Here is a 57,671-nt window from a genome sequence, read left to right on the forward strand (position 1 = left end):
CTTGTATTGCCTTACCTACAACTTTTTCTGCTCCGCCATTTGCATATTCTTCAGCAGTATCAATTAACTTTAGCCCATTTGCTATTCCGAAACGTAAGGCTTCAATTTCTTCTAACTCCCCGTTTTGCCCAGTTCACGAAATAGCATAACAATCCTCCTTAGAACGTTATTATTCAATTATAGTTTAACAATCTAATTAGCTGAGAAGGCTGCCACTCTATGCTGTCGGCAGCCTTCTTAGATATCTATTGAACTATAGTTCGCCGTTAGCGTAATGACCAAGTAACAAAAAAAGGAGCTGTATACGCAGCCCCTTCGCTGATTTAGAATGGTTTTCTGTAAACTTTGATGATACGGGTACCGTTTCGGATAAGCCTTTGCGCCTGTGCTAGGTTGATCCGAACTAGGACGGAAATGTCGCTCGTCGCGTTTTCCACATCGAATACCTTGAAAATCCGTCCGTTGGCAAACAATACGCCTTTCAACTCGACTTTCGTTGTGCTAGTAGGTTTCGGATCTACTTTTGCAAATGTCGTACGCTTTACACCTGCACGAAGGAGTGCTGCTGCTTGTTGTGCGGTCGTCCGCACTCCAAATACTGGATCAATTTCAACTCCGGTTGTTATCGCCTCCACCTCGACAATCAGAAAAAAACGATCACCGATCTTAGCTATGCTATTTGCTCCGATATTTATCGGTTGCGCCATGTTTCATCACCCCCTCGGACTTACTATATGCGAGGATGTGATTTGGAGCTCGTAATAAGTACCTAAGTATCAATTCAAACCAACAAATGTGCAAATTACTCATAGATTCGTAGCAATCCAAATAATCTATTAATCAGTTCAAAACCGTTGAAAGGACACGCGAATGATTGTATTCGTCCTGTCCTTTCCTAATTAGACTGCAAGCACTCGAGATTCAAGTAGTACCACGCTCAACTGCCCTTTAGCTTAATAAACAAAAAGGAAGAGCTGCCGCGGCAAACTGCTCCTACACCTCAGCCAAGAGGTGTTTTTATTGTTGGCTGAGGTTAGTTTGTGTTCTTATTTATGCTATCTGTTAAAGGTATTTCAGCAATAATCTTTGGTCCATCTAGAATAAGTAAAACACCGTCAAGTGAAGTAGATTTTACTTTTTCAACTTCTACGTTTTCCTTAATTTGAAATTCTACATGAAAAGATGATTCTTTACCTGGCTCTATAATACCAGCTGAACCACTGCCTCTGAGTTGCATTTTTCTAAATCCCGTATTTTCACTCATCACCATTAACGAAGCAAGTTTATCATTTGGTCTTACAGTCACTTCTAAACCTAATAGGTGATTTCCAGGATAATCGAATGTACTAATAATTCGTTGAGAGCCAGTATTTTTGATTCTGAAATCGTATCGTAATATACGTTCAGTTTTAATGACCGTTGGTTCAACACTTGTCAAAATAAGTTCCCCTTTCTTTACAAATCCCATAGTAAAGAGAAGTAGCAAGCACATCAGCAATACAATTGATATTTTTACCCGTTAGTTCAAATCCCTTTTTATTATCTCGGGGTCAGCCTAAGAAAGCGCTCGAGCGAGACTGCGCCAAGTAGCGGCTCACCTGTGGCGAAGCGGCCAAGCTCTTCGACGATAAAGTCGCAGAGTTCACGTTTCAGCAGGCCGTGGTACCCGCCAATATGCGGCAGGCACAAGACGTTTGACATAGCCAGCAGCTCGTGGTCTCTGGGTACCGGCTCATAGTCGTATACATCAAGAGCAGCAAAAATGCGGCCTGTTCGGAGTTCTGCGACGAGCGCCTCTTCCTTCACAATCGGGCCACGCGCCGTATTGACGAAGAGCGCTCCGTCCCGCAGACGCTGAAGCTGCTCCGCTCCGATCATCCCCTGCGTTCGGGGCGTCCAGGTATTATGTAACGAGACGATGTCGCTGCGTTCGAACAATTCATTCAACCCGCAAAGCTCAACACCTAGCGCATCCGCCTCCTTATGCGAACAATAACTGGAACACAGCAAAATTTTCGTGTCAAAAGGCTTCAACATCCGGATGACATGCTTGGATATTTCGCCAAGCCCGACAATTCCAATGACCCGTCGCGTGACACCGAGCACCGTTTCATGGTTATTGACACTCCACTTGCCTTGTTTCAGTCTGGCGCTGTATCCTACGTGATCCCATGCTCCGGCAAAAATCAACGAGAATGCGCACTCGGCGGTGGAAAGTGCCAGTACTTGATTGGCCGATGTTACGGCAATGGACTTGGCGAACACATCCTCGCCTACAATGGAGGCTACACTGCCCGCTCCATGCCCAATGAACTTCAGTTTGCCGGCACGGGCAAGTACCTCCGGCGTGAAGAACGGCGAGCCCCAGGACGTGATACAGGCATCATAGTCGCCAATTTGGTCCGCCAGCTTCTCACTGGTGAGCCACTCCTTCAACGGCATAAAATCTACCTCGGAGATGCGGGAAAGCTTGCCGACCACTTGCTCCTGCCAGAACATATTACGGAGCCCGTCGTCAGAGATCGTCACTAATGTTTTCATCGTGCAGTACCTCGTTTCATTATCGATTGGAAAATATCGTGCATAAAGGTGGCATAGTGCGGAAACACCACATCCGGCTCCATACCTGGAACTTGCAATTCCTTCCGCCATTTCCTTTCCCATTCCAGTGAGTAATAGCCGGTGTACCCAGATTCCTCCAGTAGCCCGACGATGGATGCAATCGGGATTTGTCCCGCTCCCACCCTCGTATACCTCCAGTTCGACTCCATCTGATCTTCATAAGGAACGCCGTCCTTGATATGGACATGAACACACTGCGGACCGAGCAGCGCAATCGTCTCAGCTGGCTCTTCTCCCTCTTCCAGAGGATGAATCACATCATAAATAACCCTGCAATTCGGCCGTTCCACATCATCCAGCAGCTTTCGCAATGTACGACCTGTAGCAAATTCATTGTGGGTTTCAATCCACACTTGCACATCCCAAGACATGGCATAATCACAAGCCTGCCGGAGTTGTTCCACCAGATTGGCATAGGGAATAGCCGGTACCTGCTGGTCTCTGCGGTTTGCGAAATAACCTAGAAAAATCCGTACTCCGCCTGCTTCCAAGTCATGTGACAACAAGACAACCTTTTTGAATTTCTCAAATTGTCCTGCATCATCCTCACTACCTGTAAAGCATACACCTGAGCCAATGTCGGTAATCCGAAGATCCGCTTTCTTTACCCTTTCGAGAACTGCTCTCCGCTCATCATGGGTTAACTGTGTATTGACACACCAAGTCTCTCCCTCTCTGAGCTCCAATCCGTGATAACCGCTTTGTTTCGCTATAGTCACAATTTCGTCCAAAGACCAGCCGTCGCATGGTATCGTACTAAACGCCAGACGTTGCATGCCGCTCCCCCTCTTTCCTCCTGCGTACATCAGATTACCTCATCATTATGGCAGGGTCCCTTCCTGTGCGCTTTCCTTTTTCCACGTAATCTTTGAACATTTCCGCGAATCCGTGTACCATTATTCACAAGAGGTATCTAACCTGATTTCAAACATGGAGGCTATGATGTTGGACTACCCGGATTACCCTATTTATGCCTACAAAGAGATGCTCGACGAGGAATTTCCGTTCAAAATTGAGATCCGCCAACCGTCCACGATGAATCGTATCCTGCATGCGCATGAACATCTGCAGCTTTGCTATATGATGTCAGGCAGCTGTCTGCATTGGGCGTCTGGCCGGCAGTACGTGCTGACCAAAGGCGATCTTTTCTCGATCCCGCCTTTTCAGGAGCACCGCCTTGAACCACGTGAGGCTATGGATTTCGTCATGGTGCAGGTCGATTTCATGCCGCATGCGGTGAATGAAAACTTTCGCGACTTCGCGCAGATGCCAACGTTCATCGATTTTGCCTATATTCGCCCCCTCATATCGGAAACCGATCTTTTACCCAAAATAACGTTACCCGCCGCCACACAAACCGTCGTGGAAAACTTATTGAGTGTTCTCCTCACGGAATGGAAAGAGCGGGAGGAGGGCTACCGCTTGGCTATCAAAGCGGAGCTGCTCAAGCTTCTCGTTATTACCGGTCGGCAGTACAAGCGGTATTCGCAGACCCAAAGTCAGCAAGAGCGCCAGAAAGTCGCTATCCATCGGGAAGCCTTCTTTGAAGCGATCACCTATATGCAGACACATTACAACGAGGATCTTCATCTGGATGTGGTTGCTGCCAAAGCGCTGATGGCCCCTTCCTACTTCAGCCACATGCTGAAGCTGACAAAAGGCAAATCTTACATCGAGCTGCTATCAGCGATTCGCATGCAGGCTTCCATGGAGCTGCTGACCGGAACCGACCTAAGCATCACCGAAATCGCTACACGTGTTGGCTATAACCATATCAGTCACTTCAATCGGACCTTCAAGAAGCATACAGGCGTAACGCCTGGAGATTATCGCAAACATCAAATATAAATACAGCTTCTTAATGGGCTTCTCCTTCCTCACTTCAAGTTATTCACACGCGCTGCAATCGAATAGGCCCATGCGCAATTGCATGAGCCTCTAAAATCTATTCAACGTTTCACTTCCATAAAATACTGTTTCTCTCGCAAAGTCAGTCTGATATGTTAAAAGTGCTCTTCGTACGTGACTGCGAGAAAAAGGCGTGTCCCGCAGCATGAAATCCCGGTGGCAGGTTATTACGATTTTAGCTCTAAACAGTTAAAGAAGCTGCTTATTAATCTGTCACTACAAGCCATTGGCAACCATGTAAACATGGAGCAACTACGATACCATTTGGAAGAAGAAATTGCTATGAATGTCGCTATAGGCAGCCGCTATGTCGTCTATCCAGGTATCAATCAAGAACTATTTTTGACCACTTATCATTCTGTTTAAGCACGTTACAAGTGTTCATATGATCGCTCTCTCACTCCTTTATATCCATCACTCTATCGGAATCATGTGAGGCTGGAAATCGTCGGTTTTCTAACCAACTTCACCATTTTTCCGAAAACCATAAAATTGATGAAAGAGTGATCAAAATGATGATAAAAATGCAGATAATCATAACAAAAGGCATTACAAAAGATCTCTAAGGATCTTCTGTAATGCCTTTTCCCTTCACCTTACCCCATTAACTATAAGTATCCGGTCTTCTTTCACGAGCGAACAAGCTGCGTTTTTCACCAAAAGTTGGCCCTACCGACATCCAATACTCCATAAATTTGGCATTTAAATTGATTTCTACCCCTAACACTTTAGAATCATCTGGACCGATTTCACCTAAAATGTCGCCATTAGGGTTAATAATTCGACTAGGCTTACTCCTAGGGTTACAGACCCATTTGCCGGATCCATCATCTACCATATCACCATTAATTCCAGCAACTACGACATACATGCCATTATCAACGGCTCGAGCGATCTGTTGGATCTTCGATTCACCTGCCGTAGAAATACAGAGAATTTCCGCACCTTTCATCCGAAGGCACCGCGCAGACTCTACAAAACTCTGATCCCAACAAATTAATAGGCCTATTATTCCGAAATCCGTAGCAAAAACGGGATAATCACTTCCTGGTGTTATACCGTCTTGAGCTTCAAACAGGGGAAGATGAACCTTGCGATAAAGACCAACAATTTCTCCGCTGCGATCAATTAATAGGCTTGTATTATACAAACAAAAACCATCTTTTTCATAAAGATTAAATACGACATAAGCTTGGATCTCTTTCGCTTTTTGGCAAATAGCCTTCACAACTTCACCATTCAGAGTTTGTGCGATCTCTTCGACACTATAGCCAGAGGAACGATCATACAAGGTCTCAGATAAACAAACCAGATCTGGTTGTTCGTGTCCTGCAAGCTCAAGTGTATTTAGCAGCTCCTGTAAATTAGCGGAAAGATCTGATCTATGATCACCATTTGGATTCACATAGGTGGTCACCAGCTTAACCTTACGTGACCTAGCTGCCTCAACTGGACGAAGTGATACTTGCCTGAAAGTAACCGAGCCACCTTGGGACCAACGAAATTCAAGCTCAATCTTCACTGACCTCGAGCCTGTTGGCGGATCCAATCTTTTCTTTAGTCTTGTAAGGCCGTCCTCCGTAATTTCGTACGTATCTATATACCCTCTACCTAACCATTTGCCTGATTGATCCATCCACGTCACAATTACATTCACAGATACTGATTCATAATCGACCTGCTTCGTTTCATAGTCAGCCATGATTTCATATGAAGTACCATCAAGAACACCATGTATTTCACAATACCAAGCCCCATAAGCTTGAAAAGAGTCCTCTGAAGATATGATCAGCAACGTCTCGTTACATTCTAACCTTTTATCAAATATCGGAGCTATTTCCAGTCTTGGTGTCCACGATTGCCAAATTCCAGAAGAAAACGGAGGCAATATGTTGTTATCTTGTACATTTACTTTCATTCGTATCTCCCTCTAGATGAAGTACAGCAGATCCTCGTGCACCTCTACCGTACGCCAACATTACTTCATTAGTCATGTATGCATAGTTCATTAGTGAAGTTTATTCCAAATCCTTAACATGATCACAGCGGATTCAGCTCTAGTTGTTACGCCATAAGGAACAAACTGGTTACCTGCCGCTCCCTCTAGAAGCCCATGTTCATAGACAGCCTCTACATAGGACTTTGCCCAGCCTGGAATCTGGTTATAATCAGCAATAGCCTGTTGGGTAGTGCCCTTCTCCAATTTCATTGCTCTTGAGATTATAACCGCCATTTCTAATCGGTTAATACGCTCTTGTGGACGGAATGTCCCATCCCAATATCCTTCGATCAATCCCATAGCTGCTGCTGTATGGATAGCAGATCGTCCCCACTCTGGAATGCTGCTGCTGTCAGTGAATGAAGATAAAGCTGATTCTTTAGCTGTAGATAGTTGAAGGGTCTTCAGCAGCAATGCGTTTAATGCTTAACGTATAGGTCTTCGTGGACCCATCTTCAGCTTTAACGGAAACGATCAACTTATTGTCTCCGATTAGTAATGGCACTCTTTTTACAGAGCCAATTGTTTCATCTTTCAGCTTTACAACCGCTTTCGAATCTGTAGCAGCTAGTAGAAGCTCTATCCATTCCGCATCCGTCTCCCCTGTATATTGAACAATGTCCGGTGAAAACGCTGGAGATAGTCCCAGCGTCTTCCCATCGGCTACAAGGTTCATTTGGGATAAATTCGTATCTTTACTTGCCAACACGCCCGATGACACTTCGCCATCCGTGGTATGACCTGCCATGCGGGTTACCTTAATGGTATAGGTATTCATCGTATTGTCCTCCGCAGTAACTTCCACCTCAAAGGTATTCAACCCTACACCAAGTGAGATCGGTTGGCTCGCCTGACCGCTCGCAACTGCTATACCGTTTACTTTGACCCTTGCCGAGGTATCCTCCAACTTTGGCGTGACCTTTATACTTGTCACACGGTTAGCAACATTTTGTGTGTAGCTTTTCGTTCCTGTGGCAAAATCCTCGTTAAGGGCTCCACTATCGACATTTAAGCCACTTAAGTTCGCATTATTCGATACCCCGGGTTTATACAAGACTGCTTCCCATATTGAATTCCAATCACCTTTCCCAACTACCCGAACATACCTTGCTCCGATCGGTGTAAAGAAGATATCCTCCATGCCTCTCGTGGTTCCGCTGTTGCTGCCTTGGAATACAGTCGTCCATTGCTTCTGATCATCTGAGACCCACACATCGAATAAATGCTCTTCTCCTACGTACCAAGAACTGCCCAGTCCGGCCACCGTGTAGGATGCACCCAGATCAAATTCGATCCATGACCCCTTATCTTCGGCCGTCCACATCGTTCCCAAAGTGCCGTCAATGGCCTCTTCTCCCTTGCCTCTAGAGGACCGTACAGCTTCAACCTTGTAATACGGCGTAGCAATGCGCATCTCTTTGAGCGATACTTCACCGCCTCCTCCCAGATCTGAGCGATATCCGTTCCCAATTAGCTTAACGAATCTAGCAGATACAGGGGCAAAATACATTGCTTCATAGGTATCATTGCTTCCTAAACTCTCCCCTGCATATCTGGATGTCCAATTGCTGCCATCCGGTGATGTCAACAGCTGGTATTGATAGTAACGATCCAGCCCATTGAGCCAGGCGAGATCGATATGATCGAACTTCCGAGTTTCACCGAGATCATAGACCAAGTAGGCGCCCGGTACACTATCGGTCCATACGGTATTCAGATCTCCATCAGCTGCTTGTAAGGCAACATCTGCAGTCGTACTGGAATCGATCTCGACTACTTTATATTCGGTCACCGGTAGAATCGAAAATACTTTCGCTTTCAGGGAGTATTCATCCCACTTGACCACTGCCCAATTGGCTATAGAGGCGACCTCTAGTGGAATATAAACGACTCCATTTCTAAGGGTTACCGGTGTTGGTAGCGTTGCGGATTGACCATTGATGGTGATCACATTGCTAGAAATGGTCATCTCAACCGTTGTTCCTCGGCGACTCATTGTCAAAGTCGATCCTTGCAGATTGGTTGTCAGACCAAGCTCAGCAGCCAGCCGTTCATAAGGAATAATTACCTGACTATCACTTAAGGCCAGTTCTGAATTAAAAGTGAAATCAACGCCATTAACTTGCATAACTACGGCATCCTTCTCAGCTTGTACCGGTAATGTTACAAGCGCTACTGGTACGGATAAAGTTCTTGTTGGAGAATGCTGTAAGGTATACGTACCTCCGGTAGTAGCAGCAAAATATAACGTACCCTCATCAGGCGTTACTTCATATTCGACTGAAGACGTTTCCCCAGCTTTAGTTACCGTCCAATAGCCAGTGCTTAGGTCAGTCACCAATACACGGACATCCTTATCCTTGTTCGATACTGGCAGTTCAAAGCTGGCTGTGTTGGTTATATCAACACCACTTTTGGAAAAAAGCACAGCCCGATCTTCGATTTTCACACCAACCATCTCATTCGAAACGATCGATTCCGTAGCCAGCGGCTGAGGACCATCCACTGCATCCATCACCTGCATGACATTCAAGAATACATCTGTTTCGGCATTAGCCTTCGGAGAAACTTCCACACGCCAGGCACCCGCTTCTGTGCTATCCTCAGACCTAGGTTCTTGCGGATAATTGACACCATTGACGAAAAATTCTTTATCTGTTCCGCCAATCTTGGTAATTTCAGCATTATTGCTAGTCGGCAGTAAGGTGCGATTGACCAATTTGCCATTATAACCTTTCTCTGTGCGTTCAAGGGTGACTGTATCGCCTGATATGTCAGGTTCGTTCTCGCTGTGCAGCAACCAAGTTTTCTTGAAGTTGGCATCAGCAGAAGTTACCTTATCGAATACAACCAACGCAGCAGGATGATCATCATTCTTCAGGTTAAGAAATACAAAAGAACGTTTGAAATCATCCATCTTGGACGTATACGCTTTAGTAAGGTCTCCCTTTATGTAACTATAATCTGGTGTAACTGCATCCGGACCGAACTGATGTTTGACGACGTCAGCAACTTCATAATTATTCGTGGGATTAAGCAATTCTTGCATCGTAGCAGGTTCTTCATATAAGAAGCGCTGACCGCCATCATTCGAACCAGCTGGAAAAGTTTCGTTAGGATCATAGACTAACATCGTATTATGCGCAATCGTGCGTTTATTGTAATTAAGATCGTGGGAACCAAAGTATCCCCCCATCGTACCTTCATAAATGCCCGAATCAATGGCCAAACCACCCTTGTAATACAGTTGGAACTGTCCAGCATCCATATGCTGGTGGTTCGTGAACATGGTGGTGCCAACCTTCATTGTCGCAACGACGGTAGAAGACTGTATACCGCCTCTCCAACTCGTTCGAGCCGTCATCTGGCCAGAAGGCTCAGGAAAATATTTGGTGAGCGGAAGCGTTTGTTCATTCATTGTCCCCAACTGAGGGTCATCAAATAATATAACCCACAGATCATCCTTGGCTGATTTGTTGTAACTATTTTGCCTCAGAAATTCATTCTTCAAAAAAGGATCATGATAGTAGCTGGCAGGCAGCATGTTCGGCATAGGCTCGGACCAATATTCGCCGAATGGCCTTTGCGATTGAAACGTGTCACCGTTACGCATGAGCTGCCCATCGGGACGACGCGCATAGATCCATTCATATGGGGTCATCCCTTGATCGGAATTAAATACATCACCAGCACCCATCCGCTTGAATATCCATGAGGCAAACACATCCCATTGATAACGATAAGGTCCGTAGGAATCCCCCTGATGCTGAGCATTAGAAGGGTATACATAATTACGCGGCTCCACATACTCAGCGAAGAACCGCCCAGCTACTAGGTTATATATAGCTGGATTCTCGTCATAAACCGCAATACCAACACTTAACTGATCACGCATCAGTTGCGCTTCGCTGCCATGTCCAACTACAGCACCTTGTTCAATCGCAGGATAGCCAATCTCCATACCTTCGGCTATAGACTCAAAGCGCTGAATGAAATACGATCGCTGTGACGCGGTCATCAGCGGGTAACACCAGTCATATACAATGGAACCCAATGTAAGAGCTTCACCAATCGGACGATAATCGTGACGTGGGAAGACGACAGTGTTCAAATATTTAGTCATCATGCTGACGGCCTGCTGGCCACTTGTTTCGTCTGCTTGCAGTAAATACAACAAAGCCTTAGCTTGGATCGTCTTCATAATAACATTGTCCTGATTATTTTTTTCTTTGGAACTTGGAGCTGGAAGTTCTCCGGTAAAGCTTTGTCCGGCAGCATCCAGCATATGTTCCCAAGCATCCTTTACTTCTGCATGCGCTAGGCGGCTGCGGATCTCATCCAGATCAGTTGCCCTAACGAACAGACGTGGATGTTCGGCTGGCGGCAGCACAGGAGGGGCCGGGTATGGATTATCAGTTGGTGTTGGACCGCTATGTTTTCTTAGCACAAAATCATCCAAATAATAATTACCAGTTGGATTATTTGTCCATGTCCAGATTTGAATCTTCACTGTACCCGGCGGTGCAGTGAAGATTGCAGATCGCAGCTTATAGTCTGTCGATGCAATTACGAAATTTTTCATTGAAGTTGTATAGAGATCCTGATTATTTGAATCACGGCAAGTAACAAAAATGCGACCATCTTGACCGCTATCGACCTTTCCATAGACTTCAAAATAGTAGGTTTCATTCTCTGCAACACCCGTAGTAATATTCTGAGCAAATCCTGTATTTCCGGAACTTACCACTACACTGTTTGTACCACTGTTGGCATTGTTACTGACAACGGAGGAGGCACCATCCCAAAATTCCCAACCTGTATCTCCGGATTCAAAGCCTGGATTTACCACTAAGTTTTCCGGTGTCGGCGCGACCGAATAAGTCTGACTAGATACGCTTATATCACTGACATTACTAGCCTCAACTGCTTGAACTTCCTGACTGCCCAACAAACCGTTGGAAATGGAGAGAACCATGAGAAAGGACAAGAGAAGCTGCAAGTTTGACTGCCACTTAAGTTTCATCAGTTAACTAACCCCTTTTCAATAAAGTAATATACACCTGCTAAACATTAAATGGATTACAACATACCGCTGGATACGGCCAGAAAAAAATACCCCCCTCTCATGCACTCACCATATCTAATTTATTGGGAACTGAATATCGTCGTTATTCTAGTTACTTCATCGTTTTTACGAAAATCATAAATTGGTGAAGTAGTGATCATATCGATGTAAGCGCGTGCAAGAATTCATGGATGCTTGCAATCCCGTATTTGCGTGAAACCATTTACGACATGCGTTTCGTAAGCATGTATAATAATGGAACATCCATGAAGGCCATACGCAACGCTTAAAAGCTAACAATATGTGAAAAAGTAAATGATATGATGATATCAAACTGTTGCTATTCATGTTTAAATGAAAAATATATGATGAATGAAGGAGACTTTCATGCCTACCCACCATGTTCAAATATGGGCCGTCAATGATGGCGAGAAAATACACCGTGAAGATCTAACCAACCCGAATCGACATTCAAATAGTGTATGGAACGATCAGGTCGTGCAGATCTTCGGGGCGCGTAACGAAGTTGTCGCTCTTCAACTTATCGTACAAACGAGTGAGTATGCCATCCGGGATGTCACCGTGGAGGTGTCAGCTCTAACCCATACCACAAATAAAGGTATAACCATACACAATCAACGAACTCATCCGGAAGACCCCAATGATTACGTAGGCCGCAGGATTGAAGTATTTACAGAACACTACTTATATGTATCGCCAGAGCTCACTACGCCGCCGCAATGGTTCTATGTAGCAAGCGCTCCTCCCCTACAGCAATCAGGTTGGATTCCGGATGCATTAATCCCTCATGATGCACATCGAGGCCCCGGGGAGCAACCAGTTCACGTGCAAGCTCTTACGAATCAAGGATTCTGGATCGACATTTATATCCCCGATGAAAGCGCTATCCAGTCTGGGATTTATTCAGGTGCTATTACGGTAAGTTAGGATGGAGGTAAGGAGGAACGAATCATCCCCTTAGAATTAGATGTGTTCGGCTTCGCCTTGCTTCAAGAAAATCATACGCAAACCATGGTATTTGCAAGCGACTTCAGCTCTTATTTCCCTAGCTTAAATAACTCCAATGATGCCTTGCGCAAAATGGCTCATATGGCTCTATCATTCTCGAAGGAGAAGCCGTGGGTGAATAGCTGGATCAAGTGGAAACACAAGATGGATTTATACTTCGTCTGGCATGGAACGCACTGGCGACACAACCATCAAGGCCCTCGCAGTCGGACGAATCAGAATGTATTTGGGTATCCTGTCACGTTTATGTATGTGAATACCAATCCTGAAGACGAATTTTATGGAGAAACAGGTATCCACTGGGGAAACGGCGACGGCATTCTATTTTATCCAGACCATGATCCGTACTACCGAGAACAAGACCGTGGCGTTCAAGCTCTGCTTAGCTCAATTCGAATGAAGAACCTTCGTAGGGGAATTCAGGATTATGAGTATATTTGGTTAGCAGCGTCTTTGGGAAAACAGGAACAAGTCGATCAACTAGTACGTACGGCTCTGCCACGAGTTTTACACGAAACGGACCGTACTCACTCTATCACCTGGTCACCCTATGGGAATGATTGGGATGATTATCGAAAGAAAATATCTGATCTTATTCAGTTTTAAGGCAGGTGAGGCATATGCCCAATCATAAATTCCCATTAAAAGCGTTGTTCAAACTTAGGCTCAAAGAGAAAACCTCCTCTTTATTCATCCGATTATTCGTCAGTTTTCTAATCATAATTGCTCTATTGGTTTCGTTTATTTTATTTTCCGTCGTCTACTACAGGGGAGGGATTAAAGATGAGATCATTAAATACAATACACTCAGCTTGCAAAAAACAACCGAAAACTATGAGAATCTAATAGCTGTCATTCATAGTTCCGTTCTAGCCGTTTCACTAGAACTAGAGGAAGTGCAAAGTCCGTCCATTAATTATATGAACGCGCTTTCTACGATGCAGAAGCTCCGACTAGTGATGTCCAATCGACAATTATACTTGGAAAATATATTGTTGATGTTTCAGAATTCTGGCTATACGCTTGAAAAAGGCCGTGGGACTGATGTCAACACCATGTTCGATCGCTATTACAATAGCAAGGATTACAACACCTCTTTCTGGAACGATCAATATGCTTTACCGTACAAATTCCAAGTACTACCTGCTTCTTCGTTTGCTGAGTCCGATTCTACAGGACGAATGGGTGAACGGACGTTACTGCCCATTGTCGTCAAGAATGAACAGCTTCCGAACTTTTATTTAATCGCTATGGTCGAGGCAGACACCATTTACGCCCAACTGCATCAGACCCTCGACGACCAGTTTTATATCATAAATGAAGCTGATCAACCCATGTATCATTCTCCAGGCGCTAATCAAGTCTCATTACCCAAATTCAAATATCATTCAGGTTATATGATTAAGGATAATATCTACTACTTCTATAAAAAAGGCGCGAGCGGACTAACTTATATTCATGTGGTTCCAGATAACACAATCTCGAGTCAGGTGCGTTGGAATTTCTCATTTGTGTTGTTGCTCATCCTCACCATTGCTATTAGCCTGATTGCTTCCTTCCTGTTTAGTGTTCGACTCAACACACCTGTTAAGCGGATTATTGAAGGGATTCAGAAGTGGAATACCCATCCACTTTGGGAGAGTGGAATCAAGGAATTTAATATCATCCATCACAAAATAAGTGACATCCTCAAATCAAACCAGGATATGCATCAGGATATGTCAGAGAAAGAGTCTCTGCTGCGGTACTACGCTTATTCCAATGTATTAAAGAAGATACGTCATCAGCATGGTGATAGCACACCTTGGCTTCCATCGGATCGTCCCTTTGTTCTGGTATTGTTTAAAGTCAATTACAAAGCTAATCTGTATCGTTTGGAGGTAGATGAGGAACGCGCAACGGTTTTTATCAGAGAATATATCAATCGGATTATTGCGGAGACCTTCTCGGATTCCTTGACCTTCCAGATGGAAAATGATCAAATCCTGTCTATTATTTTCACAGAAATCACTGATCCGAATATCAACCATACACTTAAACAAATTAATCACATGATGGAAGCAGAACGGGAGTATTGCTTCCTTACGATCACGGCTTCAGGTGGTACCGAGGATTGGAATGAAGCGTATCAAAGTGGGCTTGAACAGCTTAAAAAGAGGAAGTTCGATGATGAAACTCAGATTATCGTGGATACTGAGCTGCAAGCTGCGAATATTCGATTAACACAAGCGCAAGAAGAGGAACTAGATGCCAATCTATACAACGGGAACGATGATGTTGTTCTCCTATTGGTCAGACGAGTGCTCGCTAGAATAAGAAAAAGTAATGAGAGCACGCAAAGTGTCCATCAATTCGCTGAATCCATCTTGCTTCATACACAAAGAAATCTTCAGCAGCGTAATATCGACCACACGTTTCTCCGTCAGACTTTCGCTGAATTGCAGAACTGTCATACTTATGAGCAACTTGACACACTTTTGTCCTCTGATATTAAGAGATCAGCCCTGCTTGTCAGGGAACTCAAAGATAAGCGAGACCACATTATTCACTACGTGTATGAGTATCTTGAGAATAACTATGACAAGGATATCACCTTGGATATCATGGCAGATAAGCTGCATATCACCCGCAGTTACTTGTCTACATATTTCAAAGAAAAGACGGGTACTAACTTTGTTGATTATGTCAATTCAGTTCGAATCGATAAAGCGAAGAAGCTGCTGCTTAATCCAGACATTCGTATTCAAGATATTGCACAGTTTGCAGGCTACCAGAACATTAACTCCTTTAACCGCATGTTCAAGAAATCCACAGGCTTCACGCCCAGTGAATTTCGCAGAAATGAACAACAGTAAGCTTTCTCTGTATAACGCAGCATCGTCCAAAAACCGTCCGATCTAATCATCGGACGGTTCATTGCGCGCTTTAATGAGATGAGCTTATTTCCACTCGCCCTTGATCCCAGACGTCTGTAACACCTTATTGACATCGTCGATCATTTCTTTACCACCCTTTTTCATATATTCGTCAACCATCTTGCTCCAGTTGGAAACCGGCTCCTGCCCAACGATCATTTTCGTTTGCCATTCCTGAGTAATCAAGCTCAACTCTGCTCCCTTGGATGCGAAAACCTCTGAATAAATGCGATCTACAGGATTAATATAAAACTTAGTATTCTTTAACAATTCAACAGCAGAATTCACGAAGCTCTTGGCAAATGGATTCATCAATACTTTCCCAGGTTCATTTGCCTCATCATTTGGTGCCCAGCCACTTATACCACTAAAATACCCTGTAGGCCGCTTTTCCACGGTTGAAATGTCGATTAATGGAAGTCCATCCACCATCTTATACCCTATGCCTCCCCCTCCATTTGCCCAATCGAACTCAGCATTCTGGGGGTTACGATTGTCAACAGGTATGAAGGTACGGAAATAGTCTTGCATTTGCAGAATTCGGTTAATTTTATCGGCATCGCTCTTTATCTTAGCATTCAACATGGTCAGCGTATAATATCCGGAAAGCGCCATATATCCTTGTCCACCATCTGCTTGTTTGAAAGCTGGAATAACGGCAAGTTCAGCAGTTGGTATTAGTTCCTTCATACTCTTGAGAAGATCTTCAGGAGTCCCAATAGGCTGCTCATACCAAATCCCGTATTTACCAGCATAGAAGTCTTTACGGATGTCTACATTCTTAGAGATTGCCCAATCCTTGTGAATCGCTCCCTCTTTGTACAAGTCCGCGAGAAATTGCGTCTGCTGCTTGAACCCTTCCGATATAATACCTGGGATTAATTGTCCTTGCTCGTTTTTGTTATACCATCCCGAATCCCACGCAGCACCCATTTGGGCTCCATAAACGATCTGCTTAGACAATCCAAAGCCATAGGTATCGTTTTTGCCATTCTTATCTGGGTCATCCTTCGTGAATGCGATTGCCACTTTCTTTAATTCATCATAGGTAGTTGGCATCTTAAGACCTAGATTATCTAGCCAATCTTTACGAATAATGGGTTTCTTTCCATATTTCGCAGGGAAGTATTGCGGAATCGCATAAATTTTTCCGTCTACAGTAACAGCATCCCACACACTTTTGGGAACCAATTTCAACGAGGGATACTTGTCGATGTATTCATTTAATGGAAGGAACGCACCTTGCTTCGCCCATTTGAAAAAATTCGCATCTGGGCTCTCCATTCCGATGACATCAGCCAAATCCCCAGCAGCCATAACGACCGGTAATTTGCTGCCATATTCATCGAAAGGGACATACTGCGGCTTGTATTCCACATTAAATTTTTCGTTGATTTTCTTCAAACCGTCGCCTGTTGCACCAGGAATTTGAGGCGACCATGTGCCCTCGATGGAAGTAACCGTAATTTTCTTGGCTGTCGTCGAATTTGCTGATGGGGTTGAAGATGATGTAGCAGCGCTTGATTCAGGCTGCTCCTTCGTGCCCGATGTGCAAGCGGCCAAGCTTGAAGCTAAACTCACGGTAAGTCCTAACGCTAGTATTTTTTTCATTTAAGTAAATCCTCCTCATATTCATTGTCAACTCTTCTTTATGACACCCTTACATTCTGATCGCTAGACACCTTCAACCTTTCACAGAACCAAGCATCACCCCTTTCGCAAAATGCTTTTGCAGAAAGGGATATACGATTAAGATCGGCAAGGTCGCTAACAAAATGGCTGCCATTCCAATCGTCTCTGCGGGAGGAAGTTGGCCTGATCTAGCAGCGTCACGAGCCGCTGAGCCCAGGGAATTCGTCGCGTCGCCCAGAACCACTATTTGCCTCAGAATGACTTGTACTGTCCATTTGGCAGGATCATTCAGATATAAGATAGCCGTGAAATACGTGTTCCAATGGGCTACCGCGTAGAACAATCCGAACGTGGCGAACGCTGGCTTGGATAAGGGAACTACGATTTTCGTGAAAATCTGCATGTCGTTGGCACCATCAATTAATGCCGCTTCATACAGTTCACTCGGAATATTGAGGAAGAACTGGCGCATGACAATAAGGTTAAACGAATTGATGGCACCGGGAATAATGAGTGCCCAATAACTATTAATGAGCCCTGTAGCTTGGACCATCAAATAAGTTGGAATCATGCCTGCATTGAATATGAAGGTGAACAGTACTAAAAACAAGTATACTTTTTCTCCCCATATATTTCGAGTTATCGCATAGGCCATCGTTGCTGTCAAAATTAAATTGACAAGACTCCCAATTATGGTGATGTAGATGGTTACACCGATCGAGTGAATAAACGCTTTGGATTCGAGGATGTATGCGTACGCATCTATAACCCATCTCTCTGGCCATATGATGAGCTCGCTAAGCGCGTATTCTTGATAGGAAACAAAGGAGACTACGAAGATGTAGTAAAAAGGAAAAAGCATAATCAGGGCTAACAGGCTCAGCGCAACGATATTGATGATATCCGCCGACCGTCCCGACATCGATTTCTGTTGATTCATAGATGGACACCTGCCTTTTTATATAAGTAAAGCGCTTGGAGCAAAACATAGACTTTCTTGTAGGTCAAAAAACTCCCTCGTCTCCAAACTTCTTGGCAACACGATTCGCAACTAGGATTAGAATTAATCCAATCACACTCTTGAATAAGCCAACCGCCGTACCAAAGCTAAAATCCGCCTTTTGAATACCTTTGAAATAAACGAAAGTATCCAATACATTCCCAACATCCATCGTAAATGGATTTAACATCAGGAATACCTGCTCAAAGCCTGAATCCAATACAGTGCCAAGACGGAGGATGAACAAGATAATGATGGTGCTGCGTAAGGCTGGTAACGTAATATGCCAAATCTGACGCCATCGGTTTGCTCCATCCACGACCGCTGCTTCGTATAAGGCTGGATTAATACCCGATAACGTAGCCAAGAATATGATCGTTCCCCAACCAGCCTCTTTCCAAATAACCTCCAAAATGATCAAAGGCATGAACCATCCTGGCTGCTGGAGAAATGAGATCGGCTCCATGCCGAACAACGGGTCTAGAACCCGATTAACCATTCCCTCCGTCTTGAGGAATATGGTTACAATTCCGATGACGACAACCCAGGATAAGAAATGAGGTAAATAAATAATGGATTGCACGATGCGCTTAAACAGCTCATTCTTGATCTCATTAAGCATAATTGCCAGAATAATTGGAACTGGAAACGCGAATGCAATTTGTAAAAGAGACAATAAAAGTGTGTTCCACAATACACGGATAACTTCCTGATCGCTAAATATCGTCTTGAAATGTTTCAATCCTACCCAATCACTGTTTAAGAACCCGCGGAACGGACTATAATCTTGGAAAGCAATGATATTTCCTAGCATAGGGACATACCGGTATATGATGAAATAAAGCAGTCCTGGCATTAGGAGTAGGAATAAGTATCGCTCTCTCCACAAGCGGTCCTTCAGTTTCCTGCCTTTTCTAGATACTATCAGCTTAGGAACCGCTGCTGTTTGAACAGTCGTTCCATTCGTTGTTTTCATGATGTCCCTACACGCCTTTCCTGCAGAATATGTCTGAGTGCGCTTACAATAATAATAACTTTCTCAGACCACCCATCCTCTTGCTCCATCTCAACATCTTTTGGGTTGAATCGATGTCTAGGCTGCTTGTTTACATTCATATCGGTGAACTCTCACTCCTTTATACCTTCACCTTATCGGAATTAGTAGGAGCTGAACATCATCGGTATTCTAATTAATTCACCGTTTTTACGAAAACCATAATAATGATGAGTAGTGAACATATTGATGATAATTGGATGATGGTTAAAAATTGGCGTTTCGACGTATCCGTACATGACATGTAACGTATTTATGTTAAAGTATAGGTAAGCTGCATCACGAGCAAGCTGCGCTTAGGGTGAAAAGGATGTGAAGACTTGTGAGGGATGATATCATCTCTTCTCTGCTGGAAACAGCCGAATTGAAAATTTTGACGTTCGATATCCATCACCGTAATGAGATGAACTATCGGAACAAAGTACTTCAAGAATTTTATATGATGACTTATGTGGGAGATTGCCCTCACATGGAAGCGCCACCTTGCTTAACATGTAACGGAGGAAGCCCATGTAAGGATTTAGCTATCGGCTTCTCTGAATTGGACGTACCTATACAATCATGCAGACATTCGGCAGCGGATCGACTCCTTGCGCCAGCAGCAGTCCGAAACACCTACTCAAAAGCAAATAAAGCGCGAGATAAATGATTCCAGCAAGGATGCAATCTTCGAAACGTTAAAACGCAAAATCAAGGCACTGGAGAGCGAAAGCTCATTCCGTTCGTTCTTACCGAAGTAACGTGACGGTTGTCCAGCACCACATTCAAGTGTTTGTCCACGAGGTCGTTCCCCTTCCGTTCGCCAGATGTTTGGTCAACTGGTTACTTCCGTACTATGAGAACGTCTGAATTCTCCACCATGACTACAACTTCGGCAAAGCCTTATATGTAACCATCCTGATTTTTTTCCCAGGGAAGTGGAGAATCTCACGGGGTCATCGCATCTTCCTTCTAAACATACCCAGCACCTTCACATGATAAGTCATTGTCATTCGTCTGGTTCATTAGATGACAATTTTTTTCTTTAGACTTCCCGTTTTTATCGCACAGTCGCCGACTTACCCTGCCGCTGCGTGCTTCACGCTTTCGCATTTGGGTCTGCTCATCCGCCTACGGATCTCTCGATTTTCCTCATCTCCTTCAGACAAGTACCTCGCGATATTGCTGAGGAAGGACTTTCACCTTCGAGAAAATAACTTTCCAAACTCTCGACTCGTATTTACCAAGGTAACGTCATCGTCGCTTGTATTCGTTTACTCATAACTCTTTTGCGCAAAAGTTGCGACTGCCCGTCGCACAACAAAGGGGCCCCACAACAAGGGCCCCCCTCAACCTAATTACACCTGCTATACCCACAGTTGATGCAATTCTTACACCCTTCGCTGTTCACCAGCGAAGCCGATCCGCACGCCGTGCACAAGTCCTTCGACGCCACGCTGGACGCGTGGGCGCTCGGACTCGGGCCCGTCGGCGCTGCCGCAGCTGCTGGAGCTGGCGCATCCAGCACCTCGCTCGTCGCGGTTACGTAGTTCCGCGCGTCGTCTTGCTCGTTCATCACTTCGTCGTGCTGCTCGAGCGCTTTGGCAACGGCATCGGCGATGGACTCGACGCGATTCGTGCCGAAGCCAATCGCGCCGGAGCCGCCGATGCCTTTCAAGTGCTTCACGAGCAGCTTGACTTTGTCCCCATGATCGCCATAACGCAGGAACAGCGAGCACACGCGCCCCAGTGCTTCGGACATGGCGAACACATCGGAGCCGGCTTTGCCTACGTTGAGGAAAATCTCGCTCGGCGCACCGTTCATATCATTAATGGTAATATACGCCATGCCAAACGGGGTGTTGACTTTATACGTAGCCCCACGCAAGATTTGCGGTCGGCGCTTGTATTGCTTGTCAAAGACCTGCTCTGTTCTAGCATCCATCTCCAAGGCAACAGCTGCTTCTTCTTTTTTCTCTTGGATTTTTTCTTCGCTTTTTTCTTCGTTCTTCTCTTCGCTATTTTCTTGGCTTTTCTCTTCGTTCTTCTCTAAGCTGTTCTCTTGTCGCTTCTCTTCGCTATTCTCATTTCTCTCGGACGTCTCTTCGGTCTTCTCGCCCTTTTTATCCGAACTCGTGCTCAAAACCTGCACATCGCGGCTTCCATCCCGATAGATCGTTACACCCTTGCAACCAAGATCAAAGGCCAATTCATATAAACGAGTCGTATCTTCCACTGTGAAATCAGCCGGACAGTTCGCGGTTTTGGAGATGGAGCTATCCACCCAAGTCTGGATAGCAGCCTGCGCCCGAATATGATCCTCCGCACTCAGAGACATCGCTGTGACGAAATAATCAGGCAGCTCTTGATCTGGATGCTCATCTTTCCACTGCTGGGCAATCGGCACATATTGCTTGTCGAAGCCCAATCGGCTTTGGCGATAATATTCAAAGGCAAAATAAGGTTCAATTCCCGTCGATGTCCCCACCATCGTTCCGGTACTGCCGGTAGGTGCTTGAGTGATCACGGTAACGTTGCGCATCCCCTGTATCTTAATGGCTTCGCCAACCTCAGGAAATACTTTGGTCATGTTTTTCATAAAGCCGCTTTCTAGGAATTTATCTGCAATAAAAGCTTTGAAAGAGCCTTTTTCACTGGCAATTTCCGCTGAGGCAAGATACGCTTCCTTGGCCATGAAGCTATATATTTTATCAAGAAACACGAGTGATTCCGGACTGCCATAACGGATTTTCAATTTAATCATCAGCTCAGCAAGTCCCATGGAGCCTAGACCTACGCGGCGTTCACTTTGTTGATTTACCCGATTTTCTTCGAAATGGTAGGGCGTCTTGTCAATCACGTTATCAAGAAAACGCGTCGAATAACGAACAACTGTGGCCAAATCCGCCCAATCCACATCATGCTTCTGCTCATCATAAAACTTCGAAAGATTTATCGCAGATAAGTTGCAAACGCCCCAAGCCGGCAGGCCCTGCTCCCCACATGGATTCGTACAAATGATAGGGTTAAAATACCAGCTATTGGACATCTGGTTGTAGTATTCCAAGAAGACGACACCGGGTTCAGCCGATTTCCAAGCTGACTCCATAATCGTGTGCCAGACTTCGCGTGCTTTGACAGTTCGATAAGGCTTAACGGTTTTGCCTAGCTTTTTCCATGCATCTAAATTGCCGTCCCATTTGTCGTTATAATCAGGGTCTGTTGTATCCGGGAAGACCAGCTCCCAATCCAGGTCCTCCTTCACAGCTTTCATAAAGCCATTGCTGACGCAAACGGATAAATTCGCGTTCGTGATTTGGCCCATTGTGGATTTCACGGTAATGAAATCTTCAAGATCCGGATGCCAGTCATTGATCATCAGCATTAAAGCGCCTCTACGGCTCCCGCCTTGTTCAATTAAACCAGTGGTATAGCTGAATAGCCCGCCCCAAGACACCGCTCCACTGGAAGAGCCATTAACCCCTTTCACCACAGATCGTCGTGGTCGCAGCGAGGACAAATTGATGCCTACGCCACCGCCGCGCGACATAATTTCTGTCATTTCCGTCAATGTACTCATAATGCCCCCACGACTATCGTGAGGAGAAGGAATAACATAGCAGTTAAAGAGCGTTAATTCATCACTGGCATCTGCACCAGCAGCAATCCGCCCTCCAGGCACAAGCTTCCAATCATCTAAAATATATCTGAATTTATCAGTCCATTCTGCACGTTTCTCAGGCGTAGCCTCCACCGAAGCCATCGCCCCTGCCAAACGGTCCCACATTTCTTCCGGTGTTTTTTCTATATTGAGCGTAAGCTTCTCGACTGATGAGGCTACGGTTTCGCCGCTGCGAGTCTTCACTTTCACGATGTTTCCTTCTCGGCTGATGATTTCCCCCACTTCTTTGGCGGGGAACTTAGGATCATCCTTCGTCAGTACGAGAACGGTATCTCCCACTTTGGCAAGGCTCGTATCCGCATTTTTCAGTGCATAACGGTCCAAAAATATTTTCTCACTTAACCCATCCAGCTTGTTGTTTGACTTTGCAATCCCCATTACGACTACCTCCTAATAAGCTACAAATTCAACCGCGATTAAAATGATGATTCCACTAAGAAGTTTATGTAAAATCACAACATATGGTGTCAGATAACCATTATACAACACTATATATTGATCATCTAACAGCTAATCAACCAAATTCCTCGCTAAATACAAGCCTTTATCTAATTATCTGATTGTTGCTTGGAAATGCTCTTTATTTCACATGAATACCTAGAAAATCACCGGTTTCATTCTATGAATCCAGCTTTCGGTGCCGCACATTTTGACGATGAGGAATTCCTCTGCTAACCTATAGATAGGATACCACAATGTTGGATTTATTAGAACATTTGTTCCTTTTTATTTTAAGGAGATGATGACATGTATTTTTATAAAAATCAGTTCTTGCCCAAGAATGATATACATATCTCGCCGGATGATCGTGGCTACTATTTCGGAGACGGCATTTACGAGGTATTCCGAGTTTATCAGGGTACTCTCTACGAGCAAGAAGCCCACATGCAAAGGCTGCAAAGATCAGCTTCCGAGGTTCGCATTGAGCTGCCCTATTCAATCGACAAGATTGGTGAAATCCTGACTGAACTTATTCACAAAAACGCGCTTGTCGAAGGAACGGTTTATGTGCAAATCACCCGTGGCGAGGCGCCTCGCGCACATCCTTTTCCAGCACAGGCTGAGCCGGTTCTCTTAGCCTACTGCACAACAGTCCCAAGACCTGTCGCTGCCATGCAGCAAGGCATTCAGGCAATCACGCTTGCGGATATTCGCTGGCTCCGATGTGATCTCAAAACATTGAATTTACTGCCTAATACGATGGCTAAGCAAGCCGCACTCGATCATGGCGTACAAGAAGTCGTTCTTCATCGAGACGGAATCGTAACTGAATGCAGTGCCTCGAACATCATGATGATTAAGGACAATGTGCTTTACACGCATCCTGCCAACCATTTGATTTTGCATGGCATCACACGAGCAGTCGTATTACGATTAGCTCAATCTCTCGAAATTAACGTCAAAGAGCAAGCTTTTACAACAGAGCAGCTGCTGTTGGCTGACGAAGCGTTTATCACAGGAACAACTGTGGAGATAACACCCATCCTTCAGATCGATGGAAAACCAATTGCTAACGGATCTCCCGGCCCACTTACGCAAACTTTGCAGCGTGAATTCGAGCGCACGTTTGCTTAACTTCTTATTTCCACAAAAAAGAACCTTGGAAACCATTGTGGTGGATTCTAAGGTTCTTTTTCTCGTTATCTACGCAAATTCCATTCCTCTGTGCCGTATTTCTCACGAACCAATTGATCGCTTAACTCCAGTTCATAGGGTGTCAATGTCGACTCGACAAGCTCTACGCCCAATCCCAGCGCTATTTCACGACGAAAAGCTTCTTCCACCTGACGCAACGTTACCGGCTCTTTTCCCCCAGCTTGAAGCAAATCATTAATGGCAACAGCTTTCTTAAGAAAGCTTTGTTTCATGCGATCTGCTACTTTGTCATTGGAGAATCGCAGCATGCGGAATAGTTGGTCCGTGTCCATATCCAGTAGGATGGAGCCGTGCTGGAGCACGACATTTTTCTGCCTCACCTGCGCGCTCCCAGCTACTTTGCGTCCTTCAACGACCAGCTCATACCAAGAAGGGGAGTCGAAGCATGCGGCTGATCCTGCCGAAGCATATTTCTCCTTCTCCTCATCACTGGCCAACTGCACCATCTCAGCGCCAAGGCCAAGCGCACGAAATCCCTGCAAAAGCCCCTCGCTCAGCACACGGTAAGCTTCTGTCACATTCCGGGGAATTCCCGGATAATCCTCTGCAACAATGATGCTGTACGTCAGCTCTTTGTCGTGCAGTACCGCTCTGCCTCCGGTTGGACGTCTGACGAAACCAATCCCCTCTTTGGCTACAGCTTCTTGGTCTACTTCTGCCGCCTTTTGGAAATAACCAATCGAAAGCGTTGCCGGATTCCATCCGTAGAAACGCACTGTAGGAGGCACCTTCCCCTCACTGTGCGCAGTCAGTATTGCTTCATCCAATGCCATATTTTCAGCAGGAGAACGATCTCCTGTATGTATAAATCGCCATGCCGTCATCTCCGTCGGTCACCCTTTCTTACCACAATAGAAAGTATAAGTTTTCGGTTCCCGAAAACGTCTTTCTATTTGGCGATAAAACCTACCTCTAAACGCGGTCGCTCATCCTTGAATGGCCTCGATAGAGGTTTTCTCACATTACAATCCAAAGACAAGCTATATCATACCATAAATTCATCCTCACTTACGAAATCCAGGACGTTATCTGCGAGATGCAAGTTAAGGCGGTGAGTAAAACTCTTACATGGAAAAAGTTATGAAAGCCCTTCTTCTGGACATACTAACACGTATTCGGCAGCGATTTGCTGATTTCAAGTCATCTTTCCTAGCATTTCTTTAAGTTTTCTCATTCCCAGCTTTCAGGAGGGCACATCCATGCGACAACATGAACAGCAAGAGAACATTCGCCCTATTCATCATCAGCTCGACATGCACTTTGAGAGGGACTCGTTAACTGAACTGGATCATCGTGTGCGTGGAGGAGGTCCATGGGACGACTGGACGCTATATCAGCTAGCTTACGAATCGGAAGAATCGGGGCTTATTTCTACTTTTGACGAAATGCAGTGTCTTGTTCATCTCGGACAGCTGGAGCCGATGGCTCACCAGATTGATACCGCGAAGCGTGTGCTTAATGAAATGCGGGGCCGCGCCATTTTGGCCGATGAAGTGGGATTAGGGAAAACGATTGAGGCTGGTTTAATTTTAAAAGAATACATGATCCGCGGCTTGGTCCGCAAAACGCTTATTCTGGTCCCCGCTTCCCTCGTGCTTCAGTGGGTCCGGGAATTAAATTCCAAATTCGGCATACCTGCCGTCGCTCACAAAAAAGCGTATATGTGGCAGCAAAGCGACATCATTGTGGCCTCCATGGATACGGCTAAGCGGGACCCGCACCGCGAAATTGTGATGGGTCTTGAATATGACATGCTCATCGTGGATGAAGCCCACAAACTCAAAAATAAAAAAACAACCAATTATACTTTCGTGAACGAGCTGCGCAAAAAGTATTGCCTGCTCTTAACCGCAACACCGGTGCAGAACGATTTGAAAGAGTTATATAACCTAATTACACTGCTGAAACCAGGTCAACTCGGCATTCAAAGCAGCTTCAAGTCCAATTATGTCGTTGGCAAAAGAACACCCAAAAACGAGGTTCAGCTTCAGCAAGAGCTATCCAAGGTCATGATTCGCAACCGTCGGGGAGACGGCGGTGTTCACTACACCAAACGTGTTGTCAAAAATATTCCGCTCACGTTATCTCATGATGAACAAGCGCTCTATGATGGGGTCACGAACTTCGTACGCAGTCGGTATGAGGAAAGCGCAGGCGATTTGAGCAGCATGCTCTCGCTCATTACACTGCAGCGCGAAGTCTGCAGCTCCAGAGACGCTGTCTTCATTACGCTTGTTAACTTGTTTAAGAAAACTGCCGAGGATTCTCCGGTACGGCCCAAAATATGGGAGCTCGTTGAGCTCATCCGCAGTATTAAAGCCAATACCAAAGCGGAAACCACGATGAAGCTTGTTCAAGATATTAACGACAAGGTCATCATTTTCACGGAGTACCGCGCTTCCCAGGAATATTTGCTCAATTATTTAAAAGAACACAAGATCACGGCTGTCCCTTATCGAGGCGGTATGAATCGCGGCAAGAAGGATTGGATGATGGATTTATTCCGTAATCGCGTTCAAGTACTTGTTGCTACAGAAGCCGGTGGCGAGGGAATCAACCTCCAGTTTTGCCATAACATGATTAACTTCGATTTGCCTTGGAACCCTATGCGGGTAGAACAACGGATTGGACGCGTGCACCGTCTGGGGCAGCAGCATGATGTCAATATTTATAATTTGTCTACGAACAATACGATTGAAGAACACATTCTTTCCTTGCTGCATGAGAAAATCAACATGTTTGAAATGGTGATCGGGCAGTTGGACACGATCTTGGAGAAGATCGAGAAGAAAGGTTCGCTTGAAACATCCCTTTTCCGGATGGTCATGGAATCGCGATCCAAAGACGATATTCGCAAAAAGATGGATCAACTGGCGGATACCATTATCGAAGTCAAATCGGAAGTGGAAGAAAATGACCCTTTGCAGGGAATTGCCTTTCAAGGCATTCTGAACGCCGCGAGCGGCTCAGAGATCGGTGAGGTACGTCCATGAACAAGCGAAATATTCATACATTCGTATTGCGTTTTCTGGAAGCCTATAATTGCACAATTATCGAGAAGTCTCCTGCGTATGTCACAGCGAAGCTCTCCCCGGAAGCAGATCGAGAGATGACAGGACGCCCCTATTATTGGAGCTTTGTAGAACGTACTGGGGCTCCGGCAGAAACCATGACGTACAAATTCATCTTCGATCCAGAACAGATGAAGCTCGAAGCCAAGCCGAAGGCGGCGGCGACCGCGACGGCGACGGCGACCGCGACGGCGACGGCGACCGCTGTCAAACCTCCGCCAGCAGCAGGGCCGCCTGCCTCTGGCGGCAGCCCCATGCCGGGGGCTCCTGATGGGAGCTCGGACAGCATTCTTGGCCGCTACTTTGGCTTCGTACCCACGACAATAACAACGCGTGTTCCTCAGGATGAAGTTACTTTCGGGAGCAGGCGGTTGGATCAGATCTTCACAATTGTACGGGAACGAGGGAAATTCGTCCATTTGTTCGAGGAGCCTTTCCCGACCGGGGCAACTTATCATGCAGCACTCGTCTACGATACCTGGCTCTGCTTGAATTACAAGGTTGAACTTGCTTGCGATCGTAAACGAAGCGAAATTCATTCCCTTGCGATCCAGCTGAATAGCGGCGAGATTCGCGAGCATTTTCATAAACAATTGCTCACCAAAAGCCTTTCGCCAAAACTGCCTGCGAACAGTCATATTTTGCCCGATACGATCTCCTTGTCGAAAGCCGTGAACGCCCTAGAAATGACACTGGAGCGTAAAATCAGCGCCTATGATCACAGCTGGGCAGACGAAGCGAATGAGCAGCATCGCAGTGAAATCGACCGCGTAGAGTCTTACTATAACGGTCTTTTGCTAGGTGCAGAGCCGGAGCAGCGCGATGAAATTGAAGCCCAATGCCGCAATCGGCTGCAAGAAATCGACTGGCAGCATAAACCGCGCATTGCCGTTTCTGTCATCAATTGCGGATTGTTTCACCTGAATGCAGGGCGTACACCCAGGAACTGACGCATGTCGCTAAAACATCGCATAATTACGGTTCCAGGTTCTAACAATCTTTTTATAGCATAAGCATTACAATAGATTCATACAATTGAGAGTTTGGCGATAGGTGGGTGAACGGATTGGCACGTTGGATCATTTGGACAACCGCTTGCTTGATTAGTGTTAGCAGTTTACTTGTTATTCCCCTTCAAAGCTCTGCGGGTGAGAGTCTGGATCAGATGGCTCGGAGCAGCCTTACCCAGACCGCAAAAGAAACGATCGCTGGAAGCTCCGCGGCTAAACCACTTCCAGATTTGCGAAGCGAAACAACATTAACTGCCTCCATAAACAACTGGCGTGCTGTCCTCGCAAGGGAAGCCGGATTCGAAAGCTGGCAGTCGGCCGTTTGGAGCAGCTTCCCGCTTGGTCCCGGCACCCATGGCTGGGGCGTTATACTCACAGATCATGGACGAGAAGTTGGCTATATGATTGTGCATGCAACAGAGAACGGCTCCTTCCGACTCACCGAGTATGGCACAGGCGATCATCCGCTATTCAGCTTGAACACGCTGTATCGTTCCTTGGTACAGCAGGAACTCATTCCAGCTACTATCCCTTATTCCGCTTTTGTGCAAAATGAAACGATACAATTAAACCGATTATATATGAATGCTCTAACCGCTGTATGGAAAGTCAAGATCCACAACCAGGCTTATTATTTCGACGCCAAATCCGGTGAGCTTCTTCCGCTTAAAGAAGATCCTTCACCCAAGCTTACGAATCTACCCATAACGGAATCCATCTTAAAAGGGCCTGCGACTACCGTCCAGCACCCTTCCTTCGATCCCTATGATCGTCTGCCTTGGGTTCAAGGTACTCCCTTGCCCCTTACCCAACCGAAGCAGCTTCAGGATGCACTCGGTCAATCGGACAAGCTAACTTATGTGACAGAATTGTATGACGGTCAAGTTACACTCCCACTTGCCATACTAGGCTACCAGCAATGGGAATCCGGTGAAGCTTACCTGACCTTGGATCATGAAGGCTACCGTTATGTACAGCTTAAGGATGCGTTGACGCAAGGTCATGTATATCGTTAAAAAGCGGCTGACCCGCAGCCATTAGTAGCTACTGCGCAAACCTATAAGCAAAGACGGACGCTCACCGGTTTAGAAACCTGCGTAAATGCAGGCTTTTTCGGTCAAATCGTGTGAAAACAGAGAAAGCCTGCGAAAGTGCAGGCTTTTTCAGCTTTTCCACCCTGGAATTGAGAAAAGCTAGCTAAAGGATGCATAATCGCAGGCTTTTCACTCTTTTGCTCATTCCCAAGACGAAAAGGATGCACAATCGCAGGAAATATGCCGCTTGGCAGGGAAAATCCTCCCAAAGATGAAAGGGCTGTCCCCGAGTAGATTTATCTACTACTAGGACAACCCATTCGTCTTTCTCCACGGTAGCTAGAAGTCTCGCCATTGCCTTGCATGAATCATTTTTTCGGCTTGAACTGATCCATGAGCATACGAGCAGCAAGCGGCAGCATGCCGAACCACCGGGTCTGCCAACTCTCTCGCTGCTCTTTGCTGAGCGCTTTGGCGTGTTGGCGAACAGCTTTCGGGGTATCGATATACGTAACCACTTGCTGTGTTATGTACTTGACCAGCTCATCGCTTTTGGCCATACGACCACCTGCCTTTTCTCTCTATTTTAACCAGAGAGATTAACCCTTAAACGGATCGGCAGGTGGCTGCTGGGTATTAGCCGATTTTCCCGCCGCTTTCGGCGATAATTTTATCTGCAAATGTTTTGATCGTACCGCATCCAAGCAGCATCGGTTTGTTATCACATTGCAATAGCAAGACTTGACCCTGCATATCCCAGGAATACTGAAAACCGACATTCATGCCTACTACCGTAATCATGAATTTGCCTGAAGCTGAATTTGGAATCATAAAGCCTTGCTTCCTACCGACTTGTTGTAATGCTTTAAATACTGAAGCCGATATTCCTCTATACGTCCAAGTGCTGCAAGCCGCCATAAGGTCATCCCCTTTCTCCTCACTAGGATCCTTAAATTGTATGAAGCTAGCAGGCAAATCGTGCTTGTCCCCAAAAAAACGGTCGCCTCCTGCCGAAAGCTATACACTTCTAATCTCTTGATTTCTGCATATCCTAGACTAAATAGAGAGAAAGAGGTGCATAGCATGTGGGAAGAAGTGCTCCTTACCGATCAACTGCAGCTCCAAATGGATCCAACCCAGCGTGTACTTGAGCTCAAATTTAACCAACAGGAGGAAGCGGAAGCTGGCCGTATTCGTTTGAGCCATGCTGAACTTACCTTGCTCCTTCATAGCTTATTGGAAGTCAGCCGCAAATTTCGCGGCGATTAATGCAAAAAAGCACCTTCGATTCACACTGAAGTGTGAGTATCGAAAGTGCTTTTTTTATTCGACAACTAATGTCTAATCTCTGCTAATTCCCACGATAGAAGCAATAAAACGCAAGATGTACATAAACAGATTAATAAAGTCCAAGTAAATATTGAGTGCTGCCAGCGGAACTTCCTCTGAAGCTACACCATTGCGATATTGAGCCACATCATACAGAACCCAGCCGCTGAAAATTAAAATCCCAATCATCGACCAAACCAAATTAACCACGGAACCAAAACCTACGAACATGCCAATGACACTCATAAGTACGAGACCGATAGTTCCAGCGAATAGGAATCCGCCCAAAAAGCTGAAATCACGCTGCGAGCGATGCGCATAGAAAGCAAGACCGCCAAAGATTGCTGCTGTCGCGAAGAACGCGCCAGAAACAACTTGTGCTCCCAATTGGCTGCCGTACGCCATAATGACCGGATAAAGCGTTACACCGGAAATTGCTGTAAAAGCATAAAGGAAGCCGAATCCAATGTGTTTGCCGCGAATACGAATCACAATGGCTGCAACCAGCATCACGACTTCTGCGATAATAAATAGCGGAATCATAGGGGCAGGTACAACCATAGCTCCGACTAGTGTCCCTAGAAATGAGACCAGAAGTGAAAGTGCAAACGTTTGAAGCACATGTGCGAAGCTGCCTGTAAGTGTTCCTGTGATTGTTCTTTCCATGGACTTGTCATCTCCTTTATCAAACATATACAAACTATACTATATATTATACCTAGCTTTCATGAAAACAGCTATACTAGGAATCTTCCTTATTTGAAAACGGCGAGCACTTTCTTCATCATCCGTTTGAAGTAAACACGTATTTTCGCAGGCAACTTAAGTACGAGCTGCGTTCCCCAACCATCATACGTGCCCCCCGACTCTGCTGCTAGAAGGAAAAGCTGTCTGGTTACCGTATTAACGGTCGGCACATCCAAAGCATGCTTCATACTCACATGCAGCACATGCATTTCTGTGCTTCCTCTCGTATCCAGTTTCGCAGCGATTACCTGGTAACCCAGTTGACCGACCTTTCTTTTCACTTCAATCAGTGGAGTGGCATCCGGGAAACGCAACCAGTGCTGTACTTCTCTCGCTATTTCCAATTTATCACCATGACGCTTCAAAGCATATACGATCTTAGCATTGCGCATCCACTGCTCTTCAAGCGGGGAAGGAAACATTTCCTTCAAATAAAAAAGCCAATCCGGATCATGCTGCATCCGAAAATAGTAGCGAAAGCTTGGGAAATCCGCCAGCATCCGCTTTAATTCCAGCTCGCCATCCCAGTCATCCTTCGCATAAAAGTGCATTTCCATTGTGTGATTGGCAGAAATACGACCCGCATACAGTGAAACTCCACGATCCTTCATGCGAGAAATGAGCTTATCCTCAAGAGAGTAGAACAACTGCTGTGCCTTCTGCTTATTACTGCCTGACAAATCCCACAGACTATACATATTAAAGACGATAGTAATAAGCTGACCATAGCCGAGGTAAGGCGCATTCGGCTTCAACGCGGTGTTCATAAAGATTAGAATCGGCTCCCGATCTCGATCACGCTCAAACAAATTCCAATCTTCCTCCATAGAATGCCCCCTTGCCCGCTCCGATCTTTTATCTATTATAAGGGGCATTGACCTTGGTTGCCTACCCTGCTTGCTTGTCCTCTATCGAGCAAAAATAATGGGCACCTTTTTCCCAAATTATTTCCTAGGAAATGTTCTGGCCTTTTCCTGTTGATCGTTTTTATTCCACCAAATGATAACTCCCATAAATGATGATACTCATGTTCATCAAGTTATCGGTGGGTTTTGGTTTTTTACTCCCCACTCACATAACTCTTCCAAAACGGGCAATAAGGTTTCCGCTTTCTTTGTGAGACTATATTCGACTTTAGGAGGGACTTGAGGGTATTCTGTCCGTTTCACCATGCCATCTGCTTCTAATTCTTTAAGTTGCGCGCTCAACATTTTATAAGTGATAACTCCTATCTGTCTTTTCAAATCATTAAAGCGAACCGGCCCGTTTTCAGCTAGGAGGTAAATAATAACCATTTTCCACTTTCCTCCAATAACCGATAACGTATAACCAAAAGGCGTATCTTGAATGTGCTTAACTTTACCTTTGAATTCAGCCATACTCATATTTACACTATCCTTTCTGGTAGTACCTATCCTTAAAGTGCGTACTGTTCTTTTGTATGTTTACATTCTATACTAACTTTACTTTAAGTAAAGGAGAGAAAAAAATGACGAAACAAACAATACGCTTACTAATGCCGCAATGGCAAGGAGGCAATAATCCTAACTACTCTTTTGGGGCCGAACTGCTCGCTTGGCTAGCTCCTGACAATGATCAGCCCCTTATTCATGTCCCCGTTCAAGCTTACGACGGAACTCCGCTTGAAAACGAGAACGGTACGTATGGAAGAAAACAGCTGCTTGAGCAATTAACAGCTGCTCATCATATCATTTCTGCTCATAAGCCGGATCGCATTGTCATGTTTGGTGGTGACTGCTTAGTCGAACAAGCTCCATTTGCCTATTTAAACGAGCGATACAGTGGGGAATTAGGTTTGGTTTGGATCGATGCTCACAGCGATTTAGCTAGAATTGTGGGGTATGACTATGGACATACATTGCCTCTCGGGAACCTTTTGGGGGAAGGAGATGAAGAGTTCGCTAAACATGTGAAAATTCCTCTAAAACCTGAAAATGTCTTTCTCGCGGGATTAGAAGCTCCAACAGAGCAAGATACTGAAATCATCCGAAGGCTGGGTATTAAAACTGCCGGAACTCAAGAGTTAATGAAAAGTACTGAATCTATCAAAGATTGGATTAAACAAAGCAACATTAAGCACCTTGCTATTCACCTTGATCTAGATGTGCTTGACCCGACGGCATTTCGTTCTTTATTATTCGCCAACCCTGAATTACCTTATGATTTCTCTGCTGCTGGAACCATGCAAATGTCCGGGCTTCTTAATCTGATTAAAGAGCTATCTGAAGAAACAGATGTCGTAGGATTAGGTATAACGGAGCATATGCCGTGGGATTCTATTAACTTGAAGAAACTGCTTGGAGAAATACCTATTTTAAATAAGTAGAGTCATAACAAATAAATCGCATAATAAATTTGAAAATCTATTGACGGATCTGAATGAAACCTCCTATAATTCCACATCATATGACTCCATATTTGAACCTCTTCTGTTAGTTCCGCGTAGACATGGCACAACCATAGCGTTGATGGTAATATTAGCTTATAAGCTCATCATTAGGAGGTCGTGCACGATGAACTGGAATGAAGTCCGCAAATTATACCCCGACCGCTTTGTAAAACTTCAAATTCTAAAATCCCACATTGCAAATCAAGTGCGGTATGTAGACGATATGGCCGTAATCCTGGCCTTTGATGACGAGAAGGAAGCAACCAGGGAATTGGTTCGAGCAAAAGATGACGTTCTCGTATATCATACGGGCAAAGAAAAGATCGAAATTCAAATCAAACAGTTGTTCGGATTCAGGGGTCAATATGACAAACATCGAGTATAGAGACGGGCTTTTGTTCACTTCAATGGAGATTTTCTTTCGAGGGAGATCAATTGTAGTTGAAAATATTGTTGTTGATACAGGAGCTGCCGAAACGATCATTTCCCCTGACGTTGTAGAGGAAATTGGTATTTTTGCTGAACTTGACGATTATGTACATTCTTTCTATGGCGTAGGCGGTAGCTTGCACAACTTTTTCTCCAAGCAGGTTGAAGAAATAAATCTTGGGCAAATGAGTCTCAGCAAGGTGGAATTAGATTTTGGAGTTATCGATCCTCAAGGAAACATCAATGGACTTCTCGGACTTGATATTCTTATGAAATTAAATGCTGTGATTGATTTGAAGCAACTGGCCTTAACTTTAGAGAAATAGCAGATGTAGAAACATATCAACATATTAACCGAAAAAACTAACCCTTCGATTAATTCGAAGGGTTTCACTTTAGTTATAATGCGATCAAGAGGACTCGAACCTCCACGGGGGTAAGCCCACACGGACCTGAACCGTGCGCGTCTGCCAATTCCGCCATGATCGCTTATTAGCTTTAACAAAAATTAATATAACATGGAAAATGAAAGCTCGTCAACGATACTTTTTTGCCAAACATGCATAAAACCTTCCCTCCTTCCTAACCCTATTGGCAAAGGAGGGATAATAGATGGATAAAGAAGAAATCAAAGCCTTGGAACCCAAATATACCGGTAATGAACGGCATCTGACGGAAGGCGAAGCTGAAGGCATTGTTCATGACCCCAACTTTAAAAAAGAAGATGAAGATGATTCCGGATTAGGCGAGCTTCAAGCTGGGGTTGCTTACGGTGTTTTCCGCAGAACATAATCGAAAACAGAACGCTCTACTCATCCTTACGGATTCAGTGGAGCGTTTTCTCGTACAAGTGCTTTTGGGCAAGAATCGCTTCATACACCGTTCTTCCGATCAAGTAGCCCAGCGAAGTGGCCGTCCCCGCATAACGATACGTCTGACCGCGGCCAGTTGCCGCTATAAGAACAGCATCCGTACTCGTTCCCGTAGCCGGGTGACCATCTACTTCTACGCCTAATGTTTGCAACGCGGCGCTTTTGGCTTCGGTCGCAGTTATCACAGCATTCACCATAGCGGCATCTGTTAAACAGCCATTGATCACAACAATCGTATTGATCGTTCCAGGATAGAGCGACGCAATGGGAAGAATTGCGCCGGCTCTTGCTTTATTCCCCAGTCCCACAGTCACCCATGAACAAACCTGCAGATGTTCCTGCTCTTGATCCTCCTGAAGAATCTCACTGGCAAGATGATCACCTTCCTGGTTTCCCCAGGCCAAAGCATGATACCCTACATCTTTCACGAATGCCGCAGTCAGCATGCCAGCTGTTTCTTGGGGATCGATTCCTTCCCGCAGGATAAAGGCGTCCATTTCCCCTAGGGGATCGGGCTCGTTGTAAAACTTGTCCACTTGTCTGTTCATAAGCCGCTTGTGGCTGCCATAACCGCCGCCCCATGGCGACGAATTCAAAGTCTGCAAAGGATGGTCGCTAGAAATTAGCAAATAATCGCCATAGTTCGAATTCACAAGCTCCATATGTATTCCCCGAATAGGGATTTTCTTCGCAAGCGAGTTATTCGACTTATTCGTCATCTTCCGACTCGCCGTCAGGTTCGATCAAATCTTGGGGAAGCATATATTCAGGAGGTCTCTCATCGCCATACGGCTGATACACATAACTTCGTGCCAGCTTAACAACTCGGCGATTTTTTTTGCGGATCAAAACACTCTCATCATCCCAAGCAACAACAATGCCACGAACGTCATTCCTTGGACTAACGTCTCTTATCACACGCAGCAGCGTACTATCTATTCGGTACTGATCTAATTGTTCTTCCGATATCATTCATCTTACCTCCAACACACCAATTTTACTCTTCTAGCATACACCAATTCCTGTTTTCTTCAAACTTTACATAAATCGAATTTACTTGGGTTACCTTAATCAAGACGTGACCACGCTACGCAATCGTATTCGCATGGGAGGTTTACAGGTGGACAAAAAAACATATTACATCAACGTAGGCACGGGCGAAGTTCTGGAAGATAAAGCAGCGTTGAACTATGAATTTGAAATATCCGCAACAGAAGAGGAGCTTGATAAATTGCAAGAGCTCTTCGAGGAAACCGATAACTCTTCTCAAGGAAGCTACGCCACCTCTTGGCTGCCTTGGAAAGTATATTATTCCAATGAAGTGAATCAGGAGTATGACTATTACTTAACAGAAGTGTACAGAGCCATACACCAACTTGGTTCCGAGCAAACCAAACGTCATATAGAAAGTATGAATGTTTTAGAAAATGGAGTTTGAATCGGAATCCAAAAAAGAGACCAACGCATCCGAATGGATTCATTGGTCTCTTTTGTATATGGGGAAGAATTAGCTAACATGTTCCTTCGAATCATTCGTCTCAAACCAGAAATCAAGGACTTTGCTAGACATTACGCGTTTCTGAATATATTCCACTTGTGCCGCGGAAAATTGTTGTTCCCATTCTATTGTGAGCTCTGTGCAGAGTTTCACGATCGTTAACAACTCAGACCAAGCAACATAGCGTTTATACCAGAAAAATTGAGGGTGTTCGATCATATACGGATACAGGTCATCAAACTCTGTATGCTTACAGTCAAGCGCACGTTCAAAATGTGTTTTGGCTTCCCCAAGCTTTGTCATGAAATATTCAATGGAACCATTTTCGATACCCATAGATGTCAGCCTCCTCTCCTACCTAATTTTCATTATATAGGATAAATCGTTTTCAGGGAAGTCAAAGTCTAGATGTAAAATCAGTTAAAAGTGATCTGTCCATTCGCTAAGGAAGCAATACGAGCTAACGATTCCACCCGAATTCCGCGTTCACGAATTGAGTTTCCCCCGGCTTGGAAGGACTTCTCCACCGCGATGCCTACGCCTACAAGCTCGGCTTCGGCCTTCTCAATAATACGAATTAAGCCGCGGGCTGCATCCCCATTTGCAATAAAATCGTCAATTAACAAAACCCGCTCTCCTTTGTGGAGCAAATGGGAGGAAACCATAATATCCGTGACAATCCCCTTTGTAAAAGAAGGCACACGTTCACTATACGTATCCTGATCCATGGTCAATGTTTTTTTGCGGCGTGCAAAAATCATGGGTACTTCTAATTGTAAGGCTGTTGTGTATGCAATCGGAATGCCCGAAGATTCAACCGTTAATACCTTGTCCGGCTTTGTTTCTCTAAACAATCTAGCAAATTCTTTCCCCATCTCCATGATGAGCACAGGATCTACTTGATGATTAAGAATAGCATCCAGCTTAAGTACTTGATCCGATACAACGACACCGACCTCTAGAATTCGCTGTTTTAACAATTCCATGATAACTGCCCCCTCATCCTGTCTATTATGAGTAAGTTACCATATTGATGAAGTAGGTTTCAAGTCCCAATTTATGAATAACACACATTCGAAGTGAAACTTTTACGCTCCTAAGGGTGTCTATATTAGTATAGGGTTCAGCAATCATGAAATTCGTTCTAGAATTGCTCACATTTAGGCATCGAGATGCATTGAGATTAACAACCAGAAAGCAGTATGATTAGTAATGTTGTATTTGAATGACAAAGATTCGGCAGAAAGGAAGATGATGATGAACAACCTTATTAGACCTATCGTTCTTGGCTGCGTGCCAGTTGCAATTGCTTCATTGCTGGTTACAGGGTGTCAAGAGTCATCTGCTCCTTCCGTAAAGCCTACCATAGATCCGGTTACGCAATTTCAACAACAAAACCCGCCGCCGGTCAGCACACCACCTGCCCTCGTCGTCGTATCACCGACTGTGGCGCCAACCCCAGAAGACAGCGCGAAGCATGAAGCACAAGTTGCAGGGTCGTCCAAGAACGACTTCACCGAATTGCCGCAACCTCCTGCCTCAGTCAAGCCGACGACCAAACCGAAGGTGAAAGCAGAAGATGCGTATCAACAGGAAAAACCAACACTTATGGGTTTGAAGCTGGGAACGAGCAAAAATGCCGTACTGGATCGTTTTGGGAAAGCGAAGAAACAATTCGTGATGGATGAAGAAGAGGATCCGATCCAAGTCTACGACTTCATCGACTTTTCCGTAGGTTTCAACAAGAAGGATGCGCTTGAATTCGTGGATGTTCATTCCACTGAAATTGATCCAGGCCTGAGCGGCTTGCACCTCGGCCAGAAAGTCCAAGATGCGATAGACATCCTGGGCAAGCCGGATTCCAACTCCAAGTACGTGCTCTCCTACAAGTCACAGGGAACTTTACTCAAGCTGGATATTGATCCGAATGAGAACACGATCCAATCGATTAAGCTTTTTGCGGATCATTAGTTTTAAAAGATGGAAACAACCTAGCCCTGGGCTGGGTTGTTTTGCGTTTTTTACTGCTTGGCTTGGGCTGGAGTGGGCTTGGGGATGGCTGAGGAGAGGCTGATTTCGCGGCGCAGAGACGGCCTTTTTGGCGGTTTCAGCTGCTTTTTTGTGGGGCAGCTGGTGTTTTTACACTTGAGACTGCCTTTTTGGCAGGCTCAAGAAGGGTTGGCTGCTTGGGCGGCGCCGAGACGGCCTTTTTGGCGGTTTCAGTTGCTGATTTCGCGGCGCAGAGACTGCCTTTTTGGCCGTTTCAGCTCCCCCCTTTGCCCGGGTGCTGCTGCTTTTCCCCTTGAGCCAACCTTATTGCGTGGAGCAACAATCATCCAAGCAAAAAAGAGCATGACAGTTTTCATCAAGAAAACTGTCATGCTCTTTTTTACATCAAACAGCTCTCCGTTTCCGGAAACGGAAGTACAGCGCCAGCGCAACGACGGCGACGATCGCCAAGACGAACAGCGTTACTCCCATATATTTGTGAATCATATAGAACAAGCCATCCAGATTACTTCCAATGTAGTGGCCTAGCGTCAAGAAGGTTGTACACCATAGCAATGCGCCTGTGCCTGCATAGAGCATGTACTTATAGAACTTGACTCCGCTTACGCCGGATAGATAACAAGTGAAGTGCCGTACTCCCGGCACAAAGTACCCAAAAAAGACGGTCCAAAGCCCGTATTTATGAAACCAGCCCTCAGCTTGCTCAAGCCGCTTTGGGGTTAATTTGACCCACTTCCCATAACGATACAGAAACGGTTTCCCCACACGATGACCGATGAGATAGCTGACCACCATGCCTGTCATCGTTCCGGCATATATAACAATGAGTGTTGTTCCATAATCAAAAGGCCCCCCCGGTGCCGTCAATGAACCAACAAAAGCCATCAAAGTTTCATCTGGCACCGGTACCCCGATAATCCCTGCCGACAACAAAACATAGAGCGCAATATAGCCATAATGACCAATCAAATCATAAAGAGCTTCTTTCACAAAAGACACACCTCCGAACGATGCCGTCCTGTTCTGTTTTATTTTACCAAAAATAAAGGCTTGCCCCAAGTTCCAGTCATGCGCTTGTCTTCCCGAACATACCTTGTACTATACCAAACCAAAGAAAGCGGGGCAATAAATGCGAACAGGAACACAGATCGTCCGAGTTGCCTTTACCTATATCGGAACCGTAGTGGGAGCCGGATTCGCTTCAGGACAAGAGATTTTGCAGTTTTTTACACGCTATGGCTGGCTCGCTACACTGACAATTGCCTTATCCACCATGCTCTTCATATGGATCGGCATTAAGCTCATGCTGATGGCTCATGATTTGAAGGCAGCCTCATATGAAGATTTGAACCGGGTTTTGTTTGGCGATAGAATCGGCAACTGGATCAGCTTGTTTACGATGCTTGTCCTTTTCGGCATTACAACGGTTATGCTTGCTGGCGGCGGTACGTTGTTTGAGGAACAACTGCATCTATCCTATCAGACCGGACTGCTTGTAACGTTAGTCTTGGCTTACCTAGTCTTAGCCCGTGGCATAGGGGCCATTATGACCGTGAATTCGATTGTCGTCCCCATTATGCTTACGTTCAGCATCGTGATTGTCATCTATACGTGGCATTCTCCGGCTTCAGACAACTGGCTGCAGATCACAAGCGATGAACCCATAGGACAAATATGGTTCGCACCGTTTCTATACACAGCCTTTAACTTGGCAATGGCCCAAGCCGTACTAGTCCCAATGGGCTCCTCCATCCAAAAGCGCTCCGCTCTTTACTGGGGAGGACTGCTTGGCGGAGTAGGGATTGGACTCCTGCTTTTATCCGCACACTATGCGTTATCCGCTCAAATGCCAGGTATTGCCCAATATGAAATCCCGATGGGAAATATCATTAATCGACTGGGCGCTGTTCCGCAAATTGCTTATTTGCTCGTGATTTACGGGGAAATTTTCACAACATTTATAGCTGATGCCTACGGCTTGTCTTTACAGCTTCAGCAGCGTATAAAGCTAAAGCCTAAGATCTTGCTTCTCAGCATCCTTGCTTTAAGCTATTTCGTCAGTCAAATTGGGTTCAAAACACTGCTTTCCGCCCTTTACCCGATCTTTGGCTTAATTAGCATCATTTGGCTCGTCCTCATGATTTGGCGCAACCGTCATCGGGCGATGTAAGGCGCCTGCCTGTTTGAAACCCAGCACGATGACCAAACGGCCAATCAACAAAAGCATCCCCATCGCAGAAAGAATAATGCCTGTCAGCAAATATGAAAAATGAAACGTCGAAATCGCCGTCGGATCACGTAAAATAGCGAAAAGCTCTGCTAGCAGAAGCAGCAGTCCAACAATAAACAAACCAACAATCGTATAATCCATCAACGTCCATCTGGAAAAATACTTCACAGCAATTTCCACTTGGCTTACGGCTCTCGGCGAGGCCGCTTGCTGCTGCCATTGATGATAAACCAGCCAAGCGGTATACACGGCAACACCCGTTACAAAAAGGCCAAAAAATCCGCCAATAATGGCGAGTAGTAAATTCATCTAACTATCCCCCTTTTCATACTCGTCTCCCTGCTGCTAGCCATTGCGCAGCCCATACATGAGAATTAGCGTGAAGCTAAAGCAGAGTATCGGAAGCACGAATAAGATGGGAAACAACAGCCATTCTGGCAAGCTAAGCGCCGGCTTCCAAATCAGCTGCAAATGCTTGTCTTCGGCATTGTGGCTGCTAACTGCAGCATGATTGTCTTTGACGGACAAAGCATCGGCTGCCCCTTCATTCCAAGCAATTTTCCCTTTTTTCCAACCTACCTGATACGTGATTTCCCGATGTTCTTTCTTCTTATCGCTATCTGATTCCATTTGGATGCTGCCTCCAGCTTTCATGAAAGATTGATGAATCGATGCTCAGGGATCAATCGGGCTGCCGCTTCACGCACATGACCATGGCAGGTAAACAACAAGACTTGATGTCTGCGGCTTAAATCTGCCAGAACCCGCAAGCAGCTCTCCATCCGCACCTCGTCGAAGTTCACCAGGATGTCGTCCATCACCAGCGGTAATACGGCTTTGCCTGCATATTCCTCTACCAGTGCAAAACGCATAGATAAGTATAATTGCTCCGCTGTTCCCCGACTAAGCTGATTCGTTTCCACCGATTGCCCGTTCGCTCGGATCGCAACTAGACGTTGTTCCCCAAAGGGAGCTTTGACATGGGCAAAAGCGCCATTCGTCATTTGCGCAAAATAATCCGATGCCCTTAGCAGTACGCCAGGTTGGCGTTCTTGCTCGTACACCTCGCGAGCTTTCTTCATCAGTTGGGAAGCAAACACAGCAACCGCATATTGATCCACCTGCTGCCTTAGCGTGGCTCGGTAATCCTCAGCTTGCAGCAGCTTATCCGCCTGCTCGGAGCCTTGCTCCAGCTTCTCGATTTGACCAGCCAGCTTCCCCATAACTTCGCGCAATTCGTTCGTTTGCTGCAGGGTGTCGGCTAGCTGATTCTGAAGTGATTGTATATGCTCAACCATTTCTTCTTCGCCAGTCATCTCAAGAAGCTGTGTGTAACTCTCCAGCAATGACGCACCAAGCAGCGACTCCAGGGAGGAAACCAGCAGTTGCTGCTCTTCTGTCAGCTTTTTGCGTTCTTCCTGCTGCCTTTGATGCAGACGCAGCTCTTCCCCATCCAGTGCCGAAGCTTCCTGCAAAAGATGGGCCAGCCGATCCTGAATACGCTGCTCATTCGATTGGATTAGAAGCAGCTCTTCTTCGATTTCTAGAATAAGCTGTTCGAACTGTTTAAGATCAGTGAGCAGCTTCAACTGCTCCTGCTCCTGTTCTTTCCAACGTTTGAGCGCAAAAACAAAGTCCTTCCTTGCCGTCGCTGGCAGCTGGAGCCTTAACGCAACCTGCGTCTCGTATTGCTCCAGATTTGCAGTTAATGCCTCGAATTTAGAGGTCATTTTATGAAGCTGACGTAGACTCTCTTGCCCTTGCTCAATCGTCTGAACGCTCTCTATCGCTGCGTCAGGGGACAAGCTTCGGCTTAAGCCAAGTGAAAGGAGCAGTTGACTCCACTCCTTGCGCAGCTCAGAGGCTTCTGATTCTATATGTGCAAGAGCCGCTTTGCGCTGCTCTGCTTGCTGTTCTACGGCTTGTTTGCTTTCTCTCATATCCTGCAGCTTTTCCATCTTGCGAAGCTGTTCGCTGTAGTGGTGTTTGCTCTGCTCTGCTTCTCTCACCCAAGCATCTAATTGAGGCTGCAAAAGCGCGAGATCCACAACGGAGGAACGATCAGTCCTTTGCCCCAAATGTCCGGATGATGCGGCCGCTGCTTCTTGAAAGCCAGGCTGCCGCTGAAGGAAGTCTCGAACTTGCTCTTGCAGTCGAAGCTCCAATTCATGAAGCTCACGATCTGTTTCGTTCTGGCTTTCATCTCGCGCAGGAGTGCCTGCCATCGTTCGGGACGAACGATTCTCCGTCTGACGCTCGGACAGGAGGAGATAACAAGCTGCACCAGCAAAAACAAGAAAAACGCAAACTGCAAACAACAAATTTCCTTGCCATACCAACAAGGCAGGCACAAGCACGGCCACTACAGCAGTCAAAATCAGGATGCGCTGGCGAAGCTTTCGCGCACTCGTTTTCCCAGCTTTCGCGGCTTCCTCAAGGCTCAGCCGGAATTGATTCTGCACGGATTCACGCTCTCTCCGATGCTCCACATCTCGTACAAGCCATTGCCACTTGGCATAATCTCTAGACATCTGCTGCAGCACAGCCATGGGGTCAGCTCCGCCAAAACGAGAGGGAGCTGAGCGCAAATCTGACTCTATGCTCCCAATCAAATCTTGCGTACGTGCAAGCTGCTGTTCCTGACTTTCCAGTTCTGTCCTGACACGCAGATCATCCGCTCGGTACTTCTGAAATCGTTCTTTGTACGAACGAATTTGCTCGCGCAGGGAGATCGATACCGCGAAAGATGCCAAATCGAAGTCGGTTTCTTCCCCCTGCGCATCTATTTGCTTAAGCAGCCTGTCGATTTGCGCTTGCTGATGTTCCAGCTCCACGCGCAATTGATCCTGGCTGCGCTTCTGATCTTCGTACCCCGCTGTTTGCTCCAGTGCGTGATTCAGCTCCACTTGATGCTCAAGCAGGCTTGGCTGAATCTGGATGGCGCTTAGCTGGCTCTCCAAGCTTTGCTGCCGCAGGCGGAGCCGGGCGCGGTCCGCATGCACGCGCTCCAGCTCCGCCTCGAGCGCGTCCAGCCTCGCCGAGGCATGCTCGGGGAAGCTGGCCAGCGCGGGCAGCGCCGTAAGCTCCCGGCCGATCTGGCGCAAGCGGAGCCATCCGCTGCGCGCCTTGCCGGCCAGGCTGAGCTTCTGCTGCTCCGCGCGCAGCGTCTCCTGCTGCTGCTCCAGCGCAGCAATGCGCGCCTCCGCGGAGCGGCGCTCCGCCTGCAGCCGATCATAATCGGCTGCCTGATCCCGGCTGCGGCGCAGCGACTGCTCCAGACCCTCAAGCTCCTTCAGGAGACGGTTCATCTCCTGATTGCGCCCTCGGGGTCTGTAGAGGCCATCGGCCTGCGCCGTCAGCTTGCGCTCGGCCTCCATAATGGCCGAGCCGCTTACCCCAAGCCCAGCGCTATACAGATAGCCGCTGAGCTCGTCCGTCTGCAGGGTGCGCAGCTCCTGCAGCTCGGTTAAACCAAAAGCGAACAAGCTGCGGAAGAGGTCGGCCGATAGGCCGCCCAGCAGCGTGTTCAGCAGCTCCTCCCCCCCGGTGGTGCCATCACCGAGGGTGACCTTGACGAGCCCCGCAGAGGCTCGTTTGCCGCCTGCGGCGGACGCGTCGTAGCGTTCGACGCGAATGAGCTGGCCCTGCGCGTCGAGCAGGGTCAAGGCGCCGCCATGGGCGCCGCCGCCCAGCGGCTCGTAGCGTTCCGCGCGGTTCTGCCGCGTCGGAAAGCCGAACAGCACCGCACGCACGAAGCCCATGAGCGTGCTCTTGCCCGCTTCGTTCGCGCCGTAGAACAGCGCGAGCGGGCTGTCTGTGTCCAGCTGCTGCTGCCGCAAGCTGCCGAAACCATCCACCTGGATGGATACGATCCTCATCCAGGCCACCCCCCTTCCGCGGACAGGAGGTCCGCGGCAAGCTCTTCCGCAGCGCGCAGCCACTCGCGCAGCCGTTCAGGCTCCGCTGCCGCCGGGTCTCCGGCAGCCTGCGGCAAGCTTTGCAGCGCGGACAGTGCTTCGCGTGCAAAACCCTCCAACGCCGCGCTATCCGCTCTCAGCGCTGCCGAGTATCGCAGGAGGTCGCCCAGAAAGCTCTTCTCCTGCAGCATCGCTTCCAGATCGAGCTCACTTGCCGTTCGATCCTCGATCGATTCCACCCAGACGAAGCGGCTTCGCTCTTCTTCGTCCAAGCGCAGCTCGGCGGTCAACTCCTGAAGCGCACGCCCTTTGCGCAGCAGGCCGTGACTCGCGCCGCGGCCCTCCAGAACGAGACGGACGACGGCGTCTCTACCGTCCGCTTCAGAGCGTACCCGCTCAAGCCGCTCCCCAAGCTGGTCCTTCAATTCCTGCTCCGTCTGAATTCCCGCAATAGACAGCCGTTCCTGAAACCAGCGCACGCGATCAAGCGCATGGAAGGCTAGTTCCGCTCGTCCATCCTCAGACATCTCCACGATATAGCAGCCGCGTGGTCCTGTTTCCCGAATGCTGCGTCCTTGCAGATTGCCGGGATACACGATAGCTGGCTGCTCATGCAGCACATTCCTTGTATGAACATGACCTAATGCCCAGTAATGCATCCCTGCGGCCAGCAAATCTTGTTTGCTGCATGGAGCATAATTATCATGACCAGGATCTCCATCTACGTTCGTATGTAAAAGAGCAATTTGACAAGCATCCGCTTGACCTGCCTTAAAATATAAGGCTAAATTGTCGGTAACAGCTGCTGTGCGATACGAAATGCCATGAATCTGGGCGATTATTCCACGATCAGCTTTCTCCACGGTCATCGTCTCGACCTTATCGCACGCAAAAAAATGGACGCCTGCCGGCCAAACCAGCTTCGCGGCGCGTCCATCCTCCGGGTCATGATTACCATGAATAATGTAAGTCGGAATTCCCTGCCCGGCTAATTGCTCCAACGCTTTCTGAAAGCGAATCTGCGCACGCAGAGAACGGTCCGATAAATCGTAAACATCTCCACTAATGAGTACAAAATCTACCTGCTCTTGGATCGCTAAACCCACGAGTTCTTTGAGCGATTCGAACGTTGATTCCCGAATTCGCTCACGAACCCGTTCAGGCAGCGCCGACATGCCTTTGAACGGACTGTCCAGATGCAGGTCGGCGGCATGCATAAACCGCAGTCGTTTCATGTCTCTAACGCCTTTCTATTTCAGCTTTTGTCGTCTTCGTTCTCACTTGCTCGGCTAATGACAGGATAGCTCTCGTACACACTTTTCAGTTGACGAAGCACTCGGTTCAGCGAGTAGGTTTTCTTCGCCTTCTCCCAAGCCGTTCTGGCCAAATTGTACCGGAAAGTCGGATCAATAATGACCTTCTCCAGTGCATGACTGAGCGCCATCGCATCTCCAACCGGTACCAGCAATCCGTTATGCCCGTGCTCAATTTGCTCCGCGATTCCGCCTACATCCGTTCCGATCAACGCTAACCAGCAAAGCGCTGCTTCCGCAAAAACAGATCCGAAAGCCTCGGCACGCGAAGGCAATACGAATACATCAAAAAATGGCATGAACTCTTCCGGATGAAGCATATAGCCATAGAAGATTGTGTCTTCATAAATATTATGTTCAATCGCCAACTTCTCCAGCTCTTCGCGGCTAGGTCCATCCCCGATAATATGCAAAACGAAGGGATGACCACGCTTCTTCAGCTCTCCGCAGGCGATTAGCAGCGTATCCAAGCCTTTGGCAGGCACTAAGCGGCAAACCGTAATGAACTGCGCAACTTGATTTTCATGTGAAATCGGACGGAAACGCTTCTCATCGAATCCATTTGGGATTACCCCAATGCGTTCACTATCCTGTACATACTCCGACATGTACTGTTTAAATGAATTTGAAACCGTAATGATCTGATCTGCTTTAGCTTCCAGCTCCCCATAGATTTGGGTTAGGAATTGATGCTCGATCCCATTTTCTTGGATGCGGCCATTAAGAATGAGCTCTCTCTCAAAGCTGGAGTGGATCGTCAGGATGACGGGGGTATTCGGATAAATTTGCTTCATCGCCAGTGCTGCTATCGGGTGATGAGCATGAATAATGTCATAACTTTTTGAAATTCTAAGCTTCGTCCACCATACATAATCCTTATAGGTCTGAATGTATTTATCAACAATCGGGTTGCCGGCGTATTTCGTCCAATCGAAGGTGCTGAACGCCACTTCCTCCGTACCCTTGTTGCGAATTCGCTTAGGCAGCGAGAATAGTTCCATTTCCCAGCCTTTTTTATTAAATCGGTCCAATATATAGGGAACCATGGATGACACCCCACCCGGCTGTTCCGGGGGGAAAAACAATGCTTGCAATATGTTCATTGCATGAGCCCCTCTCCCAAATCCTTGAGCTTACCTTCTTATTGTAACTGGTGTTGATCGAATATAAAAGAGAACACCTTAGAGCTTTCAGAATCGATTCTATCCCTCTTTCTCTTTTTCCTTTATAATAGAGTCACTACTTGTCGAAAAATAGGAATTTTTGGGGGAAAGTATGAAAGTTGTTGATCTGCTATTCGGTGAATTAGCCTCATTATTATCGAATGCAATAGTATTTATCATCGTTGCACTGATGTTCGTCATCTCTCTTCGATTATTTCTGGATCGTCGCAAAAAAGGCTATATGTCAATGACCATTTCGCTTATCATAGTAGGATTCCACTACTTGCTTAAGATTTATTTTTCGCTCACGTCTGTTGACACAAGCTTAACCGCCTATGCGCTCTTAATGCTCAAAATGATTTCGTTCGTCCTGTTGAATTTAGGAATCTATCAATTATATAATCGAACGTTTCGCAAGCAATACATCTTCTTCTACGGCTTGATTATTATGGGGTTCGTCGTTTCTGTCCTTCATTTCAGCGTGCCTCAAATGTATAACGGGACAGCTCAGCAGGTCAGGCTGCTTCAGGATATCGGCTCCGAGCTTTACGTATTTGTCTTGATCTTTCTTTGCTTCTATATGATTCCTCCGTTTATTGGTCAACAAATGAAATATCAATCGGCACTGACCGTTTACTTTTTCATGCAATCGGATCATCTTGTCAACGTTTATATGTATGGCAATGCACAGCCTATTCTTACTGTTGCCGGGAATGTGCTGCCGATCCTTTTTTATTTTTTATTGTTTATGCTGCTGTTTGACCGTGTTGTTGAGCTTATGCAGGCGATTTACAATTCATCCATTACGGACGGGCTTACCCGACTATTTAATCGCAAATTTTTCTACACACGCGTTACCCAGCATGTTCAGCGGCATTTGCCTGTGTACATCTTGTTCAGTGACATTGATAACTTCAAGAAGCTCAATGATACGCAAGGCCATCAAATGGGTGATGATGTATTGAAGCAAGTCGCTCAAATCATGAAGGAAGAAGCCGAGGACTGTGGGATTGCCGGCCGTTATGGCGGCGAAGAAATGGTCGTTATGGTGACCGATCCCAGCGTCAAAATGGATGCTTTCGCCGAACGAGTACGCAGTCGCATCGAGAAAGAAACCATCGTTACTGCCAGCATCGGATACAGCAAATACAAAAACGGCCTAAGCGCGGAGGAACTCATCAAGCAAGCGGATGAAGCGATGTACAAAGCCAAGACGAGCGGTAAAAATAAGGTTGTTAAATATAGTTAAATGAACGGAACAGCCCCTTTTATAGCGGCTGTTCCGTTCATTTTTCTTTTCTTGACTATTTAGTCTGGAAAGATTAAGATAAATGGCGAAAGGAGGTATTCCGCACATGGCTAGGAGCAAAGAGTTCGATACGACGCTTGTCCTGCATAAGGCAATGGAAGTTTTCGGACATTATGGGTATGAAGGTACTTCTTTGCCGAACTTGCTGGAGGGACTTGGGATAGCTCGACAGAGTCTCTATGACACTTACGGCACGAAGAGAGATCTCTTTCATGCAGCCCTGAAACATTATGTGAATGAGAAAACCACGGCAGTCATTTCCTATCTGGAACGACCTGGTTCAGTAAAGACAGCCATATCTGATATTTTTCTTGAGGCTGTAGCCGTCCTTCAAGATGAGCTGCGCTGCAAGCAATGCTTTATTATGCTCAGTGCAATGGATCAAGTGCCGCACGATACAGAAATTGCTGAATTCTTCAAGCAAGACACCGCTCGTTTAGAGAAAGCATTCTATGAGGCATTGGTTAGGGCTAGACAGCAGAATGAACTGAGTGAGCGTCATGACAATTTGATGACTCTCGCCCGTTATTTGACCCATGCGAGATATGCCATAACCCAAGCTGCCAAGATGTCGTCAGATCCCCATGTTTTGGATGATATCGCCACAGTCATTCTGTCTACACTTGACGATTAATGGAGCGATAGAGGTGCTTCATTTCTTTTTTATCTTTTCCAGATCATTTGGTCTAAAATAAAACCATTTTGCCACTAAGCCATGAAGGCTTTCTTGTGGTCCTATTTTTACTATTTCTAGACTGTTTAGTCCAACAAAAAGAGGAGTTGTTGTTTCATGCATCAACGTACGTATAAAGGCTTGGCCTTGCTGCTTCTTGCTATTTCTCAATTTGTTTTGGCTCTTGATTACACCATTATTTTCGTCGCACTGCCTTCCCTTGCAGCTGACTTAGGCTTTTCTGCCAACCATTTGCAATGGGTTATCAGCGCCTTTTCCTTAGCTTACGGCGGATTCTTGCTTATTGGCGGCCGACTATCCGACTTATTGGGTAGAAGGCGCATGTTCATTATTGCCATGAGTCTCTTCGGGCTAGGTTCACTTCTCGGCGGTTTCGCTGAATCTCAGCTGCTGCTTATTATTGCGAGAGGCGTCCAAGGATTGGGAGGTGCGCTTCTTTCTCCAGCCACCTTATCTCTGATTATGTCCAATTTCGAAGAAGGTCAGGAACGTAACCGTGCACTTGGCGTATGGGCATCCATGGGCGGCGTTGGTTTGTCGGTCGGACTGCTTCTTGGCGGCATTCTGACGAGCTACATCGGCTGGGAAGCTACTTTTTTCGTCAATGTGCCCGTTGCTCTGCTTGTTGTGATTCTTTCGCCTATCGCACTTAATGAAAGTAAGACACCTGCACAGACACGTCATTATGATATTGCGGGCACCGTCTCCGTCACACTTGGCATGATTCTCATTGTTTATTATCTGATCCAATCTCCGGTCGCAGGCTGGTTAACGATGAAAACGATCATTCCCGGACTAATCGGTGTCGTTTCACTTCTCTTTTTTATTAAAATCGAGCAGCGCACACAGGAGCCTTTGATTCCCTTCCGACTCTTTCGTATTCGAAGCTTAACGGGTGCCGCGTTATTAGCTGCTTTATTTTCTGCTTCTTTTGGAACCTTATATTACTTCCTCACGATGTATACGCAGGATGTATTGCATTACTCCGCCATTCAATCAGGACTTAGCTTCCTGCCGCTGACCCTAAGTGCTTTCTTCGGTGCTAAGCTTATCAATAAAATGGTAAAAGCAGTTGGAATTGCCGGCACGATTGCCGTCGGCATGGGGCTTGGCGTCATTGGCTTTATGCTGCTCACCCAACTATCCGCATCGGGATCCGCTTGGGGGATTCTCCCAGGAATCGTTATCATCGGGATCGGTCAAGCATTCGTATTCACAACCATGTATATTGCAGCGAGCAGCGGCATCCAACCGAATGAACAAGGGGTTGCATCTGCTATTGTGTCAACTGGACAGCAGCTTGGCGGGGCCATTGGCTTAGCGGTCATTATGGCGATTATTTCTTCCAGTATGGGGACAAATGGGACGATGGAATCGATGACGGCCGCCGATTTAAATGTTGCTATTCACATGGCTTTCTTCCTTGATGCCGGAATTGCTTGCTTGGGCATTCTTGTTGCCTTTCTTGCACTTCGACACAAAAGCAGCATCGCCTGACTAGCCTCACCTATCTCTCTATCTCTCTATCTCTCATAGGCAAAATAACCAGAGCAATCCATAACATCATGGACTTCTCTGGTTATTTCGGTTCGTCATACAAGTGTGATAAACGATTATAAAAGAACGAAAAGCAAAGCAACAACAGCAGGAAGCCCTTGCACCAGCCAAATAGATCTCTTCGCCGTAGCCCCGCCATATAACGCAGCAATGATGACACAGATTAAGAAGAATATTTCAATGGAACGGCCGATAGCCGGTTCTGGGTGAACGATCCCCCAGATCAGTCCTGCAGCTAGAAAACCGTTGTACAAGCCTTGATTCGCAGCAAGCGACTTGGACCGCTCAGCTTGCTCCTTCGTTTGGCCGAAAGCTTTCAATCCACGCGGAGAGGTCCAGAGAAACATTTCCAGAATCAATATGTAAATATGCTCTACTGCTACAATGCCAACAAACACAGATGCCAACATGAATAATTCCTCCTTTCATACCTCCATCTTACATGAAAAAGGGCCGACTCAAAAGTAAAAAAACGACTTGAGCTCGGCCTTCGCTTTTTGTAACTATTCTCTTCTTGAAACCTGCAAATATACATCTTTTTGCGCTTGAAAGCAGCTCCCAACCGCGAATTCCTGCATTTCTGCATGCTTTTGAAGCCATTTCTGGATTTCAAGATCGAAAAGCTTAAAATGCCTGCATAATCGCAGGAATTCTAAGCTTTTTGCACGAATTCGTTGAAAAAGCCTGCACTATCGCAGGCTTTAGCATTTGTGATTGATATGCGCCTTGCACAGTGGAACCCTAGATCCCGCTGCACAATGTTCACTCTAGGTTTTGTTTTGGAAGCTTACTCATTGCCTTCCTGAACATGCTCCTTGCAGAATGCCTCGACGCTGGCAATCTCTTCATCTTCTAATTCAAAATCCAAATAGAGCTGCGTCGTTTTTTCATAAATCTCATATTTCAACAGGCCTGATTTCGCTTCTTCCACATTATAAATCACGCGAATGTAGAGCCCGCTTTCGGAATACAGCTCATCATCTTCCTCTACCTCAATGTCAATGAGAAACTCATATCGCTGGCCTGTCAAAATCTGAAATGGATCTTTCACCAATTCCACGGTATAACTTGTGATCGTAAACATCGTGTCACCCCTTTTTCATCTGCAGGCTTAAGTATACCTGATTCCAGAAAGAAGCGCACATGGTTCAGCTGATTATCCTTTGGTTTGCTCCGCCGCCAAGGGATCAATAGGCAATTGTTTGCCTTGTAGGACATCTCCCACACGCTCAATAACCACAACCGCCTGAGCTCTCGTCGTAGCCTCATCCGGCGCGAGGTTGCCACCGCTCAAGCCTTGCAGAATCCCCTTTTTAACAGCCTCGTTCATGACAAAACCCGGTTCCAGCGCCGTATTGTTTTTTTGCATTGCCGGGCTCACCGCTCGCAAAGCAACTGCGGCAATTTCTTGACGCGTAATAGGAAGATCCCATCCCTCGTGGAGATCACCTACTTGCAGGATGCCCGCCTTCAATAACGCATTGACATAGGGCTGGTACCAAGCCCCATTCACGTTGTCAGTAGAAACCGGCAGCTGCAGCGCGGAAACCGCCAGCTTGACGAATTCCCCTCTGGTGATAACACGCTCGGGTAGAAAGCTGCCATCGCTGTAACCGTTCACGATCCCTTTCTCAGCTGCTTGAGCAATCGCATCCTTCGCCCAGTGTCCCGCCAAGTCATTAAAGCTATCGGCAAAGCCCGTAACAAGTGTTGGCTGACTGCGATTCACGAGTTGATTATTACCAAGTTGTCCGGAGTAATTGCCTCCCCATGTCCAGATGGAACCATTGCTGTCTTTAATGACATTGTGATATCCACCTACGGCAGCTGCACTCGCTTTTACGATGCCTTTGATTTGTACGGGCTTGCTCTGATTCTTTTTGGAATCATCACCAAGTTGGCCGAACATATTTTGGCCCCAAGCCCACACTTTGCCGTCCGAATCTATCGCTAAGCTATGATAAGAACCTGCATAAACCGATTTAGCAGCTGGCAATGCCGCTACCTGAACTGGCTTTTTCTGACTTGTCGTTGTGCCGTCCCCGAGCTGGCCGAAGCCGTTGAAACCCCATGCCCAAACGGTGCCATCCTCTTTTAAAGCCAGTGCAAAGTTCTTGCCGGCCGACATGGCGATCACACCAGTCAAACCCGAAATTTCAACAGGCTGCTGCTTGCCGGCCAGCGTACCATCCCCCAGCTGTCCACTGGTATTGTCTCCCCAAGCCCAGATTTTTCCGGTATTTTCCAAGGCTAAATTAAAGTTCGAGCCTGCGGAAATCGCCACAATATGAGATAACTGCACAATTTGGTTAGTCGCAGCTGTCTTGTCATGACCTAATTGGCCATAGGTGTTATCTCCAAAGCTCCAAACTGAGCCATTATTCAAAAGCGCAATCGTATGGTTGCTTCCGGCACCCGCGGCAACTACGCCCTTCAAGGAATTCACTTGAACCGGCGAGGAACTTGAATTGGTTGTTCCATCCCCTAATTGACCCAAGAAATTTTGTCCCCATGTCCAGAGAGAACCATCCGCCTTAACCGCCACGGTATGAGCGTCTCCGGCATCAACAGCAACAATGTTATCCACATTCAGCACTTTCGGTGCAGGAGCAGCAGTACGAGTTCCATCGCCTAATTGACCAAATGAGTTGCTGCCCCAGCCGTATACGCGATTATTATGAATGACAAAAGTATCACTATCCCCAGCGGCCAAAGGCTGTGATTTCGGATCATGAATCATGACCGTTCCTTCGCCTGGCTGAAGAACCGGTGGATTTAACCAATTACGAACCAATGTCTGTATAGGAGAAGCTTGGTTATTTAAAGTCTCGTCTCCCAGTTGGCTGTAGCTGTTGCTGCCCCATGCCCATAAACTCTCATCCTTGCCGATCGCAAATGTAAAGTTGGAGCCGACTCCGATGTTGGTAATTTCGGGAAGTCCATTCACTTGGCTCGGGAACGTTTGATTCCATGTTCGACCATCGTAACCTGTTCCCACGCCTAATTGACCGGATGTATTGTCGCCCCACGTATAGACGCTGCCATCTTCCTTCAATGCTACGGCATGTGAATTCCCAGCCGTAATGCGAGTGACATGATCTAGCCCTATCACAAGAACAGGAAACTTGTGCTCATCCTGCATATTGGTCGTAATTGCACTATACATCGATGCTGGGTCTGAATTGATCAAGCCCCAAGTTAATACCGTTCCGTCATCCTTCAAAGCTAAGGAGAAGTCGAAGCCGGCCGCAATCTGCGTAATATGCCAGTTGGTGCTTGTCGCCATTATAGGCGTATTCAATCGGTTCTGATCATAGCCGTAGCCAAGCTCACCGAAGAAATTGTCGCCCCAAGCCCAAACAACACCATCTTGATCAATCGCCAAAGTATGGTAAGCACCGCTGGCAATGGATTTCACGGAAGCGATGTTGCCTTTTACTTGTACAGGCTTGCTTTGAGCCGTATTCGTGCCGTCTCCAAGCTGACCGTATGTGTTGTCTCCGAAGCTCCAGGCTGTTCCGTCGTCCTTGATCACAACCGAGTGGAAGTTGCCAGCCGAAATGGCCGAAACATGCGTGAGATCTGCGACCTGCACAGGAGCCAAACGATCCATCGTTGTCCCGTCTCCCAGCTGACCGAAGGTATTCTCGCCCCATGACCAGACCGTTCCATCCTTTTTCAAGGCTAGCGTATGTGCCTGACCGACGGCAATAGCCGTAATATCCGACAACCCGCTGATTTGTGAAGCTTGGTTGCGATTATTAAGTCCGGCGCCCAGCTTTCCGCGAAGATTGTTGCCCCACGTCCAAACCGTGCCGTCTTTTTTCAATATGACCGTAAAGCCCTTTCCGCCTTCAATTTGCTGAATAGCAGCGGACTGAATACCTGCCGTTCCGGCCGCAGGATTCACCGTTTCTCCTAAAGCCTTCCCGGGGTAAACCGAGAAAGCTGTCATTGAACTGAACAAAAGAAAGCCAAGCAGCCAGAAAGTAACATTGCGTTTCACTGTTTTCATGTTCCTTCTCCTTAGAGCTCTCCTGAGGAAAGCTATCTTCATAAACATCTACTGAGCATGTTTCGTACCATCATACACCTAGCTTTTACACGGAAGGTGTCGATGTTTGTTCCTGTAAAGCTGCAGGTTTGCGTTTGAATCTTCTTGCGATGCCATCCTTCCAACTATCCAGCAAGGTGTATACGACCGGAACCAGAACGAGTGTAATGAGTGTGGATAGGGTCAAGCCAAAAGCAACAACTGTCGCCATGGAAGCTTGTGTTTCTGCCCCATCCCCAAACCCGATGACCAGCGGCAGCATCGCAAGCACCGTAGTTGCCGTCGTCATTAGAATAGGGCGCAGGCGGATTTTACCAGCTTCCAGCAAAGCATCGAACAGCGGCATTCCTTTGGCACGCAGTTGATTCGTGTAATCAATTAAAACAATCGCATTATTAACGACGATCCCGATCAACATGATCATACCGATAATCGAGTTCATATTAATGGTCCGATGTGTGACTAGAAGACCTAGTATCGCACCAACGAAGGTTGGCGGCAGAGAGAACATGATGATGAAAGGGCCATACAACGATTCAAATTGGCTCGCCATAACCATGTATACCAAAGCAATGGACAGGAGCAAGATCAAGTACAAGCTCTTAAACGAATCGTTTTGACTGGTCTGTTGTCCTCCCAATGTAACTTGATAGCCATCCGGCGGCTGAATCGCGTCAATTTTTTGTTTGACTAAGGCGGAAACTTCGCCAACGGAAGCCCCAAAGACGGAAGCTTGAACCGTTGCTACCCGATTCTGATCTTGTCTGCGAATTTGCGCAGGACCCGTTCCGGGTTCCACCTTGGCAATAAGACTCACAGGCACAACGGTGCCGCCTGCTGTATTGATCGTGACATTATTGAAATTTTCCAGTTTATTCGTAAAATCATTCGGGTATTTAACAAGCACTGAAATTTGCGAGCTTGCTGTTTTGAACTGCGTAGCTACACTTCCCTGATAAGCTGTACGCAGCGCCGACATGACATCTCTTAATGAAACACCATAATGCGCGGCGGCATCGCGGTCAATCGTCAAATTAAATTGTGGAATCGAACGATCCAATGTGTTTTGCACGTTTCTGGTGCCATCCACAGAAGTGATTTCTTGAGCGACCAGATCCCCCAATTTCTGTAAAACGGCTAAATCCGGCCCGGATAAATTGACTTGAATATCGCCACCGCCGAAGTTTCCGCCACCGCCAAGGCCTGGCAGACGAACCCCTGCTGGAACGCTCACACCAATCTGTGCGCCGGCAAAGCCCGTAGTCAACGTTCTGATTTGTTCGGCCACTTGATCCGTCGTTTTCTTTCTTTCACTAAGCGGTTTCAGTCTAATTTGAATACTCCCTGTATTCGTCGCAGCGGACTGGAAGGCGCCGCCACCCGCAGACCCGACAGAGGTAAAGACAGAGTCAATCTCCGGTACATCCTTCAATCTGGTCTCAAGTGTTGTTGCGACCTGATTCGTCACGGCAAAGTCTGTACCCTGCGGCAGGTTAATATTTAAATTGACTTGCCCTTGATCTGTTTTGGGCGTTAATTCGCTGCCGACAAACCGTACCGAATACACACTGCCTGCAAAAAGAATCACAGTGATCGAAATAATAACCCAGCGGTGCAGCATAGACCATTTAAGCAGCCTGCCGTAGACGCCGGTGACACGTTCCATGCCTCGACCGAACCAGATCAAGGGATTGAAGGACCTACCGGCTGGAAGCTCTTCATCGACTTTCTTCCGCAAAATTTTGGCCGCTAGCATAGGCACGAGTGTCACAGCTGCAAACCATGCCGCGATGTGAGAAAAACAGACGACAAGCGCCATTGGCCAGAAAAATTGCTTTACTAAGCCACTGATGAAAGCGGTAGGCGCAAAAACAGCAATTTGCGCAAGCGCGGACGCCATAACCGCTGTGCCAACTTCGGCTGTCCCCACCTTGGCCGCTTCTTCCGGTGACAAGCCCTCATGCCTTTTGCGGAAAATGCTCTCTAGCACAACGACCGCGAAATCTACAAGCGAGCCTAAACCAAGCGCCAATCCGCCAAGCGTAATGGTATTTATGGTTTGATGACTGAAATACATCATACTAAATGTACTAATAATCGAGATCGGAATAACAACGCCGATAATCAGCGTGGCCCTGACGCTTCGCAAGAAAAACAACAAAATGATGACGGAGAAAACACCGCCAAGCAAAGTATGTTCAACAACAGTGCGCAAGGAATCGCGAATAAATTTGGCTGAATCATTCAAAACCGCAATATGCATGCCTTCTGGAAGCTTAGACTGTATCTCTTGAAGCGACTGCTGAATGTTGCTGGATACAGAAACCGTATTGCCATCGGATTGTTTCAGCACAGACAAACTGACACTGACTTCTCCGTCCTTGCGTGCTTCGAGCGTAACATCTTGATACGTGTCAATGATTTTGCCAAGCTCGCTGAGCGCAATCGTTTGTCCCCTGCCCAGTTGTACCTGAACCTTACCA

The 57,671-nt window shown here is 46.5% G+C and carries 51 protein-coding genes and 1 tRNA gene (1 of these 52 running past the window's edge); 20 read left to right on the forward strand and 32 right to left on the reverse strand.

Features of this window, described 5'->3' with window-relative positions; all coding sequences use genetic code 11:
• Nucleotides 1-323: 323 nt before the first annotated feature.
• The 4 genes from BC351_RS15585 to BC351_RS43425 all read right to left on the reverse strand — a co-directional run bounded on the left by BC351_RS15585 (nucleotide 324) and on the right by BC351_RS43425 (nucleotide 3,398).
• Nucleotides 324-707, reverse strand: coding sequence for a hypothetical protein (locus BC351_RS15585; protein WP_079413623.1), 384 nt, complete (start codon nucleotides 705-707; stop codon nucleotides 324-326).
• 326 nt (nucleotides 708-1,033) lie between these two features.
• The gene (locus BC351_RS15590) at nucleotides 1,034-1,438 is read right to left on the reverse strand and encodes a hypothetical protein (protein ID WP_079413625.1); all 405 of its coding nucleotides are present in this window, start codon (nucleotides 1,436-1,438) and stop codon (nucleotides 1,034-1,036) included.
• 101 nt (nucleotides 1,439-1,539) lie between these two features.
• Nucleotides 1,540-2,652 carry a hydroxyacid dehydrogenase gene (locus BC351_RS15595; RefSeq protein ID WP_341865999.1) on the reverse strand — a complete coding sequence of 371 codons (1,113 nt, stop codon included), beginning with the start codon at nucleotides 2,650-2,652 and terminating at the stop codon, nucleotides 1,540-1,542.
• The gene (locus BC351_RS43425) at nucleotides 2,538-3,398 is read right to left on the reverse strand and encodes a sugar phosphate isomerase/epimerase family protein (RefSeq protein WP_158082102.1); all 861 of its coding nucleotides are present in this window, start codon (nucleotides 3,396-3,398) and stop codon (nucleotides 2,538-2,540) included. Before BC351_RS43425 ends, BC351_RS15595 begins: the two co-directional genes overlap by 115 nt.
• A gap of 163 nt (nucleotides 3,399-3,561) precedes the next feature.
• Between BC351_RS43425 and BC351_RS15605 the strand changes: the two genes are divergently transcribed.
• Both BC351_RS15605 and BC351_RS15610 read left to right on the forward strand, forming a co-directional pair.
• A complete protein-coding gene (locus BC351_RS15605; protein ID WP_158082103.1) occupies nucleotides 3,562-4,470 on the forward strand; it encodes a helix-turn-helix transcriptional regulator in 909 nt (302 codons plus the stop codon).
• Between the two features lie 174 nt (nucleotides 4,471-4,644).
• A complete protein-coding gene (locus BC351_RS15610; protein ID WP_079413633.1) occupies nucleotides 4,645-4,896 on the forward strand; it encodes a hypothetical protein in 252 nt (83 codons plus the stop codon).
• A 238-nt stretch (nucleotides 4,897-5,134) separates the two neighbouring features.
• Here the strand turns inward: BC351_RS15610 and BC351_RS15615 are convergent, their stop codons facing one another.
• From BC351_RS15615 to hepB, 3 genes are all read right to left on the reverse strand, one after another.
• Nucleotides 5,135-6,448: a carbon-nitrogen hydrolase family protein gene (locus BC351_RS15615; RefSeq protein ID WP_079413635.1), complete on the reverse strand. Its 1,314-nt coding sequence runs from the start codon at nucleotides 6,446-6,448 to the stop codon at nucleotides 5,135-5,137.
• 90 nt (nucleotides 6,449-6,538) lie between these two features.
• On the reverse strand, nucleotides 6,539-6,943 hold the full coding sequence (locus BC351_RS15620; protein WP_079413637.1) for an S-layer homology domain-containing protein: 405 nt from the start codon (nucleotides 6,941-6,943) through the stop codon (nucleotides 6,539-6,541).
• Nucleotides 6,909-11,552, reverse strand: coding sequence for a heparin/heparin-sulfate lyase HepB (hepB, locus tag BC351_RS15625; RefSeq protein WP_079413639.1), 4,644 nt, complete (start codon nucleotides 11,550-11,552; stop codon nucleotides 6,909-6,911). Before hepB ends, BC351_RS15620 begins: the two co-directional genes overlap by 35 nt.
• 429 nt (nucleotides 11,553-11,981) lie before the next feature.
• On the opposite strand from hepB, the gene BC351_RS15630 reads away from it, so the two are divergent.
• The 3 genes from BC351_RS15630 to BC351_RS15640 all read left to right on the forward strand — a co-directional run bounded on the left by BC351_RS15630 (nucleotide 11,982) and on the right by BC351_RS15640 (nucleotide 15,478).
• Nucleotides 11,982-12,542, forward strand: a complete 561-nt coding sequence (locus BC351_RS15630) for a hypothetical protein (RefSeq protein WP_079413641.1) — start codon at nucleotides 11,982-11,984, stop codon at nucleotides 12,540-12,542.
• 195 nt (nucleotides 12,543-12,737) lie between these two features.
• A complete protein-coding gene (locus BC351_RS15635; protein WP_158082104.1) occupies nucleotides 12,738-13,229 on the forward strand; it encodes a glycoside hydrolase domain-containing protein in 492 nt (163 codons plus the stop codon).
• A gap of 14 nt (nucleotides 13,230-13,243) precedes the next feature.
• Nucleotides 13,244-15,478: a helix-turn-helix transcriptional regulator gene (locus BC351_RS15640; RefSeq protein ID WP_079413645.1), complete on the forward strand. Its 2,235-nt coding sequence runs from the start codon at nucleotides 13,244-13,246 to the stop codon at nucleotides 15,476-15,478.
• 84 nt (nucleotides 15,479-15,562) lie between these two features.
• Here the strand turns inward: BC351_RS15640 and BC351_RS15645 are convergent, their stop codons facing one another.
• The 4 genes from BC351_RS15645 to BC351_RS15665 form a co-directional block, all read right to left on the reverse strand.
• Nucleotides 15,563-17,149, reverse strand: a complete 1,587-nt coding sequence (locus tag BC351_RS15645; RefSeq protein ID WP_079413647.1) for an extracellular solute-binding protein — start codon at nucleotides 17,147-17,149, stop codon at nucleotides 15,563-15,565.
• A 73-nt stretch (nucleotides 17,150-17,222) separates the two neighbouring features.
• Complete coding sequence (locus BC351_RS15650; protein WP_079413649.1) at nucleotides 17,223-18,110, reverse strand: carbohydrate ABC transporter permease; 888 nt, start codon at nucleotides 18,108-18,110, stop codon at nucleotides 17,223-17,225.
• Nucleotides 18,111-18,174: 64 nt separating this feature from the next.
• Nucleotides 18,175-19,146: an ABC transporter permease gene (locus BC351_RS15655; RefSeq protein ID WP_079413651.1), complete on the reverse strand. Its 972-nt coding sequence runs from the start codon at nucleotides 19,144-19,146 to the stop codon at nucleotides 18,175-18,177.
• 1,411 nt (nucleotides 19,147-20,557) lie between these two features.
• On the reverse strand, nucleotides 20,558-23,263 hold the full coding sequence (locus BC351_RS15665) for an adenosylcobalamin-dependent ribonucleoside-diphosphate reductase (RefSeq protein ID WP_079413655.1): 2,706 nt from the start codon (nucleotides 23,261-23,263) through the stop codon (nucleotides 20,558-20,560).
• A gap of 369 nt (nucleotides 23,264-23,632) precedes the next feature.
• Between BC351_RS15665 and dat the strand changes: the two genes are divergently transcribed.
• Complete coding sequence (gene dat, locus BC351_RS15670) at nucleotides 23,633-24,460, forward strand: D-amino-acid transaminase (RefSeq protein ID WP_079413657.1); 828 nt, start codon at nucleotides 23,633-23,635, stop codon at nucleotides 24,458-24,460.
• 65 nt (nucleotides 24,461-24,525) lie between these two features.
• Here dat and BC351_RS15675 read toward each other — a convergent pair whose 3' ends face one another.
• Nucleotides 24,526-25,365, reverse strand: a complete 840-nt coding sequence (locus BC351_RS15675) for a lipoate--protein ligase family protein (protein ID WP_079413659.1) — start codon at nucleotides 25,363-25,365, stop codon at nucleotides 24,526-24,528.
• A gap of 375 nt (nucleotides 25,366-25,740) precedes the next feature.
• On the opposite strand from BC351_RS15675, the gene BC351_RS15680 reads away from it, so the two are divergent.
• The 3 genes from BC351_RS15680 (at nucleotide 25,741) to BC351_RS15690 (ending at nucleotide 29,638) form a co-directional block, all read left to right on the forward strand.
• Entirely contained in the window at nucleotides 25,741-27,534 is a 1,794-nt protein-coding gene (locus BC351_RS15680; RefSeq protein ID WP_079413661.1) for a DEAD/DEAH box helicase, read from the forward strand.
• Complete coding sequence (locus BC351_RS15685) at nucleotides 27,531-28,562, forward strand: YqhG family protein (RefSeq protein ID WP_079413663.1); 1,032 nt, start codon at nucleotides 27,531-27,533, stop codon at nucleotides 28,560-28,562. The genes BC351_RS15680 and BC351_RS15685 overlap by 4 nt, the downstream gene beginning before the upstream one ends.
• 116 nt (nucleotides 28,563-28,678) lie before the next feature.
• Complete coding sequence (locus BC351_RS15690; RefSeq protein ID WP_079413665.1) at nucleotides 28,679-29,638, forward strand: hypothetical protein; 960 nt, start codon at nucleotides 28,679-28,681, stop codon at nucleotides 29,636-29,638.
• Between the two features lie 386 nt (nucleotides 29,639-30,024).
• Here BC351_RS15690 and BC351_RS15700 read toward each other — a convergent pair whose 3' ends face one another.
• Nucleotides 30,025-30,216 (reverse strand): YqzE family protein, encoded by a 192-nt coding sequence (locus BC351_RS15700; RefSeq protein WP_079413669.1) that lies wholly within the window; start codon nucleotides 30,214-30,216, stop codon nucleotides 30,025-30,027.
• A gap of 76 nt (nucleotides 30,217-30,292) precedes the next feature.
• Nucleotides 30,293-30,487, reverse strand: a complete 195-nt coding sequence (locus BC351_RS15705; RefSeq protein WP_079413671.1) for a hypothetical protein — start codon at nucleotides 30,485-30,487, stop codon at nucleotides 30,293-30,295.
• A 252-nt stretch (nucleotides 30,488-30,739) separates the two neighbouring features.
• Here BC351_RS15705 and BC351_RS15715 point away from each other — a divergent pair, with 252 nt between their 5' ends.
• The gene (locus BC351_RS15715) at nucleotides 30,740-30,925 is read left to right on the forward strand and encodes a hypothetical protein (protein WP_079413675.1); all 186 of its coding nucleotides are present in this window, start codon (nucleotides 30,740-30,742) and stop codon (nucleotides 30,923-30,925) included.
• Nucleotides 30,926-30,997: 72 nt separating this feature from the next.
• Here the strand turns inward: BC351_RS15715 and BC351_RS15720 are convergent, their stop codons facing one another.
• The 3 genes from BC351_RS15720 to BC351_RS15730 all read right to left on the reverse strand — a co-directional run bounded on the left by BC351_RS15720 (nucleotide 30,998) and on the right by BC351_RS15730 (nucleotide 33,117).
• Nucleotides 30,998-31,651, reverse strand: a complete 654-nt coding sequence (locus BC351_RS15720; protein WP_079413677.1) for a Bax inhibitor-1/YccA family protein — start codon at nucleotides 31,649-31,651, stop codon at nucleotides 30,998-31,000.
• An 89-nt stretch (nucleotides 31,652-31,740) separates the two neighbouring features.
• A complete protein-coding gene (locus BC351_RS15725) occupies nucleotides 31,741-32,559 on the reverse strand; it encodes a DUF695 domain-containing protein (protein WP_158082105.1) in 819 nt (272 codons plus the stop codon).
• Nucleotides 32,560-32,766: 207 nt separating this feature from the next.
• Nucleotides 32,767-33,117 (reverse strand): winged helix-turn-helix transcriptional regulator, encoded by a 351-nt coding sequence (locus tag BC351_RS15730; RefSeq protein ID WP_079413681.1) that lies wholly within the window; start codon nucleotides 33,115-33,117, stop codon nucleotides 32,767-32,769.
• 104 nt (nucleotides 33,118-33,221) lie between these two features.
• Here BC351_RS15730 and BC351_RS15735 point away from each other — a divergent pair, with 104 nt between their 5' ends.
• From BC351_RS15735 to BC351_RS15745, 3 genes are all read left to right on the forward strand, one after another.
• Nucleotides 33,222-34,079 carry an arginase family protein gene (locus tag BC351_RS15735; RefSeq protein ID WP_079413683.1) on the forward strand — a complete coding sequence of 286 codons (858 nt, stop codon included), beginning with the start codon at nucleotides 33,222-33,224 and terminating at the stop codon, nucleotides 34,077-34,079.
• A 187-nt stretch (nucleotides 34,080-34,266) separates the two neighbouring features.
• Nucleotides 34,267-34,527 (forward strand): hypothetical protein, encoded by a 261-nt coding sequence (locus tag BC351_RS15740; protein WP_079413685.1) that lies wholly within the window; start codon nucleotides 34,267-34,269, stop codon nucleotides 34,525-34,527.
• Nucleotides 34,508-34,897 carry a retroviral-like aspartic protease family protein gene (locus BC351_RS15745; RefSeq protein WP_079413687.1) on the forward strand — a complete coding sequence of 130 codons (390 nt, stop codon included), beginning with the start codon at nucleotides 34,508-34,510 and terminating at the stop codon, nucleotides 34,895-34,897. Before BC351_RS15740 ends, BC351_RS15745 begins: the two co-directional genes overlap by 20 nt.
• A 79-nt stretch (nucleotides 34,898-34,976) precedes the next feature.
• Here BC351_RS15745 and BC351_RS15750 read toward each other — a convergent pair.
• A tRNA-Leu gene (locus BC351_RS15750) sits at nucleotides 34,977-35,060 on the reverse strand.
• A 123-nt stretch (nucleotides 35,061-35,183) separates the two neighbouring features.
• On the opposite strand from BC351_RS15750, the gene BC351_RS15755 reads away from it, so the two are divergent.
• Nucleotides 35,184-35,363: a hypothetical protein gene (locus BC351_RS15755; protein WP_079413689.1), complete on the forward strand. Its 180-nt coding sequence runs from the start codon at nucleotides 35,184-35,186 to the stop codon at nucleotides 35,361-35,363.
• A gap of 34 nt (nucleotides 35,364-35,397) precedes the next feature.
• Here BC351_RS15755 and BC351_RS15760 read toward each other — a convergent pair whose 3' ends face one another.
• Nucleotides 35,398-36,162, reverse strand: a complete 765-nt coding sequence (locus BC351_RS15760; protein ID WP_079413691.1) for an adenosylcobinamide amidohydrolase — start codon at nucleotides 36,160-36,162, stop codon at nucleotides 35,398-35,400.
• Nucleotides 36,152-36,415: a hypothetical protein gene (locus BC351_RS15765; protein ID WP_079413693.1), complete on the reverse strand. Its 264-nt coding sequence runs from the start codon at nucleotides 36,413-36,415 to the stop codon at nucleotides 36,152-36,154. Before BC351_RS15765 ends, BC351_RS15760 begins: the two co-directional genes overlap by 11 nt.
• A gap of 148 nt (nucleotides 36,416-36,563) precedes the next feature.
• On the opposite strand from BC351_RS15765, the gene BC351_RS15770 reads away from it, so the two are divergent.
• Nucleotides 36,564-36,881: a hypothetical protein gene (locus BC351_RS15770; RefSeq protein WP_079413695.1), complete on the forward strand. Its 318-nt coding sequence runs from the start codon at nucleotides 36,564-36,566 to the stop codon at nucleotides 36,879-36,881.
• A gap of 69 nt (nucleotides 36,882-36,950) precedes the next feature.
• On the opposite strand, the gene BC351_RS15775 is transcribed toward BC351_RS15770, so the two are convergent.
• Both BC351_RS15775 and BC351_RS15780 read right to left on the reverse strand, forming a co-directional pair.
• Nucleotides 36,951-37,277, reverse strand: coding sequence for a hypothetical protein (locus BC351_RS15775; RefSeq protein ID WP_079413697.1), 327 nt, complete (start codon nucleotides 37,275-37,277; stop codon nucleotides 36,951-36,953).
• An 80-nt stretch (nucleotides 37,278-37,357) separates the two neighbouring features.
• The gene (locus BC351_RS15780) at nucleotides 37,358-37,927 is read right to left on the reverse strand and encodes a xanthine phosphoribosyltransferase (RefSeq protein WP_079413699.1); all 570 of its coding nucleotides are present in this window, start codon (nucleotides 37,925-37,927) and stop codon (nucleotides 37,358-37,360) included.
• 265 nt (nucleotides 37,928-38,192) lie between these two features.
• Between BC351_RS15780 and BC351_RS15785 the strand changes: the two genes are divergently transcribed.
• The gene (locus tag BC351_RS15785; RefSeq protein WP_144028418.1) at nucleotides 38,193-38,912 is read left to right on the forward strand and encodes a DUF4309 domain-containing protein; all 720 of its coding nucleotides are present in this window, start codon (nucleotides 38,193-38,195) and stop codon (nucleotides 38,910-38,912) included.
• Between the two features lie 423 nt (nucleotides 38,913-39,335).
• Here BC351_RS15785 and BC351_RS15790 read toward each other — a convergent pair whose 3' ends face one another.
• Nucleotides 39,336-39,941, reverse strand: coding sequence for a DedA family protein (locus BC351_RS15790; protein ID WP_079413703.1), 606 nt, complete (start codon nucleotides 39,939-39,941; stop codon nucleotides 39,336-39,338).
• 139 nt (nucleotides 39,942-40,080) lie between these two features.
• Between BC351_RS15790 and BC351_RS15795 the strand changes: the two genes are divergently transcribed.
• On the forward strand, nucleotides 40,081-41,121 hold the full coding sequence (locus BC351_RS15795; RefSeq protein WP_079413705.1) for a YkvI family membrane protein: 1,041 nt from the start codon (nucleotides 40,081-40,083) through the stop codon (nucleotides 41,119-41,121).
• Here BC351_RS15795 and BC351_RS15800 read toward each other — a convergent pair.
• The 5 genes from BC351_RS15800 to BC351_RS15820 are packed head-to-tail and all read right to left on the reverse strand — an operon-like array spanning nucleotide 41,062 to nucleotide 47,514.
• Nucleotides 41,062-41,490: a hypothetical protein gene (locus BC351_RS15800; RefSeq protein ID WP_079413707.1), complete on the reverse strand. Its 429-nt coding sequence runs from the start codon at nucleotides 41,488-41,490 to the stop codon at nucleotides 41,062-41,064. The two genes, BC351_RS15795 and BC351_RS15800, sit on opposite strands and share 60 nt — an antisense overlap.
• A 36-nt stretch (nucleotides 41,491-41,526) precedes the next feature.
• Nucleotides 41,527-41,811 (reverse strand): hypothetical protein, encoded by a 285-nt coding sequence (locus tag BC351_RS15805; RefSeq protein WP_079413709.1) that lies wholly within the window; start codon nucleotides 41,809-41,811, stop codon nucleotides 41,527-41,529.
• A 20-nt stretch (nucleotides 41,812-41,831) separates the two neighbouring features.
• Nucleotides 41,832-45,059: an AAA family ATPase gene (locus tag BC351_RS15810; RefSeq protein WP_079413711.1), complete on the reverse strand. Its 3,228-nt coding sequence runs from the start codon at nucleotides 45,057-45,059 to the stop codon at nucleotides 41,832-41,834.
• The gene (locus tag BC351_RS15815; RefSeq protein WP_079413712.1) at nucleotides 45,056-46,333 is read right to left on the reverse strand and encodes a metallophosphoesterase family protein; all 1,278 of its coding nucleotides are present in this window, start codon (nucleotides 46,331-46,333) and stop codon (nucleotides 45,056-45,058) included. Before BC351_RS15815 ends, BC351_RS15810 begins: the two co-directional genes overlap by 4 nt.
• Before the next feature lie 20 nt (nucleotides 46,334-46,353).
• Nucleotides 46,354-47,514 (reverse strand): glycosyltransferase family 4 protein, encoded by a 1,161-nt coding sequence (locus BC351_RS15820; protein ID WP_079413713.1) that lies wholly within the window; start codon nucleotides 47,512-47,514, stop codon nucleotides 46,354-46,356.
• 172 nt (nucleotides 47,515-47,686) lie between these two features.
• Between BC351_RS15820 and BC351_RS15825 the strand changes: the two genes are divergently transcribed.
• From BC351_RS15825 to BC351_RS15835, 3 genes are all read left to right on the forward strand, one after another.
• Entirely contained in the window at nucleotides 47,687-48,823 is a 1,137-nt protein-coding gene (locus BC351_RS15825; protein WP_079413714.1) for a GGDEF domain-containing protein, read from the forward strand.
• A gap of 106 nt (nucleotides 48,824-48,929) precedes the next feature.
• Complete coding sequence (locus BC351_RS15830) at nucleotides 48,930-49,517, forward strand: TetR/AcrR family transcriptional regulator (RefSeq protein WP_079413715.1); 588 nt, start codon at nucleotides 48,930-48,932, stop codon at nucleotides 49,515-49,517.
• Between the two features lie 156 nt (nucleotides 49,518-49,673).
• On the forward strand, nucleotides 49,674-51,074 hold the full coding sequence (locus BC351_RS15835; protein WP_079413716.1) for an MFS transporter: 1,401 nt from the start codon (nucleotides 49,674-49,676) through the stop codon (nucleotides 51,072-51,074).
• Nucleotides 51,075-51,190: 116 nt separating this feature from the next.
• Here BC351_RS15835 and BC351_RS15840 read toward each other — a convergent pair whose 3' ends face one another.
• The 4 genes from BC351_RS15840 to BC351_RS15855 all read right to left on the reverse strand — a co-directional run.
• Nucleotides 51,191-51,544: a DUF1304 domain-containing protein gene (locus BC351_RS15840; protein WP_079413717.1), complete on the reverse strand. Its 354-nt coding sequence runs from the start codon at nucleotides 51,542-51,544 to the stop codon at nucleotides 51,191-51,193.
• Between the two features lie 377 nt (nucleotides 51,545-51,921).
• Entirely contained in the window at nucleotides 51,922-52,218 is a 297-nt protein-coding gene (locus tag BC351_RS15845) for a DUF6509 family protein (protein WP_079413718.1), read from the reverse strand.
• Between the two features lie 72 nt (nucleotides 52,219-52,290).
• Entirely contained in the window at nucleotides 52,291-55,149 is a 2,859-nt protein-coding gene (locus BC351_RS15850) for an RCC1 domain-containing protein (protein WP_158082106.1), read from the reverse strand.
• Between the two features lie 85 nt (nucleotides 55,150-55,234).
• Nucleotides 55,235-57,671 carry the 3' portion of an efflux RND transporter permease subunit gene (locus tag BC351_RS15855; protein ID WP_079413720.1) on the reverse strand. It continues 716 nt past the right edge of the window, so the window shows 2,437 of its 3,153 coding nt (coding positions 717-3,153); its start codon lies beyond the right edge, outside the window; it ends in the stop codon at nucleotides 55,235-55,237.

The sequence above is a fragment of the Paenibacillus ferrarius genome, assembly GCF_002027705.1.
Lineage (GTDB): Bacteria > Bacillota > Bacilli > Paenibacillales > NBRC-103111 > Paenibacillus_E > Paenibacillus_E ferrarius.

Coding starts and splice junctions, on each gene's coding strand:
- BC351_RS15800 (WP_079413707.1), bottom strand. CDS start 41,490: ATGAATTTACTACTCGCCATTATTGGCGGATTTTTTGGCCTTTTTGTA.
- BC351_RS15735 (WP_079413683.1), top strand. CDS start 33,222: ATGACGAAACAAACAATACGCTTACTAATGCCGCAATGGCAAGGAGGC.
- BC351_RS15595 (WP_341865999.1), bottom strand. CDS start 2,652: ATGGCGGAAGGAATTGCAAGTTCCAGGTATGGAGCCGGATGTGGTGTT.
- BC351_RS15720 (WP_079413677.1), bottom strand. CDS start 31,651: ATGGAAAGAACAATCACAGGAACACTTACAGGCAGCTTCGCACATGTG.
- BC351_RS15780 (WP_079413699.1), bottom strand. CDS start 37,927: ATGGAATTGTTAAAACAGCGAATTCTAGAGGTCGGTGTCGTTGTATCG.
- BC351_RS15810 (WP_079413711.1), bottom strand. CDS start 45,059: ATGAGGATCGTATCCATCCAGGTGGATGGTTTCGGCAGCTTGCGGCAG.
- BC351_RS15805 (WP_079413709.1), bottom strand. CDS start 41,811: ATGGAATCAGATAGCGATAAGAAGAAAGAACATCGGGAAATCACGTAT.
- BC351_RS15755 (WP_079413689.1), top strand. CDS start 35,184: ATGGATAAAGAAGAAATCAAAGCCTTGGAACCCAAATATACCGGTAAT.
- BC351_RS15830 (WP_079413715.1), top strand. CDS start 48,930: ATGGCTAGGAGCAAAGAGTTCGATACGACGCTTGTCCTGCATAAGGCA.
- BC351_RS15765 (WP_079413693.1), bottom strand. CDS start 36,415: ATGATATCGGAAGAACAATTAGATCAGTACCGAATAGATAGTACGCTG.
- BC351_RS15650 (WP_079413649.1), bottom strand. CDS start 18,110: ATGAATCAACAGAAATCGATGTCGGGACGGTCGGCGGATATCATCAAT.
- BC351_RS15825 (WP_079413714.1), top strand. CDS start 47,687: ATGAAAGTTGTTGATCTGCTATTCGGTGAATTAGCCTCATTATTATCG.
- BC351_RS15840 (WP_079413717.1), bottom strand. CDS start 51,544: ATGTTGGCATCTGTGTTTGTTGGCATTGTAGCAGTAGAGCATATTTAC.
- BC351_RS15630 (WP_079413641.1), top strand. CDS start 11,982: ATGCCTACCCACCATGTTCAAATATGGGCCGTCAATGATGGCGAGAAA.
- BC351_RS15680 (WP_079413661.1), top strand. CDS start 25,741: ATGCGACAACATGAACAGCAAGAGAACATTCGCCCTATTCATCATCAG.
- BC351_RS15835 (WP_079413716.1), top strand. CDS start 49,674: ATGCATCAACGTACGTATAAAGGCTTGGCCTTGCTGCTTCTTGCTATT.
- BC351_RS15730 (WP_079413681.1), bottom strand. CDS start 33,117: ATGAGTATGGCTGAATTCAAAGGTAAAGTTAAGCACATTCAAGATACG.
- BC351_RS15685 (WP_079413663.1), top strand. CDS start 27,531: ATGAACAAGCGAAATATTCATACATTCGTATTGCGTTTTCTGGAAGCC.
- BC351_RS15795 (WP_079413705.1), top strand. CDS start 40,081: ATGCGAACAGGAACACAGATCGTCCGAGTTGCCTTTACCTATATCGGA.
- BC351_RS43425 (WP_158082102.1), bottom strand. CDS start 3,398: ATGCAACGTCTGGCGTTTAGTACGATACCATGCGACGGCTGGTCTTTG.
- hepB (WP_079413639.1), bottom strand. CDS start 11,552: ATGAAACTTAAGTGGCAGTCAAACTTGCAGCTTCTCTTGTCCTTTCTC.
- BC351_RS15585 (WP_079413623.1), bottom strand. CDS start 707: ATGGCGCAACCGATAAATATCGGAGCAAATAGCATAGCTAAGATCGGT.
- dat (WP_079413657.1), top strand. CDS start 23,633: ATGTATTTTTATAAAAATCAGTTCTTGCCCAAGAATGATATACATATC.
- BC351_RS15645 (WP_079413647.1), bottom strand. CDS start 17,149: ATGAAAAAAATACTAGCGTTAGGACTTACCGTGAGTTTAGCTTCAAGC.
- BC351_RS15745 (WP_079413687.1), top strand. CDS start 34,508: ATGACAAACATCGAGTATAGAGACGGGCTTTTGTTCACTTCAATGGAG.
- BC351_RS15740 (WP_079413685.1), top strand. CDS start 34,267: ATGAACTGGAATGAAGTCCGCAAATTATACCCCGACCGCTTTGTAAAA.
- BC351_RS15705 (WP_079413671.1), bottom strand. CDS start 30,487: ATGATTCCAAATTCAGCTTCAGGCAAATTCATGATTACGGTAGTAGGC.
- BC351_RS15665 (WP_079413655.1), bottom strand. CDS start 23,263: ATGGGGATTGCAAAGTCAAACAACAAGCTGGATGGGTTAAGTGAGAAA.
- BC351_RS15845 (WP_079413718.1), bottom strand. CDS start 52,218: ATGTTTACGATCACAAGTTATACCGTGGAATTGGTGAAAGATCCATTT.
- BC351_RS15850 (WP_158082106.1), bottom strand. CDS start 55,149: ATGAAAACAGTGAAACGCAATGTTACTTTCTGGCTGCTTGGCTTTCTT.
- BC351_RS15675 (WP_079413659.1), bottom strand. CDS start 25,365: ATGACGGCATGGCGATTTATACATACAGGAGATCGTTCTCCTGCTGAA.
- BC351_RS15815 (WP_079413712.1), bottom strand. CDS start 46,333: ATGAAACGACTGCGGTTTATGCATGCCGCCGACCTGCATCTGGACAGT.
- BC351_RS15785 (WP_144028418.1), top strand. CDS start 38,193: ATGATGATGAACAACCTTATTAGACCTATCGTTCTTGGCTGCGTGCCA.
- BC351_RS15715 (WP_079413675.1), top strand. CDS start 30,740: ATGTGGGAAGAAGTGCTCCTTACCGATCAACTGCAGCTCCAAATGGAT.
- BC351_RS15655 (WP_079413651.1), bottom strand. CDS start 19,146: ATGAAAACAACGAATGGAACGACTGTTCAAACAGCAGCGGTTCCTAAG.
- BC351_RS15700 (WP_079413669.1), bottom strand. CDS start 30,216: ATGGCCAAAAGCGATGAGCTGGTCAAGTACATAACACAGCAAGTGGTT.
- BC351_RS15640 (WP_079413645.1), top strand. CDS start 13,244: ATGCCCAATCATAAATTCCCATTAAAAGCGTTGTTCAAACTTAGGCTC.
- BC351_RS15775 (WP_079413697.1), bottom strand. CDS start 37,277: ATGGGTATCGAAAATGGTTCCATTGAATATTTCATGACAAAGCTTGGG.
- BC351_RS15605 (WP_158082103.1), top strand. CDS start 3,562: ATGATGTTGGACTACCCGGATTACCCTATTTATGCCTACAAAGAGATG.
- BC351_RS15820 (WP_079413713.1), bottom strand. CDS start 47,514: ATGAACATATTGCAAGCATTGTTTTTCCCCCCGGAACAGCCGGGTGGG.
- BC351_RS15725 (WP_158082105.1), bottom strand. CDS start 32,559: ATGGAGGAAGATTGGAATTTGTTTGAGCGTGATCGAGATCGGGAGCCG.
- BC351_RS15760 (WP_079413691.1), bottom strand. CDS start 36,162: ATGACGAATAAGTCGAATAACTCGCTTGCGAAGAAAATCCCTATTCGG.
- BC351_RS15615 (WP_079413635.1), bottom strand. CDS start 6,448: ATGAAAGTAAATGTACAAGATAACAACATATTGCCTCCGTTTTCTTCT.